The organism is Streptomyces sp. NPDC048461 (genome assembly GCF_055587105.1).
The window spans coordinates 12,546-70,216 of sequence record NZ_JBVJGW010000002.1 but is presented as its reverse complement, the minus strand read 5'-3'; the positions used below and the strand labels follow the sequence as shown (position 1 = coordinate 70,216).

The following is a 57,671-nucleotide window of genomic DNA, read 5'->3' as shown; positions in this document are numbered from 1 at the left end:
GAACCCGGAGAGCAGGTATCCGTGGGCGCAGTGCAGCTCCAGCAGGTCGAAGCCGCAGTCCGCGGCCCGGACGGCGGCCGCCGCGAACTCGGAGCGGACGGAGGCGAGTCCGGCGGCGTCCAGGGCCCGCGGGACGGCTGATACGCCGGGCCGGTAGGGCAGGGCGGAGGCGGCGACGAGGGGCCAGTTGCCCTCCGGGAGCGGGTCGTCCATGCCCTCCCACATCACCCGGGTCGAGCCCTTGCGGCCACAGTGGCCGAGCTGGACGCCCAGCGCGGTGCCGGGCGCGGAGGTGTGGACGAAGGCGGTGATCCGCTTCCAGGCGTCGGCCTGTTCCCGCGTGTACAGCCCGGCGCAGCCGGGGGTGATCCGGCCTTCGGCGCTGACGCAGACCATCTCCGTCATCACCAGGCCGGCGCCGCCGAGCGCCCGCGCGCCCAGGTGGACGAGGTGGAAGTCCCCGGGCACGCCGTCCCGGGACGCGTACACGTCCATCGGTGAGACGACGACCCGGTTGCGCAGGGTCAGGCCGCGCAGGGTGAACGGGGTGAACATCGGGGGCGTCCGCCCGTGCCCGGCCTCCTCGTCGGGGCAGCCGAAGTCGCGTTCCACGCCGCGGGTGAAGCGTTCGTCGCGCAGCCGCAGGTTGTCGTGGGTGACGCGGCGGCTGCGGGTGAGCAGGTTGAAGGCGAACTGGCGGGCGGGCTGGCCGGTGCAGCCGGTGATCTCCTCGAACCAGCGCATGCTGGCCGCCGCCGCGCGCTGGGTGCTGGCCACCGCCGGGCGGCGCGCCGCCTCGTACGCCGCGAGCGCGGCGGGCACGTCCACCGCGTCGTCGTCCCCGGTGGCGGCGACCGCTTCGGCGACGGCTCCGGCGAGGGCGACGGCGTCCTCCACGGCGAGCTTGGTGCCGGAGCCGATGGAGAAGTGCGCGGTGTGCGCCGCGTCGCCGAGCAGGGCCGTGGTGCCGTGCGACCAGCGGGTGTTGGTGACCGTACGGAACCGGGTCCACGCCGACCGGTTGCCGTACAGCGGCCTTCCCCGCAGGGCCTCGCTGAAGATCTTGGCGCAGCGGGCGGCCGACTCGGCCTCGTCGCAGAGGTCGAAGCCGGCCGCGCGCCACACCTCCTCCCGCATCTCCACGATCACGGTGGAGGCGCCGAGCGGGCCCTGCGGGCCGGCCGGCAGGACCGGGGCGCCGCCGGGCGCCGCCGGGCGGGCGTACGGGTAGGCGTGCAGCTGCATGACGCCGTGTTCGGTCTCCGCGATCTCGAAGCGGAAGGCGTCGAGGGCGAAGTCGGCGGCGAGCCAGATGTACCGGCAGCGCCCCTCGGTCACGGTCGGCCCGAAGTGCGCGGCCCCGTGCTCGCGGATCGCGCTGCGCACCCCGTCCGCCGCGACCACCAGGTCGTACGCGGCGGTGAGCGCCGCCGGCGCCGGGGCCGGCGTACGGAAGCGGAGCCGGACGCCGAGACCGGCGCAGCGCTCGTGCAGGATCTCCAGGAGCCGGCGGCGTCCGAGGGCGGCGAAACCGTGGCCGCCGGAGGTGAGGATCCGTCCCCGGTGCACGACGTCCACGTCGTCCCAGCGCACGAACTCGGCGCTCAGGGCCGCGTAGACCACCGTGTCGGCCTGCTCGATGCCGCCCAGGGTCTCGTCGGAGAGCACCACGCCGAAGCCGAAGGCGTCCTCGGGCGCGCCCCGTTCCCAGACCTCCACGGCGTGGCCCTGCCGGGCCAGCAGCGCGGCGGCGTAGAGCCCTCCCGGTCCCCCGCCGACGACGGCCACCCGCAGGGCGTGCGCGGACATCCGGCTACCTGCCCTTCCACTGCGGCGGCCGCTTCCCGGTGAAGGCCGCGTGGAACTCCGCGTAGTCCTGCCCGTGCATCAGCAGGGCCTGGGTGTTGGCGTCCAGCTCCACGGACGCGGCGAGCGGCATGTCGAGCTCGGCGGTGAGCAGCGCCTTGGTCTGCGCGTGGGCGAGGGCGGGCCCGGCGGCCAGGTGGGCGGCCAGTTCCGCGGCCCGTACGTGGGCCTTGCCCTCCTCGGTGAGCTCGCTCAGCAGGCCGATCCGCTCGGCCTCGGCGGCGCGTACGGGTTCTCCGAGCATCAGCAGCCGGGTGGCGTGGCCGAGGCCGACGACGCGGGGCAGCAGGTAGGCGGCGCCCATGTCGCCGCCGGACAGGCCGACGCGGGTGAAGAGGAACGCGAAGCGGGCGGTGGGGTCGGCGATGCGGAAGTCGGCGGCGAGGGCGAGGACGGCTCCGGCTCCGGCGGCGACCCCGTGGACGGCGGCGATCACCGGGAAGGGGCATTCCCGGATGGCGCGGACCACCTGGCCGGTCATCCTGTTGAAGTCGAGGAGCTGGGCGGTGTCCATGGCGAGGGTGGCGCCGATGATCTCGTCCACGTCGCCGCCGGAGCAGAAGCCGCGGCCCTCTCCGCCGAGCACCAGGGCGCGGACGGAGCGCTCGCGGGACAGTTCGGCCAGCAGGTCCCGGAGGTCGGCGTAGGCGCCGAAGGTGAGGGCGTTGAGCTTCTCGGGGCGGTCGAAGGTGACGGTGGCCACGCCGTCCTGCCGGGTCACCCGGAGGTGGCGCCACCGTTCGGTCGCTGTCGTGGAACCGGTGAAGGGGCTCACACGGACGACGGTATCACCGGATCGTGACTGCCGTCACGAAAGCGCGACAGGAGGAAGGATCGCCGCGCGGTGCCGGAGGTCCCGCCCGGCCGTGACGCTGGTCCCCCGGCGCTTGCGCCGGGGTGCCCTACGCTTCACCGTTTCGACTTCGTATGGTTGAAAGCGGGCCCATCTCTTCGTGGGGAGCGGGCCCCTCCCCCACGTGCCCCGACCCCACGGAACGGACGGACCTGCCGTGCCCGACCCCTCCGCCTGGCGGATCGCCCTGCCCCACACGCCGGCGGCCGTACCCCTCGCCCGCGCCCTCGTGCGCACCGCGCTGGCGGACGTCGAGGCGCCCTCGGCCGACAGCGGCACGGCGGAGCTGCTGACCGCGGAAATGGTCGCCAACGCCGTGGAGCACACTGCGGCCGGGGCCGCGATCGAGCTGGTCGTGGAGCTGCTGGCGGGCGGCTGCCGGGTCGAGGTGCACGACGGGGACCCGCGGCCGCCCGGCGACCTGACGGCCCGGCCGGACGACGACCACCCCGACCCGTGGCAGGAGCACGGCCGTGGACTGCTGCTGATCCGCACCCTGAGCTCGGCCTGCGGCCACCGGCGCACCGAGCACGGGAAGGCGGTGTGGTTCATCCTCGCGGCGCGGCCGGCCGGGCCCCGGCCCGGAACGGCGTGACGGATTCGGCGCGGACCGCGCGGACGGACCCCGCGCGGACCGGTCCCGGCGCCGGAATCCCGGCCCCGCGGGGCCGGGCATGACTATGCGGGTACCGCCGGGGGCCCGGCGAGCGTGGCGACGAGCACGGCCTTGATGGTGTGCAGCCGGTTCTCCGCCTCGTCGAAGACGACGGAGTGCGCCGACTCGAACACCTCGTCCGTGACCTCCAGGGAGTCGAGCCCGTGGCGCTCCAGGACCCCCCGGCCGACCTCGGTGTCGAGGTCGTGGAAGGCCGGCAGGCAGTGCAGGAACCTCACGTCCGGGTTCCCGGTGGCGCGCAGCACGTCCATGGTGACGGCGTACGGGGACAGGTCGGCGATCCGCTCGTCCCAGACCTCCTTGGGCTCGCCCATGGAGACCCACACGTCGGTCGCGACGAAGTCGGCCTGCACCACGCCCTCGGCGACGTCCTCGGTCAGGGTGATCCGCGCGCCGCTGGCGGCGGCGAGCTCCCGGGCCCGGGCGACGACGGACGCGGCGGGCCAGTAGGCCTCGGGGGCGACGATGCGGACGTCCATGCCCAGCAGCGCGCCGGTGACGAGGTAGGAGTTGCCCATGTTGAAGCGGGCGTCGCCGAGGTAGGCGAAGGCGATCCGCTCCAGCGGCTTGTCGCTGTGCTCGGTCATGGTCAGGACGTCGGCCAGCATCTGGGTGGGGTGCCAGTCGTCGGTGAGGCCGTTGAAGACGGGCACGCCGGAGTGCTCGGCCAGCTCCTCGACGGCCCGCTGGCTGTCGCCGCGGTACTCGATCCCGTCGAACATCCGGCCCAGGACGCGGGCCGTGTCCTTGACCGACTCCTTGTGGCCCATCTGGGATCCGGACGGGTCCAGGTAGGTGGTGTGGGCACCCTGGTCGGCCGCGGCGACCTCGAAGGCGCAGCGGGTGCGCGTGGAGGTCTTCTCGAAGATCAGGGCGATGTTCCTGCCCCGGAGCAGGCGCTCCTCGCGGCCGGCCCTCTTGGCCGCCTTGAGCGCGGCGGCCAGCTCGACCAGGCCGCGGAACTCGGCGGCGGTGAAGTCGAGCTCCTTGAGGAAACTGCGGCCGACGAGGTCGGTGGCCATGGCGTCGCTCCAGCGTCACGGTGACAGGTAATGCTGGAAGTCTATACGATGCTCCGTATTGATATACATACCGGGGCGGCCCTCGGACGGCGGCCCTCAGACGGCGTCCCTCTCCACCGGACAGCTCATGCAGCGCGGCCCGCCGCGGCCCCTGCCCAGCTCGCTCCCGGGGATCTCGATCACCTCGATGCCCTGCTTGCGCAGGTGCGTGTTGGTCGTCACGTTCCGCTCGTACGCGACCACCACCCCGGGCTCCACGGCCAGCACGTTGCACCCGTCGTCCCACTGCTCCCGCTGCGCGGAGTGCACGTCCTGCGTCGCGGTCAGCACCCGGATCGCGTCCAGGCCGAGCGCCGCCGCGATGGCCCGGTGCATGTGCTCCGGCGGATGGTCGGTCACCTTCAGCTCGTGCGCCTCCGCGCCCGGCTCGATCGTGTAGGAGCGCAGCATGCCCAGCCCCCCGTACTGAGTGAACGTATCTCCGTCGACCATCGTCATGACCGTGTCCAGGTGCATGAAGGCCCGCCGCTTCGGCATGTCGAGGGCCACGATCGTCGTCGCCGAGCCGGCGGCGAACAGGCCGCGCGCCAGCATCTCCACGGCCTGCGGGGTGGTCCGCTCGCTCATGCCGATGAGCACCGCGCCGTTGCCGATGACGAGCACGTCCCCGCCCTCGATCGTCGAGGGGTAGTCCGCCTGGCCCTGCGACCAGTAGTGGAAGGCGCCGGAGGAGGTGAAGAGCGGGTGGTGCCGGTAGATCGCCTCGAAGTGCACCGTCTCGCGCTGCCGGGCCGGCCAGCGCATCGCGTTGATCGACACCCCGTCGTAGATCCAGGCCGAGGTGTCCCGGGTGAACAGGTGATTGGGCAGCGGCCCCAGCAGGAAGTCGTCCGGCTCCATGGCGTGGAAGCGCACCGACACCGGCTCGGGGTGCCGCTCCAGGAACTCCCGCTTCGTCATCCCGCCGACCAGGGCCTCCGTCAGTTCGGCCGAGCCGAGCCCGTCGTAGGCCGCGCGCAGGTGGTCGGTGGCGAGCGGGCCGTACTCCTTCTCGTCGAAGACCCGGTCGAGGACGAGGTGCCTCGCCTCGGGGATCTCCAGCGCCTCGGTCAGCAGGTCGCCGAAGAGGTGGACCTCGACGCCCCGGTCGCGCAGGACGTCGGCGAACCCGTCGTGCTCCTGGCGGGCCCGGCGCACCCACAGCACGTCGTCGAAGAGGAGCGCGTCCTTGTTGCCCGGTGTGAGCCGCTTCAGCTCCAGGTCCGGCCGGTGGAGGATGACGCGGCGCAGCCGCCCGGTCTCGGAGTCGACATGGAATCCCATGCGGTACACGTTCCCAGACCGGGCGGCGTTCTCACGTGGCGTCCGCCACGCCGTCTCAGCGCAGGCCGAGAAGGGCGGCCGGAGCGCCGGTCAACTCCGGCGCGATGAGGCCCAGTTTGGGCGTCGTCAGGTTCGGCAGCCCGAAGTTGGATCCGTCCGGCATCGTCAGCGGGGAGCCGACGACCGCACCCGGGGTGCGGGTGCGCAGGGTGGTGGCCGGCGAGCCCAGGGAGCCCTCGCCGTCCGTCTCCGGCGTGCCCAGCAGGTTGGGCACCGGCGAGGCGACGAGCGTGTCGCCCAGCTCGGCTCCGATCGGGACGGTCGGGAGCAGTGGGGTCGGGAGCATGTCGCCCGTGTGGTGGCGGGGGACGTCGGGCGCTCCGACGACCGGGACCGGAACCCCGGTCGCCACGCGCGGGGCGTCCACTCCGAGGGACGTCTCGACGGCTTCCAACGGGACACCGACCGGGACCGAGTCGGCCACGGCCGGGGTGGCCGCGCCGGCCGCGGCCAGACAGGTCATGAGCGCCGCAATGCTTCCGCGCGCGGTCATCTTCATAAGTGACGTTCCGTCCTTCCAGGTTCGCGGACATTCCGCTGCCCTGGATGAACGATCCCGCCGGTGGTATTCCCGGAGTTCTCCGCGAAAGTTCCCCCATACGACCTAATTCGCGGCCGTACGGGGGGCCTTGCTTTACGGCACGTGCCTCACGGAGCGGCGACCCGTCGGCGGTGGTCCCGGGCGGCGCGGTCAGAGCCGGGGGTCGACCGGCTCCGACTCCAGCGCGAGCACCGCGAAGACCGCCTCGTGAACCCGCCACAGCGGCTCCTGCGCGGCCAGCCGGTCCAGTGCCTCCAGCCCCAGCGCGTACTCGCGCAGGGCGAGCGACCGCTTGTGGCCGAGGGACCGGTCGCGCAGCCGCTCCAGGTGGTCGGGGCGGGTGTACTCCGGACCGTAGATGATCCGCAGGTACTCCCGCCCGCGCACCTTGACGCCGGGCTGCACCAGCCGGCCCTTGCCGTCCCGGGCGTAGGCCTGGAGCGGCTTGACGACCATGCCCTCGCCGCCGGCGGCCGTCAGCTCCAGCCACCAGTCGGTGCCGGCCCGTACGGACTCCTCGTCGCCGGTGTCCACCAGGATCCGGCCGGTGCGGCGCAGCAGCCCGGTGCCGGACGCCTCGTCGGCGGCGACGAGCCGGTCGAGCCAGAACAGCTGCTCGTCGTGGGGCACGGCCGCCAGCGAGCGCCCGGCCGCGGCCAGCAGCTGGAACGGCGCGAACCGTACGCCGTCCAGTCCGTCCGTGGGCCAGCAGTAGCGGCGGTAGGCCTCGGTGAAGGCCGCCGCGTCCGTGGACCGGTCGCGCTGGCGGGCCAGCAGCGCTCCGGTGTCGACGCCGCGGGCGGCCGCCGCCTCCAGTGCGCCGAGGGCGCCGGGGAAGACGTGGCGGGCGGCCGCGCCCACGGCGGCGTACTGGTGGCGGAGCAGGCCGGCGGACTTCAGGGACCAGGGCAGGAGCTCCCCGTCGAGGAGCAGCCAGTCAGTGTCCAGCTCCTCCCAGAGACCCGCGTCGGTGACCGCCGAGCGGATCCGGTCCAGGACCTCCTCGGTGACCTCGGGGTCGTGGAAGAAGGCCCGCCCGGTCCGGGTGTAGACGGATCCGGTCGGCCCGTCCACGCCGAAGCGCTCGCGGGCGGCGGCCGCGTCCCGGCACACCAGGACGGTGGCCCGCGAGCCCATGTGCTTCTCCTCGCACACCACCTGGACGATGCCGTCCTTGCGGTACTGCGCGAAGGCCTCCGCCGGGTGCTCCAGGTGGCCGTCCTCGCGGGAGGCTGCCGTCGGCGCCATGGTCGGCGGCAGGTAGGGCACCAGCCGGGGGTCCACCGCGAAGCGGCTCATGACCTCCAGGGCGGCGGCCGCGTTCTCCTCGCGGACGGTGACGTTGCCCAGGTGCCGGGTCTCCACGATCCGGCGGCCGTGGACGTCGGCGAGGTCCAGCGGCCGTCCGTCGTGTCCGCCCGGCGCCTCGGCGGCGAGCGGCCTGACCGGCTCGTACCAGACCTTCTCGGCCGGTACGTCGACCAGTTCGCGCTCGGGCCAGCGCAGGGCTGTCATCCGTCCGCCGAACACGGCGCCGGTGTCGAGGCAGATGGTGTTGTTGATCCACGTGGTGTCCGGGACCGGGGTGTGGCCGTAGACGACGGCGGCCTTGCCGCGGTAGTCCTCGGCCCACGGGTAGCGCACGGGCAGGCCGAACTCGTCGGTCTCGCCGGTGGTCTCCCCGTACAGCGCGTGCGAGCGGACCCGGCCGGAGGTGCGGCCGTGGTACTTCTCGGGCAGACCGGCGTGGCAGACGACCAGCCTGCCGCCGTCGAGCACGTAGTGGCTGACGAGGCCGCGGATGAAATCGCGCACCTCGCCGACGAACTCCTCGGACTCGCCTTCCAGCTGCTCGATCGTCTCGGCCAGGCCGTGGGTCCGCTGGACCTTGGAGCCCTTCAGGTGGCGGCCGAGCTTGTTCTCGTGGTTGCCCGGTACGCACAGGGCGTTGCCGGACCGGACCATGCCCATGACCCGGCGCAGGACGCCCGGGCTGTCCGGTCCGCGGTCGACGAGGTCGCCGACGAACACGGCGGTGCGGCCCGCGGGGTGGACGCCGTCCTCGTAGCCCAGCTTCGCGAGGAGGGTCTCCAGCTCGGAGGAGCAGCCGTGGATGTCGCCGACGATGTCGAAGGGACCGCTGAGGTGCGTGAGGTCGTTGAACCGCTTCTCCAGGACGACCTCGGCGCGCTCGGCCTCCTCGACGGTGCGCAGGACGTGCACCTTGCGGAAGCCCTCGCGCTCCAGGCCGCGCAGCGAGCGGCGCAGGTCCCGGCGGTGTCGCTGGATGACGGCGCGCGGCAGGCCGGCCCGGTCGGGGCGGGCCGCGTTGCGCTCGGCGCAGACCTGCTCGGGCAGGTCGAGGACGATGGCGATGGGCAGCACGTCGTGCTCGCGGGCGAGCTGGACCAGCTGCCGGCGGGCGTCGGCCTGGACGCTGGTGGCGTCCACGACGGTGAGGCGGCCGGCGGCGAGGCGCTTGCCGGCGATGTAGTGCAGGACCTCGAAGGCGTCCTTGCTGGCGCTCTGGTCGTTCTCGTCGTCCGCGACCAGGCCCCGGCAATAGTCGGAGGAGATGACCTCGGTGGGCTTGAAGTGCTTGCGGGCGAACGTGGACTTGCCCGATCCGGTGGCCCCGATCAGGACGACGAGGGACAGGTCGGTGACCGGAAGGACGCGGTGCTGCCGGTCGGTCTCCGTGGCGGTGGTGGTCGTGGTGGTGGTCATGCGGCCTCGCCCTCCTTCGGGGTGCCGGTGGTCGCGGTGGTGCCGGTGGCGTCGGCACCCGGGGTGGTGCCGGCGGCGGTCGTGGCGTCGGTGGCGGCGTCGGTGTCGGTGGTGGCGTCGGTGTCGGCCCGGGTGAAGACGCCCATCTGGGTCGGCGGCCCCACCTCGGGGTCGTCGTCGCCGACGGGGACGAACTCGACCCCGTACCCGTGCCGGCGCGCCACCTCGTGCGCCCAGGCCCGGAACTCCTCCCGGGTCCACTCGAAGCGGTGGTCGCCGTGCCGGACGTGCCCGGCGGGCAGGGTCTCCCAGCGGACGTTGTACTCGACGTTCGGAGTGGTCACGAGGACCGTGCGCGGCCGGGCCGAGCCGAAGACCGCGTACTCCAGGGCGGGCAGCCGGGGCAGGTCCAGGTGCTCGATCACCTCGCTGAGCACGGCCGCGTCGTAGCCGGCCAGCCGCTTGTCGGTGTACGCGAGCGACCCCTGGAGCAGCCGGACGCGGGAGCTCTGCCGCTCCCCCATCCGCTCCAGCCGCAGCCGCTTCGCGGCGAGGTGCAGCGCCCGCATGGACACGTCCACCCCGACGATCTCGGTGTACGCCGGGTCCTTGAGCAGGGCCTGGACCAGCTGTCCCTGTCCGCAGCCGAGGTCCAGCACCCGCTGGGCGCCGGCGCCGCGCAGTGCGGCGAGGAGGGCCTCGCGGCGCAGCACGGCGAGCGGGACGGGCCGCTCCTCGGTGTCCCGGTCCTCGTCGACGGCGTTGTCGAGCTCCTCGACCTCGCTGCCGTCGGACTCGGCGAGCCGGACCAGTTCCAGGCGCTGCAGGGCGTCCCGGGTCAGGCCCTTGTGCCGCGCCAGGTAGCGCGAGCTGATCAGGCCGTTCTCGGGGTGGGCGGCGAGCCAGCCCTCCCCGGCGCGCAGCAGTTTGTCGACCTCGTCCTGGGAGATCCAGTAGTGCTTGGCGTCGTCCAGGACCGGCAGCAGGACGTACAGCTGCCGCAGGGCGTCCGCGAGCCTGAGCTCCCCCTCCAGTACGAGCCGTACGTACCGGGAGTCCCCCCACTCGGGGAACCGCTCGTCGAGCGGCAGGGGCTCCGCCCGTACGAGGTCCCAGCCGAGCGGCTCGAACAGCCGGTGCACGAGCCCGGCGCCGCCGCGCGCCGGCAGCACCGGGATCTCGACCCGCAGCGGGCGCGTCTGCTCCGGCAGCTCGGGGCGGGCGGTGCACTGGCCCGCCAGCGCGCTGCGGAACACGCCGCTGAGCGCGACGGCGAGCAGCGAGGACGCGGCGTACGGGCGGTCGTTGACGTACTGCGCGAGCGCGGCGTCGGGCGCCCCGCCCCGGCCCTTGCCCTGGCCGCGCCGCACGAGTGCGACGGGGTCCACCTCCAGCAGCAGGGCCGCCGTGCACCGTTCGGCCGTGGCCTCGGGGTAGAACACGTGGGCGGTGCCGTGGGAGGTGGAGAACTCCTGCGCCTTGCCGGGATGCTTGTGCAGCAGGTAGCCCAGGTCGGTGGCGGGACGTTCGGGGGAGCCGGTGGTGGAGATCGTCAGGAACACACGACCGAGTATTGACCGCGCGCCCGCCCGCCGACCAGGGATTTATCCGGCGTGCGGGCTGCGGGTCAGGGCGGTGACGCGGGCGGGGCCGATGCGGCAGCAGCCGCCGATGAGGCGGGCGCCGGCGCACTGCCAGGCGGCGGTGGGCCAGGGGACGGGGGCGGGCGGCGGGTCCCAGGTGCCGGCGGCCGCGTCCCAGACGGAGCCGTCGTTGGGGTAGGCCAGCAGCGGCTTGGCGGTGGCGGTCGCCGCCGCTTCGAGGGCGGGCAGGACGTCCGACGGGTCGCAGCAGTTGACGCCGACGGCGATGACCTGCGGCGCCCGCGCGGCGAGCGCGAAGGCCTCCGGCAGGGGTGCGCCGGAGCGGGTGCGGCCGCCGGAGACCGTGTAGCTCAGCCAGGCCGGCGCACCGGTCTCGGCGAGGACCGTGAGCAGGGCCTCGGCCTCGTCGGGGTCGGGCACGGTCTCCAGGGCCAGCACGTCGGGATCCGCGGCGAGCAGGGCCTCAATGCGGGGACGGTGGAAGGCGGCGAGCTCCCGCACGGTCAGGCCGTACCGGCCGCGGTACTCGGAGCCGTCCGCGAGCACCGCCCCGTACGGCCCGACCGAGGCAGCCACCCACACCTCGTGGTCGGCGGCCTCGGCCGCGCGGGCGGCGAGGACGACGCTGCGCCGCAGCAGGGCGGTGGTCGCCCGCCGGTCGTGGCCGCGGGCGGCGAAGGCCTCGTAGCCGACCTGGTAGCTCGCGGTGGTGAGCACCTGCGCTCCGGCCCGCGCGTAGGCGGTGTGGGCGGCGGCGACCTGCTCCCGTTCCCCGGCGAGGACCCGGGCCGTCCACAGGCCGCCGGACAGGTCGCAGCCCTGGGCGGCGAGCTGGTTGCTCAGCCCGCCGTCCAGGACCACCGTCCCCCGGGCGAGGGCTGCGGCGAGCGGGCCGGACGCGCGCGTCATCGGTGCGGACCCCCGTCAGCCGAGCTGGGACAGGACCCGGGCCGAGATCAGCTCCAGGTGGTCCAGGTCGTCGAGGTCGAGGACCTGGAGGTAGACGCGGGAGGAGCCGGTCTGCGCGTACGCCCCGATCTTCTCCACGACCTCGGCGGGAGAACCCGCCAGCCCGTTGGCCCGGAGGTCCTCGACGTCGCGGCCGATGGCGGCGGCCCGGCGGGCCACCTCGGCGTCGTCCTTGCCGACGCACACGACGAGGGCGTTGGAGTAGACGAGGTCGTCGGGCTTGCGGCCGGCCTCCTCGGCGGCCTCGCGGACCCGGCCGAACTGCCGCTCGCTGTCCGCGATGGAGGCGAACGGCATGTTGAACTCGTCCGCGTACCGCGCGGCGAGCCGCGGGGTGCGCTTGGCGCCGTGGCCGCCGATGAGGACGGGCACCTTGGCCTGGGCCGGCTTGGGGAGCGCCGGCGAGTTCTCCACCTGGTAGTGGGTGCCCGTGTAGTCGAAGGCGGAGCCGGGCGGGGTGGCCCACAGGCCGGTGACGATGGCCAGCTGCTCCTCCAGCCGGGCCATCCGCTCCGCCGGGAAGGGGATGCCGTACGCCTTGTGCTCGTCCTCGAACCAGCCCGCGCCCAGGCCCAGTTCGATGCGCCCGCCGGACATCTGGTCGACCTGGGCCACCTGGATGGCGAGCACGCCGGGCAGCCGGAAGGTGCCGGCCGTCATGAGCGTGCCCAGTCGGATCCGCCGGGTCTCGCGGGCCAGGCCCGCGAGGGTGATCCAGGCGTCGGTGGGGCCCGGGAGGCCGTCCGCCGAACCCATGCGCAGGTAGTGGTCGGAGCGGAAGAACGCGTCGAAGCCCAGTTCCTCGGTGGCCTTGGCGACGCTCAGGAGGGTGTTGTAGCTCGCACCCTGCTGGGGCTCGGTGAAAATGCGAAGATCCATGCCCCCATCCTGCCCCGCGCGCCCCCGCAGGGTGAATCTGCGTCCGCCGGACGGCCCACCGCCGACCCGCCGGTGACCGGCCCGGACGGGGATCGTTGCCCGGACGGAGCCGGACCGCCCGGCCCGCGCGCCGGCGGCGTCACGCCGGTGCGTCCGCCGCCCCCTTCCCTCCCGGAAGGGCCAGGGCCGAGGAGGCCCCATGTCCCACGAGGCCGTGCCGGAGAACCCCCGGCACACAGGACAGACCGGACGGGCCGCAGCCGACCCCACGGGCCGGGAGTCCGCGGCAGCCGCCCCTGGCGGAGCACCCAAGGGCCTGCTGCAGCAGATGGAAGAGCTGATGGAGGCGCTGAACGCCGACCTCACGCAGCTCGACGCCGATCTCCAGTCCTCCGCGGACCGCGTCACGGAAGGCCCGGGCACCGCCCACCGGTCGTCCTGACCGTGCGGGTCCCGTCGCCCGCGACGGGACCCGGCCCGCGAGGCGGGCCGGCGGCCTCAGAGCACCCCGGAGGCGGAACCCCGCTCCCGGACCGTCATCCGGCGCAGGATCGCCCGGACCCGGTCGCTCGACTCGTCGGCCGCGTCGATCGACTCGATGCACTGCCAGTACAGGGTCTCGTCGTCCGTCCCGCAGGCCACCCCGACCAGGGCTATGCCCACTTCTCCCAGCAGCGCCTGGAGCCCGAGCAGCGCCTGCCGGACATCCGCCACCCCGGCCAGCTGCGCCGCCCGCGGCGGCTGTTCCGGGGCGCTGCCCTCACCGCGCAGGGCGGCCCGGTCGAGCACCCCGCAGCCTCTGCCTCCCGCTTCACCCAGTCCCCGTGCCTCCGCTCTCATCTCCGGCGGTCCGGTGACCGCCAGATAGCCGCCTATGCCCTGCGCGAGCGCCTGTGCCTGCCAGGCCTCGCCCACGATGTCCCACGCAGCCCCGCTCTGTGCCAGCGCGTGCCGGCCGGCCGCGATGAGCCGTACCGCATCCATATGCCGTCCCCCGTCCGCACGACATCCCGCCGTTCCCATCACTACCCAGAGTGAGGGCAATGGGCCAGTAAAGCCAGGGGTATTCGGAAAATGTGGACACAAACGTGATTGTGGACGAGGCCGTCACTCCGAAGAGTGACGATTTGGGGTCTGCGCACCCGTCACCGGGAAGCGGAGCTCGTTCCTTTCGATCTTCGCGGCGAGCGCATCCAGCACATCCACCCCGAGGACCTCACAGAACTGCAGGAGATACGCGAGCACGTCGGCCACCTCGTCGGCCACCCGGTGCGCGCTCTCCGGCTTCTCCATGACCTTCTCGGACTGTTCCGGCGTCAGCCACTGGAAGATCTCGACGAGTTCGGCCGCCTCCACGCTCAGCGCCACGGCCAGGTTCTTCGGCGTGTGGTACGGGGCCCAGTCCCGCGCCCGCGCGAACGCGGCGAGCCGCCGCTGGAGCCGGTACAGCCGTTCGTCGTCGCGGGGCCGGTGCGTGTCCGTGTCGTTCATGGGGTCAGGTCTACCACCGCGACGCCCGCGAGCCCACGGGCCGCCTCCGCGGTCCCCTCCCCCACGGCCGCGGTCAGCCGCAGGTGGCCGCGCCCGCAGGACAGCAGCGCCAGGCGCAGCAGTTCGTCGCCCTGGCGCCGGTCCAGGCCGCGGTCGAGACCGTCGGCCAGCACCGTCAGGACCTGCCGTGCGGAGGGCAGTTCGGCCGCCGGATCCACCGCCAGCACGCCCGGTCCGGTCAGCAGGACGAGCGCCAGGGCGAGGAACCGGAGCTCGCCCGAGCCGAGCCGGGCGAGCTCGGTGGCGGGCCGGTCCGGACCCCGGTCCAGCACGGCGGCGAGCAGGCCGTCGGCCCGGTCGCGCACCTCCAGGCCGGCCACGGGTCCCGCGCAGCCGGTACGGGCCGCCGCGGTCAGCAGCGCGTGGCGGGTGCCGCACTCGTGGCGGGTGCGGCGCAGTACGTCGGCGAGGTTGGCGCAGTCCTCGGACAGCCGGCCCTCCCCCGGCGGCACGGGGGCGCGCATCCGGTCCGGCCGGGGGTCGCACGGGAACACCGAGCGCAGGGCCACCACCACCTGCTCGGCGGCGGCCAGCACCTGCCGCTGGCCGGCCGTGGCGCCGGCGACGCGGAGCGGGAGCAGGGCGGTGCCGAGCCGGTCGTCGGGGAGCGGGGCCCGGGTGACGCCGACGGTGCCGCCGGTGAGCCAGGCCGCCTGCACGGAGCGCCGGCCGGGGTCGCGCAGGGCCGTGCCGAGCAGGATCTGCCCGTCCTGCGAGAGCCGTTCGCCGACGATCCGCAGCTCCGGCTCGGCCTGGACGGCGAGGTCGAGCCGGACCGGCCCGGCGGGACCGTCCACCGTGCAGCCGATGCGGAACCCCCGGCGGCGCTGGGCGTCGGGGGCGGCCCGGTCGGGGATGCGGGCGGCCGGGTCCGGGAAGGCCTCCTCCAGCGTGGCACCGGAGCCCAGCGCGGCCAGGGCCGTGTAGGCGTCCAGCACCTGGGACTTGCCGCTGCCGCTCGGCCCGGCGAAGAGGGTGACGGGCCCCAGGGGGAAGGCGGCCGCACGGTGCGAGCCGAAGGCGGAGAGCCGTAACTCGGTGAGCACGGGCCGGTGCCGGGCGCCCGCCGCTCTCCCGACGCCCCCCGCCCCGGCCTGGGCGGGCACCACCGGGTCGGCCTCGGCCGGGGCGGCGGCAGCGGCAGGGGCAGCGGCAGGGGCAGGGGCAGCGGGCACGATGCGCGCCGCGGGCACGGCGGTTGCCGCGGGCACGGGCGAAGCGGCGGCAGCGGGCGCCGCCGGCGCGTCGGCCAACGCGACGGCGAGCGCGGCGGCTACGGCGGCGGGTGCGAGGCCCGGTTCCCCGTACGGGATGGCGGCGTCGGGAGCGGTGGCGGTGGCGTCCATGCGCCGGACGGTACGGGCCGCCGGACCCCCCGAGGGCCCGGCGAACCGTTCCGTCGCGGCGGTCTTCCTACGATCGGGGGACGGCGGCGGCCGCGATCCCCTCGACCTCGGTCCCGACCGGGGCGAGCAGGAAGACGTTCCGGTCGACCCGGTGCATGCCGCTGCCCAGCCCGAAGACCACGCCGCTGCTGAAGTCCAGGATCCGCTTGGCCACTTCGCTGTCGGCGCCGGTGAGGTCGAGCAGCACCGGGATCTGCGCGATCAGGTACTCGGCCACCTCCCGCGCGTCCGCGAAGATCTGGACCCGGATCACCACGAAGCGGCGCTGCTCGGCCGCGGAGGCCCCGGGCGCCGTGGGGATCGTGCGGTGGTCCACCCGCGAGGGCCACTCGTTGCGACTGCGCAGGGGAACCACCTGCGCGAGCCCCTCCCACTGTTCGTCGGTGACGTCGTACCTGCTCACCGGACCGCCTCGGCCCTGCGCTTCATGTGCATCCCCCCATCCTCTCGCGTTTCACTCGTTCAGCCCAACAGCGACACGAACCGTGCGGGTACCCCACCCCGGCCGGATAGGTTAGGTTAGGCATACCTAACCCACTCGGGACGATGGAGAGATCCGCATGCGCATGTCCGGTGACCCCGCCCACCCGGCCGCCCAGTCCGCGCCCGCCGCCCGGCCCACCGACGCCGAGCGGGTCCGGTCGATCCTGGCCGCCGCCCACTCCATGACCGTGGTGGCCGACGGGCTCCGGACCGAGGTGCGCCACCTCGACGGCACCGACGTCCTGGGCCGGCTGCACCTGCACCCCGCGGCGCCCGCGGCGGGCAACCCGCTCGGCGCCCTGCACGACGAGCGGCCCGCGATCCGGCTGGAGTTCACCGACATCGCGCCCACCCCCGTGCGCGACCGGGTGCGCGCCCGGGTCACCGTCCTCGGCCGGCTGCTCACCCCGTACGCGGAGGCGAGCACGGGGGACAGCACCTGCATGGAGTACGGCCAGGCCATCCTGGAGACCGCGGACGGCTTCTCCTACATCAACCTCGAAGAGCTCGACGAGGCCTGCCCCGACCCCCTGGCACCGTACGAGGCCGGCATGCTCACGCACCTCCTCGACGACCACCCCGACCTGGTCACGCTGCTCCTGCGCCTGGTCGAGCCGCTGCCCACCGCCGCCGTCCTGCGCGCGCTGCCCGTGGCCATGGACCGGTACGGCATCACCCTGCGGCTGGAGGAGCGGCGCCGCCACCACGACGTGCGGCTGGCCTTCCCCTCCCCGCTGGACCACGTCGAGCAGTCGGGCGCGCAGATCCAGGCCCTCTTCAGCGCGGCCCGGCGGCGCTCGCACCGCAACACCCTGCCCGCCTGAGCTGGCCGCCGGGAGCCGGGCCGCCACGGGGAATATCCACCCGACGGCGCCCCGTTGTCGCTGATCATGAAGGCCATCACGTACAGCTCATACGGAACTCCCGCCAAACTGGAGCTCGTTGACGTAGCCGAGCCCAAGGTCGGACCGGGCGAGGTCTTGGTCCGCGTCAAGGCCGCCGGGGTCAACCCGGTGGACTGGAAGCTCGCCGCCGGATACCTCGACCCGATCCTGGAAGTCCGCCACCCCGTCATACCCGGCTGGGACGTCGCCGGGACCGTCGAGGCCCTCGGCCAGGACACCTTCGACTACGCCGTGGGCGACGAGGTCTACGGCTACGTCCGCAAGGAGTGGGTCGAGCTCGGCACCTACGCCGAACTGGTCTCCGCCCCCGTCCGCACGCTCGCCCGCAAGCCCCGCGAACTGAGCTTCGAGCAGGCCGCCGGGATTCCGCTGGCCGGGCTCACCGCCTACCAGTCGCTGACCCGCGCGGGCCTCAGGGCCGGCGAGACCGTGCTCATCCACTCCGCGGCCGGCGGCACCGGCTCCTTCGGCGTGCAGATCGCCGTCGCCCTCGGCCTGCGCGTCATCGGCACGGCCGGCGCGCACAACCACGACTACCTGCGCTCGCTCGGCGCCGAGCCCGTCCTGTACGGGGACGGCCTGGCGGACCGCGTGCGCGCGCTGGCCCCCGAGGGCGTCGACGCGGGCCTCGACTTCTACGGGGACGGCGTCGTCGAGGTGCTCCAGTCCCTGGTCAAGGAGCGCCACCGGGTGGTGTCCATCGCCGACTACGAGGCCGCCGCCAAGGGCGCGCACCAGCTGTGGGTGCGCCCGGACCACGCCGACCTCACCTTCCTGGCCGGGCTCGCCGACTCGGGCCGGCTCACGGTCAACGTCGAGCACGCCCTGCCGCTCGCGCAGGCGGAGCGGGCCTGGGAGCTGAGCTCCGCGGGCCGTACCCGCGGCAAGATCGTCCTGACGGTCTGACCGGCCACCGCGGCGGGGCGGGACCGCTCCCGCTCCGCCACGGCCCGGGAGACGACCCGGTCCGTCACGCGCCCGCCGGTGCGTGGCGGTTGGCGGGGCGCGGCAGTCCGTAGTTCTCGCGCAGGGTGCGGCCGGTGTACTCGGTGCGGAAGAGCCCGCGGCGCTGGAGGATCGGCACGACCTGGTCGACGAAGTCGGTCAGGCCCGTGGGCAGCACGGGGGCCATGATGTTGAAGCCGTCGGCGGCGCCCTGGGTGAACCACTGTTCCAGCTGGTCGGCGATCTGCTCGGGGGTGCCGGCGAAGACCCGGTGGCCGCGTCCGGCGCCGAGGCGGGCGATCAGCTCGCGCAGGGTGAGGCCGTCGCGGCGGGCCAGTTCGGCGACGAGGGTGAAGCGGCTCTTGTTGCCGTTGATGTCGCGCTCCTCGGGGAGCTCGGGCAGCGGACCGTCGAGCGGGAGGTCCGACAGGTCGGTGCCGAGCATGCCGGAGAGCTGGGCGAGGCCGTACTCGGGCACCTGGAGGTCGGTGAGCTGCTGTTCGAGGGCCTTCGCCTCGGCCTCGGTGGAGCCGATGACGGGTGCGATCCCGGGCAGGACGAGCAGGTCGCCCTCGGCGCGGCCGTAGCGGGCGAGGCGGGACTTGAGGTCCTTGTAGAAGGTCTGGCCGTCGGCCAGGGTCTGCTGCGCGGTGAAGACGGCCTCGGCGTACTGGGCGGCGAACTCCTTCCCGTCCTCGGAGGAGCCCGCCTGGACGAGGAGCGGGTGGCCCTGCGGGGAGCGCGGCACGTTGAGCGGGCCGGCGACGCCGAAGTGCTCGCCGCGGTGGGCGGCCGGGTGGAGCTTGTCGGTGTCGGCGTAGATCCCGCGCTCCTTGTCGAGGACGATCGCGTCGTCCTCCCAGCTGTCCCAGAGCTTGGTGGCGACGTCGAGGAACTCGCGGGCGCGCTCGTAGCGCAGGCCGTGCGCCAGGTGCTCGTCCCGGTTGAAGTTGCGGGCCTCGTCGACGGTGCCGGAGGTGACGATGTTCCAGCCCGCCCGGCCGCCGCTGATGTGGTCGAGGGAGGCGAACTTCCGGGCGGTGTGGAAGGGCTCGTTGAAGGTGGTGGAGACGGTCGCGATGAGCCCGATGTGCTCGGTGACGGCGGCGATCGCGGAGAGCAGGGTCAGCGGCTCGAAGCCGCCGAGGGCGTTGTAGCGGGCCTTGCCCCACAGGGCGAGCCCGTCGGCGAAGAAGATCGAGTCGAGCCGGCCGCGCTCGGCGGTCCGGGCCAGTTCCTGGAAGTACCGCAGGTCCGTGACGCGCTCGGGGGTGCTGTCGGGGTGGCGCCAGGCGGCGTCGTGGTGGCCGGCGTTCATGAGGAAGGCGTTGAGGTGCAGGGTCCGGGGTGCGGTCATGGCGGGTCCTTGTGGTGTGGGGCGGGGCCTGCGGCTCCGCGGGTGGTGACGGCGGGGCGGCGTCGCGGAGGCCGCACCGGAGGTCAGGAGGGGACGCGCCAGACGCTGAGACGGCGCTCGACGGTGACGAGCAGCTGGTTGAAGGCCACGCCGATGGCGGAGATGGTGACGATGCCCGCGTACATCTCGGGGATCGCGAAGTTGAACTGCGAGGCGTTGATCAGGTAGCCGAGGCCGGCCTTGGCGCCGATCATCTCGGCGGCCACGAGGACGAGGATGGACACCGCTCCGGCGAGCCGGATGCCGGTGAACACGGCCGGTACGGACGCCGGGAGGATCACCTTCTGGAAGAGCCTCGGGGTGGACAGGTCCATGGAGCGGGCCAGTTTGACGAGCGTGGGATCGGCGTTGGACACCGCGCTGATGGTGTTGAGCAGGATCGGCCACACGCAGGCGTAGACGACGATCGACACCTTGGACGTCTCGCCGATGCCGAGCAGGAGCACGAAGACCGGCAGCAGGGCGAGGGCCGCCGTGTTGCGGAACACCTCCAGCAGCGGGCCCAGGAACGCGGCGACCGGCCGGTACCAGCCGATGAGCAGTCCGAGCGGGACGGCGACGGCGACGGCGATCCCGAAGCCGCCGAAGGAGCGGACGAGGCTGGCCGACACGTGCGTGCCGAGCTGGCCGTTGCCCAGCAGCTCCCACCAGGCGACGGCGACCTCGCTGACCGGCGGGAGGAAGGTGGCGTCCACCAGGCCCAGCCGGGGCGCCGTCTCCCACACGGCGAGGAGGGCGAGGAGGGCCGCCGACCGCAGGGCGGCGGCGCGCAGCCACCGGCCGAGGACCCGCAGGGGGCGCCGGGCGGGACGCGCCGCGGGGGCGGTCCGGCCGCGCGGGGCGGCGGGGGACGCGCCGCCCGGGGCCGCACCCGCGGGCGCCGCCGGGGGCGCGGGCGCCGCCGGGGGCGCTGCGGCGCGTACCTCCCGGCCGGGTGCGGCGGGGGCGACGGCGGTGTCGGCCGGGGTGCTCATACGGTCGCCTCTTCCTTCTCCAGTTGCTGGGCGCGGGCCACCTCGTCGTGGAGCAGGCTCCAGATGTCGTGGCGGTAGCGGGCGAACTCCGGGCTGGAGCGCAGGTCCTCGCCCTGGAGGCCGGCGCCGCGGTCGCCGAAGGTGACCGGGACGACCTCCTTGACGCGGCCGGGACGGGAGGTCATGACGGCCACCCGCTGCCCGAGGTAGACGGCCTCCTCGATGCCGTGGGTGATGAACACGACGGTCTTGCCGGTGCGCTGCCAGATGCGGCGCAGCTCGTCCTGCAGGGATTCGCGGGTCTGCGCGTCGAGGGCGGCGAACGGCTCGTCCATCAGCAGCACGTCCGGGTCGTACGCGAGCGACCGGGCGATCGCGACGCGCTGGCGCATGCCGCCGGACAGTTCGTGCGGGTGCCGGTCCTCGAAGCCCGTCAGTCCGACCAGGTCCAGGAACTCGCGCGCCCTGGCGGTGCGCCGGCGGCGCGGCACGCCGGTCGCCTCCAGGCCGAAGGCGACGTTCCCGAGCGCCGTCCGCCACGGGAGCAGTGCGTACTGCTGGAAGACGATCCCCCGGTCCAGCCCCGGGCCGGTGACCGGCTCGCCGTCCAGCAGGATGCGCCCGGACGTGGGCCGGGTCAGTCCGCCGAGGAGGTCCAGGAGGGTGGACTTGCCGCAGCCGCTGGGGCCCACGACGACCACGAACTCCCCCGCCCCGATCTCCAGGTCGATGCCGTCGAGGGCGGTGAACTCCCCCTCGCCGCGGTGCTTGTGCTTGGTCGGGAAGGTCTTGCCCACTCCCTCGAACACGATCTTCGCCATGCCGGTCAGCCCTTCCCGTGCCCGTTGAACTCGTTGGTGTAGAGGTCGGCGGCCTTCAGCCGGCCCGGCTTGATCTCGCCGCGCTCGCCGAGCCAGTCCAGCCAGAGCTGGAAGGACGTGTCGGATATCCGGCCGCCCGTCTCGGCGACCCCGTACGAGTGCCAGTACCGGAGGGTGGCGGTGTCCTCGTTGCGTCCGCGCTTCTTGACGATCTCCGTCATCCGGGCGATGACCTCCTCGCGCGGGGTGGCGCGGGACCACTCGATGGCCTTGGCCACGCCGGTCGTGAAGGCCCGTACGGTGTCCGGGTTCTGCTTGATGAAGCGCTCCGTCATGATGTACGTCCCGGCGCTGAACGGGCCGAGGAGCTCCACGTCGGTGAAGAGCGGGCGGATGCCGCCGGTCGCGAGGGCCTTGTCGCGCAGGACGCCGGTGAGCACCCCGACCTCGATCTGCTTCTGCCGCAGCGACTGCTCGGTGTTGACCGGCGGCACCACGAGCGGCTCGACCTTGCCGGCGTCGGCCTTGGAGAGGCCGCCGCGGCTCAGGTAGATGTCGAGCAGCGCCTGGTAGTGGGCGCCCAGGGTGTTCATCCCGACCTTCTTGCCGATCAGGTCGCGGGCCGAGCGGATCGGGCTGTCCTCCAGGACGTAGTAGCCGCCGTAGGAGTGCTGGTCGGAGCCGTAGGAGGAGATGACGGCCTTGATCGGGGCCTTGCTGCTCGCGAGCTTGATGACCGCGCCGTTGAAGGCGCTGCCGAAGTGGGTCTGGCCGGTGGCGGCGGACTGGATGTCCTGCGGGCCGCTGATGGTGTTCCCGACCCACTCCAGCTTGACGTCGCCGAGGTAGCCGAGGTCCGCGGCGAGTTCGGGGAGCGTCACGGAGCCGACCGCCCCCTGGTACTTGAGGGTCGAGACCTGCGCGCCGGAACCGCCGCCGTTCGCGGTGGCCGTGCCGCAGCTCACCGCGGCCGCCGAGATGCCGAGCAGGGCGAGGAACTGGCGTCGGGAGGTGGGGGTCGGGGTGCGGGCTGCCATGGCGGGTCCTTGTCGGTACGGGGTGCGGGGCGGGGCTTCGGCGTCGGCTTCGGCTTCGGCTTCGGCTTCGGCTTCGGCGTCGTTACGGGGCGGTCGTCAGCGCGACCCCGGCGCCGTGGGCGGCGCGCAGGGAGTCGGCGAACTCGTCGACCGCCTGGAAGAGGTCCAGCTCCGCCTCGGGGCGCAGCCGGTCCGGGCCGTTCCCGCGCTCGACGGAGGAGTCCAGGACGAACCGGCCGGCGGTGACGTGCCGGGCGCCGAGGGCGGCGAGCACGGGGCGCAGGGCGTAGTCGATGGTCAGGACGTGGGCCAGGCTGCCGCCGGTGACCAGCGGCAGGACGGTCTTTCCGGCGAGGCCGTCCTGCGGGAGGAGGTCGAGGAAGGCCTTGAGGAGGCCGGTGTACGAGGCCTTGTAGACCGGGGTCGCGATGACCAGGCCGTCCGCCTGGGCGACGGCCTCGACGGCCCGGCGGATCTCGGGCTCCCCGCGGCGGGCGGAGAGGAGGTCGGCGGCGGGGAGCTCGCGCACGGAGAGGTGGGCGGTGCCGAAGCCGGCGTGGGAGAGGCGGCGGAGCACGTGGTCGGCGACGACGGCGGTGCGGGAGTTGACGGAGGGACTGCCGGTGATGGCGAGCAGCTGGGGCACGGGGGCTCCTTGGGCGTCATACGGGAGCGGACGGGGTGGGGCCGGGCGGGGCCGGGTGGCCGTTCGGGCGGGCGCCGCGGGGGCGGCGGTCAGTTCCCGGACGGGGTGGTGGAGGCGCCGGAGGGGATGCCGAAGGCGGGGGCCGGGACGGCCTCGGGGCTGATCAGGCGCGAGGGCGCACCGTCGGGACCGACCGGGACGTCGCCGTCGACGGTGACGCGGCGCAGGGTGCGCTCGTGGTCGTCGGAGTCGTCCACGCCGTAGTGCTGGGTCGAGCGGTTGTCCCAGATCGCGACGTCACCGGCGCGCCACTGCCAGCGGACGGTGTTCTCGGGGCTCTCGATGTGGGCCTGGAAGAGGTCCTGGAGGACGCGCGAGTCGCGGCCGGTGAGACCGCTGATGCGCTGGACGAAGTTGCCGAGGAGCAGGGAGCGCTCACCGGTCTCCGGGTGCACGCGGACCACCGGGTGCTCGGTGAGGAACTTCGTGGAGGTGAAGACCTCGCGGTACTGGGCCAGCGCCTCGGGGAGGGCGTCGGGCTTGAGGGCGGCGTAGTCGTACTCGTTGGTGTGGACGGCCCGCAGGCCGTCGGCGAGGGCGCGCAGCGGCTCGGGGAGGTGGTCGTAGGCGGTGGCGGTGTTGGCCCAGAGGGTGTTGCCGCCGTACGGCGGGACGGTGACGGCCCGCAGGATGGAGAAGGCCGGGTAGGCGGGGACGAACGTGACGTCGGTGTGCCACTGGTTGGCGCGGGCGCCGTGGTCGGAGTCGATGCCGAGCGCGTACCGGCCGTCGGCCGAGGGGACGGTGGGGTGGGCGACGGGGGCGCCGAGCAGCTGGGCGAAGGCCTCGTGGCCGGCCTCGTCGAGGTGGTCCTGGCCGCGGAAGAACACCACCTTGTGGGCGAGGAGGGCGGCGCGGATCTCGGCGACGGTCGTCCCGGGCAGGTCGCCGCCGAGGCGGACGCCGCCGATCTCGGCGCCGATGCGGCCGCCGATCCTGCTGACGGTGGTGGTCGCGGTCTGGGTGGCGGTGGCGGTCCGGGTGGTCGCGGCGGTCTGGGTGGCGGTGGCCATGAGGACTCCTCGGGCAGGCTGCGGCTATTTATTTCCGCAGCGGAAGAAATAGGCGTACGGGTCGGACGTACGGGTACTGCGCGACGTTCGGGGTGGGATGGCGCGGCGGGAAGGGCGTACCGGGGACGCGGAGGTCTCCCCGGTACGGGGCATCCTGCGCGGAACGGCGACCGCACCCCGCACCCCGCACCGACCGCGGCGGCCGAACCCCACCGGCGGCGCGGGGCGCGCGGGGCGGGGGTGCGGCGTGCCGGCGGCTGCGGCGGGGAGGCGGTGCGGTGCGGTGCGGGCGCCGTGCGTCCGCGGTGGGGCGGAGCTCAGGCTCGGCGCGGGGCCGGACAGCGGCCCGGACACTCGCCCGGCGCGGTACAGGGGCCGGGGGTGTGGAGCCGCGGGACGAGGTGCTCGTTCGCGGACATGGCTCGGAGCCTGTCAGCGGCCGCGCCACCGGTCAACCCCCGCCGACGCCCTCGCCCGGTCCGCCGACCGAAATCCCAGCCACCCCCCGCGCACCCCTCCCGACCTGCCCTTTCCTCGTGACCCGAGGCCTCGCCACCCCTCCTCCGGCGGCTGAATTCCGTGGCCGGATTTCACGGTCCCGCAACGCGACCGCCACGCCCCCGCATCGCACCGCACCCCGGGCGCGGGACGGCGCGGGACGGCGCGCGACGGCGCGGGACGGCGCGGGACACACGGCGCAGGCGCCCGGGAGGGGTGCGGGGTGCCCCGGGGCGGCGCCCACGGCCCGCCCCCCGATGTGCCGGGGTGGCGCTTTAGCGGGCTCCGGCATGATCAGGGGGACGCCCGCGCCCCCGAGGAGACCCCGTGACCCGTATGGCAGGTGACAGCCGGGCCGCCGCCAACGCCGCCACCGTGCTGCGGACGGTCCTGGACCACGGGCCGGTCGCGCGGAGCGGGATCGCCGGGCTGTCCGGGCTCAGCCCCGCCGCCGTGTCCCGGCAGACCACCGGGCTGCTCCGCGCCGGGCTGCTGCGGGAGTTGCCCGGCCCCGCCGACGGCGTGGGGCGGCCGCGGATCCCGCTCGACCTGCACACCGGCGCCGTCGGCGGGCCCGTCGCCGCCGGGCTGCACATCGGGGTGCCCCAGTCCACCTTCAGCCTCGTCGACCTGCGCGGCCGCCTGCTGGCCCGGCGGTCCTTCCCCCACCGGGACCCCCGCTCCCCGGGCCTCGGCCGGGAGATCGCCGACCGGCTGGGCCGGTTCCTGCGCGAGTCCGACACCGGCCGCCCGCTCCTCGGAGTCGGCGCGGCCCTCGGCGGCTGGGTCCGGCCGGGCGGACCGGGCGGGGCGGGCGGGCCCGGCGGCGGGGTCGTCGTACGCCACGAGGCGCTGGGCTGGCGGGACCGGCCGCTCGCGGCCGAACTGTCCCGGGCGCTGGGCCTGCCCGTGTCCGTCGACAACCACGCCCGCGCCGTCGCCCACGCCGAGATCCTCTTCGGCCGCCCGGAGGCCCGCCGCAGCCTCGTCCACCTCTTCATCGGCAACGTCGTCGACGCCGCCTTCGGCATCGAGGGCACCGTGCACCAGGGCCCCGGCGCGGCCGCGGGCGACGTCGCGCACCTCCCGGTGCCCGGCTCGGACGCCCCCTGCGCGTGCGGCCGTACGGGTTGTCTCCAGGCGACCGCCTCCGACACGGCACTCGGCGCCGAGGCCGTGCGCCGCGGCATCGTCCCCGATCCGTCCGTCCCGATGCTCGTGGACGCCGCCGCGACCGGCGACCTGCGCGCCGACCGGCTGCTGCGCGAGCGCGCCCGCGACGTCGGCCGGGCCGCCGCCCTGCTCCTCGACGTGTTCAACCCGGCCGTCATGGTGGTGACCGAGCTGTCGAGCGTGCTGCACGACGGCTATCTCGACGAGATCCGCGACGCGGCCGCGGCCCTCGCCCGCGCCCCCGGAGACCCCGGGCGGATCGTCCCGCCGCACGCCGGGCCCGCCGTGCTCCCGGGGGCGGCGGCGACCGTCCTGCTCGGTCCGCTCTTTCGTGACCCCTCCCACCTCACATGAGAGGGGGAGATCACATCGGGTGGTCCTGGTTGTTCCCTGGGCGCCCCCCTAGCATTCGAGCCATGACGGTCCTGCCTGATGACGGGCTCTCCTTGGCCGCCGAATTCCCTGACGCGACGCATGAGCAGTGGCAGCGCCTGGTAGAAGGCGTGCTGCGCAAGTCGGGCAAGGAAGTTTCCGGCGAGGCAGCGGAAGACGCGTTGTCCACCACGCTCCAGGACGGGCTCACCACCCGCCCGCTGTACACCGCGCCCGAGACGGCTCCCGACACCGGCTTCCCCGGCTTCGCCCCCTTCGTACGGGGAGGCAGGGCCGAGGGGAACGCCGCGAACGGCTGGGACGTGCGCCAGCGGCACCTGGGCGCCGACCCCGTACGGGTGAACGAGGCGGTCCTCGCCGACCTGGAGAACGGGGTCACCTCCCTCTGGCTCGCCCTCGGCGACGGCGGACTGCCCGCCGAGGCGCTCCCCCGGGCCCTGGAGGGGGTCTACCTCGACCTCGCGCCCGTCACCCTCGACGCCGGCGCCGACTACGCCCGGGCCGCCCGCGCCCTGCTGGACCTGTACGCGGCGCGCGAGGTGGCCCCCGCGGCCGCCCGCGCGAGCCTGGGCGCCGACCCGCTGGGCCACGAGGCCCGTACGGGTGAGGAGCTGGACCTCGCCGGCGCCGTCGAGTTGGCCCGGGAGGCCGCCGGCTATCCCGACGTGCGGGCCCTGACCGTGGACGCGCTGCCGTACCACGAGGCCGGCTGCTCGGCCGCCGAGGAGCTGGGCCTGTCCCTGGCCACCGGGGTCGCCTACCTGCGCGCCCTCACCGACGGCGGGCTGGACACCGAAGCGGCCCTCGGCCAGCTGGAGTTCCGCTACGCCGCCACCGCGGACCAGTTCCTCACCATCGCCAAGCTGCGCGCCGCGCGCCGCCTGTGGGCCCGGGTCGCCGAGGCCTGCGGGGCCGCGGAGGCGGGCGCCCAGCGCCAGCACGCCGTGACCTCGCCGGTGATGATGACCCGCCGCGACCCCTGGGTGAACATGCTGCGCACCACCGTCGCCTGCATGGCGGCGGGCGTCGGTGGCGCGGACGCGGTCACCGTGCTCCCCTTCGACCACGAGCTGGGCCTGCCGGACGCGTTCGCGCGCCGCATCGCCCGCAACACCTCCACCATCCTGCTGGAGGAGTCGCACCTGGCCCGCGTGATCGACCCGGCCGGCGGCTCCTACTACGTGGAGCGCCTGACCGACGAACTGGCGCACGCCGCCTGGGAGTTCTTCCAGATCCTGGAGAAGGCCGGCGGCCAGGCCGCCGCCCTGCGCTCCGGCCTGGTCGCCGACCGCATCGCCGCCACCTGGGCCGAGCGGTCCGAGAAGCTGGCCAAGCGGCGCGAGCCGATCACCGGCGTCAGCGAGTTCCCGCTGCTGTCGGAGAAGCCGGTCGTGCGCGAGCCCGCACCCCCGGGGCCCGCCGGCGGCCTGCCCCGCGTCCGCCGCGACGAGGCGTACGAGGCGCTGCGCGCCCGCAGCGACGCCCACCTCGCCGCGACCGGCGCCCGGCCGCGGATCTTCCTCGCGGCGCTCGGCCCGGCCGCCGCGCACACCGCGCGGGCCACCTTCGCCTCGAACCTGTTCCAGGCGGGCGGCATCGAGCCGGTCCACGACCCCGTGTCGGTGACGCCCGCGACGGCCGCCGCGGCCTACGCGGCGAGCAGCGCCGACGGCACCGCCGTGATCTGCTCCAGCGACGTACTGTACGAAGAGCAGGCCGAGGCGGTGGCCGCCGCCCTGCGCGAGGCGGGCGCCACGACGGTGTTCCTCGCCGGGAAGCCCGGTACCGCCGCGGAAGCGGTGGACGCGTACGTCTACGCCGGCTGCGACGCGGTCGCCGTGCTGTCCTCCGTACTCGACCGGATGGGAGTCACGTCGTGAGCGGCATCCCCGATTTCTCCGAGCTGGCGCTGGACGGCGCCGGCCCCTCCGCCGGCTCCGAGGACCAGTGGCGCGCCTCCGTGAAGGAGTCCACCGGCACCGCCCCCGGCGACCTGCTGTGGGAGACGCCCGAGGGCATCGGCGTACAGCCGCTGTACACCGGGCGCGACCTGGAGGGCCTGGACTTCCTCCAGACCTACCCGGGCGTGGCCCCGTACCTGCGCGGCCCCTACCCGACGATGTACGTGAACCAGCCCTGGACGATCCGGCAGTACGCCGGCTTCTCCACGGCCGAGGAGTCGAACGCCTTCTACCGGCGCAACCTGGCCTCCGGCCAGAAGGGCCTCTCGGTCGCCTTCGACCTGCCCACGCACCGCGGCTACGACAGCGACCACCCGCGCGTGACCGGCGACGTCGGCATGGCGGGCGTGGCGATCGACTCGATCTACGACATGCGGCAGCTGTTCGACGGGATCCCGCTGGACAAGATGTCGGTGTCGATGACGATGAACGGCGCGGTGCTGCCGGTCCTCGCGCTGTACATCGTGGCGGCGGAGGAGCAGGGCGTCTCCCCCGACAAGCTCGCCGGGACCATCCAGAACGACATCCTCAAGGAGTTCATGGTCCGCAACACCTACATCTACCCGCCCAAGCCCTCGATGCGGATCATCTCCGACATCTTCGCGTTCACCTCGCAGAAGATGCCCCGGTACAACTCGATCTCCATCTCCGGCTACCACATCCAGGAGGCCGGGGCCACGGCCGATCTGGAGCTGGCGTACACCCTCGCCGACGGCGTGGAGTACCTGCGGGCCGGGCAGGCGGTCGGGCTGGACGTGGACGCGTTCGCGCCGCGCCTGTCGTTCTTCTGGGCGATCGGCATGAACTTCTTCATGGAGGTCGCGAAGCTGCGCGCCGCCCGCCTGCTGTGGGCGCGCCTGGTCAAGCAGTTCGACCCGAAGAACGCCAAGTCCCTGTCCCTGCGGACCCATTCGCAGACCTCGGGCTGGTCCCTCACGGCGCAGGACGTCTTCAACAACGTCACGCGCACCTGTATCGAGGCGATGGCCGCGACCCAGGGGCACACCCAGTCGCTGCACACCAACGCCCTCGACGAGGCCCTCGCCCTGCCGACGGACTTCTCGGCGCGCATCGCCCGCAACACCCAGCTGCTGCTCCAGCAGGAGTCGGGGACCTGCCGGTCGATCGACCCGTGGGGCGGCAGCGCGTACGTCGAGAAGCTGACGTACGACCTGGCGCGGCGGGCCTGGCAGCACATCGAGGAGGTCGAGGCGGCCGGCGGCATGGCGCAGGCCATCGACGCGGGCATCCCCAAGCTCCGGGTGGAGGAGGCCGCCGCGCGCACGCAAGCACGCATCGACTCCGGCCGTCAGCCCGTCATCGGCGTCAACAAGTACCGGGTGGAGACCGACGAGCAGATCGACGTCCTCAAGGTCGACAACTCCTCCGTGCGCTCCCAGCAGATCGCCAAGCTGCGGCGGCTGCGCGAGGAGCGCGACGAGGCCGTCACCCAGGACACCCTGCGGGCGCTGACGAACGCGGCGGGCAGCGGCGAGGGCAACCTGCTGGCCCTCGCGGTGGACGCGGCGCGCGCCAAGGCGACCGTGGGCGAGATCTCCGACGCCCTGGAGAAGGTCTACGGGCGCCACGCCAGCCAGATCCGTACGATCTCGGGTGTGTACCGCATGGAAGCAGGCGAGTCCCCGTCCGTGGAGCGCACCCGTGCGCTCGTCGACCGGTTCGAGGAGGCGGAGGGACGGCGTCCGCGCATCCTGGTCGCCAAGATGGGCCAGGACGGGCACGACCGCGGCCAGAAGGTGATCGCCACGGCCTTCGCCGACCTGGGCTTCGACGTGGACGTCGGCCCGCTGTTCCAGACCCCGGCGGAGGTGGCCCGTCAGGCCGTCGAGGCGGACGTCCACGTGGTGGGCGTCTCGTCGCTGGCGGCCGGCCACCTGACCCTCGTACCGGCGCTGCGCGAGCAGCTGGCGGAGGAGGGCCGCGAGGACATCATGATCGTCGTCGGCGGGGTCATCCCGCCCGCGGACGTGCCCACCCTCCTGGAGATGGGCGCGACGGCGGTCTTCCCGCCCGGCACGGTCATCCCGGACGCGGCCCACGACCTGGTGACGCGGCTCGCCGCGGACCTCGGGCACGAGCTGTAGGCGGGCGTCGATGCCGAAGATCGACATCGAGGCCTACGCGAAGGGGGTCCTCGACGGCAAGCGCGCGTTCGTCGCGCGCGCGATCACGCTCGTCGAGTCCACCCTGCCCGCCCACCGGGCCCTGGCCCAGACGCTCCTGACGGAGCTGCTGCCGCACGCGGGGCGCGCCCGCCGGATCGGCATCAGCGGGGTGCCGGGGGTGGGCAAGTCCACCTTCATCGACGCGTTCGGCACGATGCTCACGACGCTGGGCCACCGGGTGGCGGTCCTGGCGGTGGACCCCTCCTCCACCCGGACGGGCGGCTCCATCCTCGGCGACAAGACCCGGATGGAACGCCTGGCGGTGGACCCGGCCGCCTTCGTACGCCCCTCCCCGTCCGCGGGGACGCTGGGCGGGGTCGCCAAGGCCACGCGCGAGTCGATGATCGTGATGGAGGCGGCGGGCTACGACGTGGTCCTCGTCGAGACGGTCGGCGTGGGCCAGTCGGAGACCACGGTCGCGGGCATGGTGGACTCCTTCCTCCTGCTCTCCCTGGCCCGTACGGGGGACCAGCTCCAGGGCATCAAGAAGGGCGTCCTGGAACTCGCCGACGTCCTCGCGGTCAACAAGGCGGACGGCCCGCACGAACGCGAGGCGAAGTCGGCGGCCCGCGAACTGGCGGGCGCCCTGCGCCTGATGCACCCGTCCGACGCCGCGTGGACACCGCCGGTCCTGACGTGCAGCGCCCGGGAGTCGACGGGCCTGGACGAGGTGTGGAACCGCCTCGAACAGCACCGCACGCTGCTGGAGGCGGGGGGCCGGCTGGCGGCGAAGCGGGCGGCGCAGCAGGTGGAGTGGACCTGGTCGATGGTCCGCGACGAACTGCTGGCACGGCTGCGCGCGAACCCGTCGGTCCGCGAACTGGCACCGACCCTGGAGGCGGCGGTCCGCGAGGGCTCGCTCACGGCCACCTCGGCGGCGGACCGCCTCCTGGCAGCCTTCACGGACCGCTGACCCGGGGGCACCCTCCGCCTCGCGCGGCATGCGAGACATGCGCGGGGGCACATCCAGCCTCGCCGGCGTTTGAGGCGCGGGGTCCGGGGCGGAGCCCCGTGCAACGGCGCCGCGCCATCACGCAGTGGGCCCCACACCCAACCCCGCCGGCCTGAGAGACATGCGCGGGGCCACATCCAGCCCCGCCGGCGTTTGAGGCGCGGGGTCCGGGGCGGAGCCCCGAAGGCCCGGCACCGGCCGGCGAGGCCAACGGCAGGGGACAGGGACAGGGGGCTACGCCCCGACCAGCACCGACCCGGCGGAGCCCAGCGCCTGCCGCAGCAGCCCGATCCGCTCGACGGAATCCCCGCTCCCCAGCAGCGCGGCCAGCACCGCGATCCGCGCCTGCCCAGCCCGCAGCGTCCCGGTCGGCACGGCGCCCGCGGCGACCAGGTCCACGGCCCCGCCGTGCGTGTAGATCTCGGTGACCGGCCCGGCCGCGACCCGCGTGGTCAGCGCGACCAGCACCCCGCGCCCGATGGCGGCCTTCACCGCATCGACGATCTCCGGCGTCGCGTTGCCCGCGCCGGTCCCGATCAGGACGATGCCCTGCGCCCCGGCGTCGACGGCCGCGTTCAGCAGCACCGGGTCACCATCCGCGTGGTGCATGACCATGTCGACCCGCGGCGGCACCTCCGGCATCGCGGGCAGCGGCAGCGGTACGGACCGCTGCGGCGGCCGCAGCGTGGTGACCTTCCCGAAGCCGACCTTCCCGAACAGCTCGGCCGAGGGGTCGGCGAACGCGTCCAGGGCCACGGCCTGCGTCTTCACCGTGCCCCGGGCGGCGTGCAGCCGGCCCGCGAAGGCGATCAGCACGCCGAGCCCGCGCGTGGTCGCGGCGGTGAGCAGCGCATCGTACAGGTTCCCGGGGCCGTCCCCGTCGGCCGTGCCCATGGGGCGCTGCGAGCCGGTGAACACCACGGAGCGCTCGTCGTGGTGGTGGAGGTCGACGAGGAAGGCCGACTCCTCCAGGGTGTCGGTGCCGTGCGTGACGACGATCCCGTCGACCCCCGGGTCCGCGAGCACCTCGTGCACGGTGCGCAGCAGGGTGAGCTGGTGGGCGGTGGTGAGCCGGGGGCTGTTCACGCTGAACAGGTCCACGAGCTCGACGGTGACGCCCTCGGGAAGCGGCGCGGTGGCGACGACCTCGCTCCCGTCGGCGTCCGCGGCGAAACCGGAACCCTGCCAGCGGCTGGCTATCGTCCCGCCGGTGCTGATGACGACGATCCGTCCCATGGCCGTGGCCGTCCTTCCCTCACGCATACGCGGCTCGTACAGGTGTACTGCAACCAGCAATGATAGAGAGATCTACGCGCAAGGCGATTGCTTCTTTAACCCCTCCCGCAACATTCACTAAGCAATAATTGCGCGATGGACGCCATTGACAGAGATATCTTGCGCGAGCTCCAAGCGGACGGCCGCCTCAGCAACCAGGAGCTCGCCCAGCGGGTGGGCCTGACCCCCTCCCCGTGCATGCGCCGCGTGCGCCAGCTCGAACAGGACGGCGTGATCCAGGGCTACCGCGCGGTGATCTCCCCCGAGGCGGTGGGCCGCGGCTTCGAGGTGCTCGTCTCGGTGGAGGTACGCCGCGACCGCGAGGCGGTCGAGTCCTTCGAGGCCGCCCTCCAGGACATCCCGGACGTAATCGAGGCCTACCGCCTCTTCGGCAGCCCCGGCTGCCTGCTCCGCATCGCGGTGGCGGACCTCCGCGCGTACGAACGCCTCTGGATCGAACAACTGACGGCCCTCTCGGGCGTCACGGAGGTCAACTCCCAAATCATCATGAAACGCATCAAACAACCCACAGGCCTCCCCGTCTGACGCCCCGCCGACCACCGCGAGTGCGCGACAGAATCGCCCGGACACTGCGGATACCCATGCAGGCATGGGCAGGAGCGCCGGCGTCCCGGACGGTGGCCGTCGACGCGGCACGGCGGGCGGCACTCACGGAGGCCGGGGCCATCAGCTTCCGTAGAGAAAGGGCCACACCGGCCGACCGGAACCGTAATGATCGCTGTCGGCTCGCACGGTACGCACCCCTCACGCCATGTCCGGAACGCGGGCGTTACAGCCTTGTGTGATCCGCGGGGTCGGGGCACGGGTAATCGATCCGCCGGACGCACCTCAGGACATCGCCCGCGGCCCCGAACGCGCGTCGGCGCCGAGAAGCCTGAGATCAGGCGGCCTTCGCCTGGGCCTCAGGATGGCCACGCACTCCACGTGGTGCGTCATCGGGAAGGGATGAGAATGAAGCGAGCTGATAAAGCAGCAGGTCAGAGTCCATAACGGGACGCTGAACGCAGTTCGAGATGGGTCCGAGCGTCAAACGAGCGTCACGGGTTCCTACGACAGCGTTACAGCGAACTACACCTGCAAGACGTTTGCCTGCGCACCTGGATGCCATTTACACCCCCGGTTCTCCATCCTGCTCCTCCAGCTCAGCGAGGAGCCGCCACGCGAGCTCCGCCAGCGTGTCCCCATCGGCGGTAGACCATCGGGTCGTGCCCTGGTTAGACACCGGCCTCCCCTCCCAGCCAGCGAGTTCCCACATGCGGGAGATCAAGCCAGAAGGTGAATACTGCTCGCCGTCTGCAGCCCACAGGACCGGCCTCGTCCGATGGTTAACCCAGGTTGCCCGAGAGCGCTGCTCGTCCTGCGCAAGCCAATCCTTGAGCGCGTCCTGTTCGGGGACGATGTAGGTGTTCAGGGTAAGTACCGCGCCGTCCTTGAGCGCTCCCTGGTCGATGATGACGTGGACCGCGTTGGGGCGCCGCGGCTTACGCTGCTTCTTCTGCCGTCGATACTTCTCAGGAATGGCCTGCTCTACACCTTCGGCAATCCTGTGCCGCACCTCCGCGGTCAGTTCCTTGCACCGCTGCGTATCGGCACACAGATACCTGATCTGCGAGCGCTCTCCGTAGAGGCTGTCCATGGCCGCGACCAGCGTGGGCACGACCCGCTCCAGGATCTCGGGCACTCGGGCAACAGCGCCCTCCGCCCAGGAGAGAGCGGGATCGGGTTCGTCCATGGAGTCAGTCCCGAGCTCCTGGAAGACCAGGTGTGCGATCAGGAACGTTCCATGCTCCACCACAGCTGCCCCGCGCCCCTCGAACCGTGCCCGGAACTCGTGCAGAGTCCGCCGGACAGCCCGCAGAACGAGCACGGCATTCCACAGCTGGTACGCACCGGGCTGCGGGCGGAACAGGACGTCGTAGACGCCTTGACTGCCGCGCTCCCAGAGAACATCCAAGGAGCCCGCGATACGAGCCGCGTACTGGCTGTGGGGGTGGGCGCAGGCCAGGGCGCACGCAGCCTCCACGACGGAGCACCCCGACTCAGCGGGCGGTTCGAGTTCACCGCGCCGGACGCTGTAGTCCAGCCCGAGTTCTGCCTTGATCTCCTCCATCAACGCTGCCTGGACTGGATCCAGCGCAATGAAGTCCCGCGGCTCAATGTGATTCTGCCGGTTCGTGGCCTGCGTGGTGCGCTTCGCGAACTCCTCGGCCCCACCGGTGACGATGATCCGCACACCGACCTTCGCAAATCCGGCGTCGCTCTGCTCCTTCGCCATGGCATCAGCGATGGAACGCACCGTCTGCGCACCGTTGACGACACTGGCCCCCCGGATCTGCAGGGACAGCGGATGCTGCTCCGGTGCCAGCATGGACTGCTGGGTCTTCTGCACGGAGTCACACAGAATGGTAATTCCGTTGTTGAAGTACCAGAAGTGGGCTGGTTCCTGAGTGAGTGTCCCCACCAGATCATTGTTGATGTGGGTCAGACCCAACGGGTTGCGGATGTTGAGATTGAAGAGGTCGGCACCATGGTCTCTGAGCCATGCCGCGATCTGCTCCGCGGTCACCACTCCCTGATACGACTCGTACGGTGAGCTGACACCGAACCAGGGGAAAAGATCCGCCGCCATGTCGACAGGCTTGGCAGCGATATCGTCCCGGACCTTGGCCCAGACCTCCGATGCGTGAATCACGCGGCGGCCAAGCAAGTCACCGTGACGGTTGAACTCGTTCTCTCCGTTACTGAGCGCCTGCTCCACCTCAGCGGACACAGGCTCGGCCCCCATGAGCACGATGACCTGCGTGACCGACACCGCACCCTGCCCCATGAGGGCTTTGGCTTCCTGGGCGAGCTTCTGACCACGGGGGTTGAACTGGGCGAATTCCTCACTGTCGATAAGCCGTAGCCCGGCCAGTAGCTTGTGCACCGCCTCCGTCTTCGCCCTTGCCGTTCCCTTGCTGCTCCACTTCGCCTGAACAAGGTAGATGTGGGCAGGCTCAGACACTATGGCGATCGCGTCGATGCCCTGGTCGGCGCCTCCGTCGATGACCGTGAGCGCGGCGTCTCGGGCACTCCAGCCCGTGACGATCCGCACCGCGTGCGCGGCCAGCGCCCGGGAGAGACGGGCATCCGCACGACGCTCTTCGGAGTGACCGGCGAAGTCGCTCATGTCCAGGAGGTCCGTGTAGGTGTCGTTGAACGCCCGGCGAACCTGTCGGACCTGGGCAGGGATGTCCCGTTCTACGTTGTGCGCCATGGGCAGGCGTTCTCCTGTACTTAAGGTCGAGCGACGAGAGGCCACGACGGCCTGGCGTCCTGAGCGATGAGATGATCGGATCGGTGGTTCGGGTGCCCCGGTGCTCGGGCGATCTCAGGCTGAGAACCGACGGAGTCGGGCCAGATATCCGTCGATGTCGGCGAGCTCAGGCGCCTGAGGCCCACGCAGTCGCTGTGTGGCCTGGCGCAGGTCCGCCGCCGCCGCGAGCGCGTCGGTCATCCGTTCCGTAGAGGCGTACAGCCGGGCCAACGAAGCAAGGGCGTCCAGGTGGCGGTCAACGGCCGCCGCATCGTCCGGTTCGCGAGAACCGGCGACATAATCGCGGAAGGCGTCGACGGCGGCCGTCGTCTCACCGAGCTCCATACGGCACTGGGCGGCGAAATAGAGGCACAGCAGGGCTTGTTCGTCGTCCGACCCGAAGCGCGCCGCGTAGGCGCGTCCCGCGGCTTCGAAGTGTCCGGCCGCCTCACGGTGGGCTCCACCGAGGAACCTCACCTGCGCGAGGGAGAACAGGAGGTCCTCACGCAGACCCGGGGCGCCCGCGCGCGCGATCGCCTCCGTCAGGAGGTCGGAGGCCTGAGTGAACTGCCCGTCCTGGGCAAGTCGCGCCGCCTCATCCGCCACCTCGTCCGCCTCCTGGTCCGTCAGCGCCGACGTATTGGAAGCCGACTCGTCTGGTACGAGCACCGCCGGAGCCACCTCCGTCGGCGTGTACCTGGGCCGCTGCCGTCCAGTGGGTTCCCCGAACGGCTGGTGGAACGGGTGGCGGGGATCGAGTTCCCTCCCGTCCCGGTATCCGGTGTCGTCGGCGTGTACCCATGGCAGCAAGGCCTCGTACACCGCGGCGGCGTCGAGGCGCCTCTCGGGCTCCTTCTCCAGCATCGCCAGCAGCAGCCGCTCCATGTCGGCCGGGACATCGGGCCTGCTCCCGCGGACTGGCCGGGGAGGGGTGCGCACGTGGTGCCAGGCGTACGAGCGGTTCCCGTCCCCGCGAAACGGGGGCTGCCCGGTGAGGAGTTCGTACAGCACACACCCCAGGGCGTACACGTCGGCCGCAGGGCCGACCGCGTTCGCCAGGCTCTGCTCCGGCGACATGTAGGCCGGTGTCCCGACGGTCATGCCTTCCTGCGTGAGTCTCGGATTGCTGCCGGTGCCGAGAAGCGCCGCCACCCCGAAGTCGAGGACCTTCACCACTCCGCCGCGCGTGAGCATGAGGTTGGCCGGTTTGATGTCGCGGTGGACCACGTCGTGCCGGTGCACCTCGTCGAGCACGGAGGCGATCTGCGCCCCTGCGGCGGCGACCCATGAAACCGGCAGGGGCGCGGACTCGTGGTCCGTCTCGTCCACGACCGCCTGTAGTTCGCGGCCGGTCAGCAGCTGCATCACAACGTAGAGCCGGCCGGAGAGGTCGTCGATTCCCGTGTCGTAGACGGCGGGAATCCCCAAGTGCTCCACGGCCGCCGTGGTCCGCACCTCGCGCAGGAACCGGTCACGACGGGTACGGAGGACCTCCTGCGACCACGTGCCGGGCGACGCAGCGTCCTGTCTGCGCACGTCTGCGAGCATCATCTTCACCGCGACCCGCCGGTCGAGCCGCTTGTCGTAGGCGTGCCACACCTCGCCCATACCGCCGGCTCCGATTGGGCGGTTCAGCCGGTACCGCCCCGCGAGCACTCGGGACGATACGACGGCGTCCTGGGTCACGGCGTCGTGCAGCACGGGCGGTCCCTCCTGCGCGGAGTGCCGGGCACACGCCGTGCGTCACACGTGATCGTTCTTGGTGTGACCAGGTTACGAGGCTGCGGGCGGAGTGTTCCCGGATTGGCCGGATTTGATTGCAGCGGCTCGCTCCGCCGTGGCCCGTCGCTCGGCCTCCCGGCGCACCGGCCGCCGGATGAGTCCGTATGCCTGCTGGGTGGCGACCTGCTTGAACAGCTTGTTGACCAGCGGGTCGTCGTAGTACCGCACCAGCAGGGCGTCGTTGGACTGGGCCTGCTCGATGACCACCCGGTCCATATCGCGTTCCACTTCCCGCCGGAAGGTCTCCTCGTCGTTGTGCATCCCGATCGCCTTGAGTTCCGGGTCCTCCGCCACGGCCACCACCAGTTGGCCGAGCAGGATCTGGTCCGTGGTGGACAGTCCGATGCCGTACTCGTCGTTGACCGATTCGATGACCTCGGCCAGAGACTGCTCCGGCACCTCGGTGGGCGTGCCGGCTGCCTGCGGCACCAGGCCGGGCAGTACCTGGGCGCCTTCGACCCTCAGCGCGAGTTCCGGCGTGCCGGTCTTGCGTACACGCATGTGGCTGGGCGTGACCTCGCCTATGTCGGCGCTCGCGGTGCCCTCCGGGCGCGGCAGTCGACGCAGCAGGAAGCGTCCGTACTGGTAGAGCCGTTCCAGCTCCTCGCTCTCGAAGCCAATGACGTGCGAAAGCCAGCCGTACGCCTTGACGTACGACTCCAGGGCGCGCCGGAACTCCTGGGCGGCGTCCGGCTCGTCCGCGGCCAGTGCCGTGAAGCGGTCCACGGCCGGTGTGGTGTAGCGGTGAAGCTTGGAGTGGGCCTTCTCCACGGCCGCGTCGGCGGCGGCGCCTTCCTTGAAGGCCGCGAAGTAGGCGGTGACGAACGCGTCCATCTCCGCCACGATCAGCAACCGGTACGCCATCACCTCGTCGTGCCGGTCGAAGAGGAGGTTGGGCTCCGGCGGCTCGGCGACGGACGCCTCGTAGTACGCCTGGAACGCCTCCTCGATCACCTCCGGCTTGTTCGCGAAGTCCAGGACGAACAGGTCCTCGGCAGACTTCAGCCGGTGGGTGCGGTTGAGACGGGAGAGGGTCTGTACGGCCGCCAGGCCCGCCAGGGGCTTGTCCACGTACATCGTGGTGAGGAGCGGCTGGTCGAACCCTGTCTGATACTTGTCCGCTACGACCAGCATGCGGTACTCGGGACGCGGGACGGCCGGCGGCCTGGGATCGTCGAGCCGCGTGTACCCGAACTTGTCCGGCAGCTCGCTCTCGGTGAAGCCGTTGAGCTTCGCCTCCGTGTACTCGATTCCCTCGTCGAGGCTGAGGGTTCCAGAAAAGGCGACGAGGGCCGAGCAGTCCTGGAAGCCGCTCTGCTCGACGTAGGACCGGATCTCCTGGTAGAGCCGTACGGCGTGCTCCCGGCTGGGGGTGACGACCATGGCCCTGGCCCGGCCGCCCAACCGGCCGGCGGAGTGGGACCGGAAGTGGTCGACCATGATCCTGGCCCGTGACTTGAGGGAGGCCTCGGACATCAGGGCGGCCCGCACCATCCGGGAGCGGGCCTTGCGCGGGTCCACCTGCCGCTCCGCCTCGTCGGCGGCGGCCTTCTGGAGCTTGAAGTAAGTGCCGTAGGTGATGTAGGTGCCGAGCACGTCGAGGATGAATTCCTCTTCGATGGCCTGCCGCATCGAGTAGATGTGGAAGGGCTCCATCTGTCCGCTCTCGGGCGACCGGGTACCGAAGAGGTTGAGGGTCTTCTCCTTGGGCGTCGCGGTGAACGCGAAGAAGGACAGGTTCGGCTGCTTGCCACGGGCCAGCGCGGCGGCGGTCAGCGGATCACCGTCCTCGTCCACCGCGTCCGAACCGAGCTTGCCCAGCGCCTTCTTGAGCGCGTCGGCACCCTTGCCGCCCTGGGAGGAGTGCGCCTCGTCGATGACGACGGCGTAGCGGCGGCTGCATCCGAGGCCGGCGGCCTTGTCCAGGATGAACGGGAACTTCTGGAGCGTGGTGATGACGATCCGGCCGGTGGACCCGGTCAGGGCCTCCGCGAGCTGCTGGGAGTCGTTGTCGACCCGCAGGACCACGCCGGGCGTGTGGTCGAACTGGTAGATCGTGTCTTGGAGCTGCTTGTCCAGCACCCGCCGGTCGGTGATGACGACGACCTTGTCGAAGACGGGCTTGTTGGCGCCGAGCCCCTTGGCGACTACCGCGCCCGGGTCGATGAGCGCCGGGTCCTCGGGCGTGTGCAGCGAGCCCAGCCGGTGCGCGAGCCAGGCGATGGTGTTGGACTTGCCCGAGCCGGCGGAGTGCTGGACCAGGTAGTTCTCTCCCGCCCCGTGCCGGGCCGCGTGCGCGGTCATCCTCCGGACGGCGTCCCACTGGTGGAAGCGCGGAAAGATCAGCGGGTGGGAGTGGGCCGCCCCAGGCCGGTAGCGGGGGGCTTTGCCAGCCTTGGCGGCCGGGTCCTCGACGTGCAGGTAGCGGTGCAAGAGGTCGAGCCAGGCGTCCCGCTGCCAGACCTGCTCCCACAGGTAGGAGGTGGCGTACTCGGCGTCGGCGGCCACCGGCGGGTTGCCCGCGCCTCCTATGGCGCCGGGGCCGCCGGTACCCCTGTTGAACGGCAGGAAGCGGGTCTTCGGGCCTGCCAGGCGGGTCGTCAGGAACACGAGGTCCGGATCGACGGCGAAGTGGACGAGGCTACGGCGCGCGAAGTACAGCTCACCCGGGTCGCGGCGCCGGTATTGGCGCATGGCGTCCTCGGCCGCCGACTGCCCGGTGAGCGGGTTCTTCAACTCGACAGAGGCGACAGGCAAACCGTTGAGGAAGAGCGCCAGGTCCACGGACTTGGTCGGGTCGGCGGTGGAGAAGTAGAACTGCCGCACGACAGTGAGGCGATTGGCGTCGTACTCGTCCAGCGCCCCCGCGGCGAGGGTGTGGGCGGGCTTGAAGAAGGCGAGGCGGAGCTTGATGTTCCGGTCGACGACGCCGTGCCGCAGCACGTCGAGCAGCCCGCGCCCGTCGATCTGCTTGGCGACGAGCGCGCCAAACCGCTGGATGGCCTGCTCCTCCTCTTCCCCATAGGCGTCCTGGAGTCGTTGCCACTGGTCGCCCTGGGAAGCCCCCAGGAAGGTGCTGAGCTCCGAGGTGTCGATCCCGAGCGCGTGCCGGTACGTATTGGCGAGCCCCTGCTCCCACCCGCCCCGTAGCAGCCCGGCCTCGACGGCGTCCTCGAAGGCCAGCTCGGTGTGGGCCTGGTGCGCGAGCGCTCGCGCGGCGGCGTCGGTCATCGGGGCTCCTCGGGGCGGGCGGGTATGGGGTGGTGGGCGGCGGCTGCCGGGGTCATACGGCTGCTGCTCGGCCGGCGGTGGTCACGTCGAGCTGTCCGGTGACGGCGGCAGTGATGAGGGCTCGGCGCCGCTCGGCAAGAAGGGAGCTCGCGCGCCCGATCGACGCTCGCATTCCCTTGACCGTCCCCTCCTCCTGTTCACGTTCGGCCACCACGTCTTTCTGCGCTGCAAGGGGAGCGTCCGGGATGGGACACCCCATGACGACGGCCGTTGGCAAATTGTTTGCCATGCCCTCGGCGCCTGAAATCCCGAGCTTGATGTGTTCACGAACAGAGTGACAGCGAAGAGCGCGGGCGATAAAGGGGGCGAGTGCACGGGTCCGATCAACATGCAATCTGTACACCTTGTCACAGAGGAGGAGTTGATGATCAAGCTCCTCAACTATTCCGATGCTGCCGATAAGTTCAGGTGAGCCACTCGCCCGCGACATGAGAAGGTCCCCGTTCCGGAGCTTGTACTCTTTACGAGGTTCCACATTAGGAGGGAGCGCCTTATGCTGCATGGCGTCAAATCTTCCCGAATTGACGCATCCAGCTTTGACTACACCCCATTCACCATCGCCAACATAGCGGTCCTCACACTGCGGGGACCAGCCCTGCTCCATGGACATGAGTACACGACGGAGACGCACAGTCCCATATTTGCGCGAAAGGCGCTCCGTAACGTCATTTAGACTACTGGCCGCGTGGAGAGTGAGAAGATCCCTCTGACGATCACGCGCCTCAAGCAGCGCGTCGATTCGCGCAGTCTCGGCGTCAAGGAAGTCCGCGATGCGACGCTGTTCCTCCATTGACGGCACTTCGATCGGCAGTGCCCGCACCCGCTCCGCGCTGATGTGGTAAATGTTCGCGCCCGTGGCCACTGACGCGAACAGTCCACTCCCGAAAGCCGATCGGGCCCACCACTCCAGGAACCGTCCGTCGGTCGCACCTTCCCGAGGCCGCATCCGCAACAGCGTGTTCTGGAAGCAGACCGGGCCGTCGAACTCGCCGCGCCAGACAGCCGAGGCCCCAACAGATCCCAGGCTCCCGCTGCCCTCAGTGACAAGTACATCACCAGGGCGCAGGGAGAAGACCCGCCGCTCAGCCGGGGCGAAATTCATCTGTTTTACGTCGCTGAGGTCCAGGAAGCCGTCCTTGACGTTCGCTGCCCGAAGGTACGGAACCATGTGCGGTCCCGAGTCGTGCTGCGGCGAACGCTGTCGGCCTAGGGACACTTCCGCGACAGCACGGACCGTGACCGTCCGGCTCATCCCGCCACCTCGCCAAGCAGCTTCTGGATATCCGCCTCAAGGTTCTTCAGTTCCGCGTCGATCTCGGCGAGCGGCCGCGGCGGCTTGTACACGTAGAAGTGCCGCGTGAACGGGATCTCGTAGCCGACCCGGTAGCGCACGGTCTCCTTCGTCTTCGGGTCCTTGAATTCCGTGATCCACGCGTCATCCACGTACGGCTTCACCTCGCGTGCGAAGTACGCGTCGATATCACCCCGCCTCGGCACGTTCTCGTAGTCGCGCAAGTCCGGATCATGCTCCGGCTGCCCCTTCTTCACGTACTGGACCTCGCCCTCGGGGTCCGGGACCCCGACCGCGTCGCGCATCGCCTTGTCGAACGGCTTGCCGCCCGGCCACGGGACTCCGCCCTCTGCCAGGGTCTTGCGCAGGGCGTCCCACGCCTCCGCCTTCTTGTCCCACCTAGACCCGATGAGCGGCTTCAGTGCATCCGTCAGCTTCTCCACACCACCGGACCCGAGCTCCCTTTCGGCCACCTTCGACACGCGCAGCGCGTCCAGCGTGTCCTCGGTGACCTCGAAGCGCAGCTTCAGCGGGCGGTCAATGGTGATCCGCTTGTAGCCGAAGTCATCCGCGTCCATGATCTTGACCTTGTCCGGCACTGAGTGCTCGGAGCCGTCCCCCGAACGGGACAGCCGCCGCGCCTCCCCGTACCAGCGGTAGATCTCCTTCCGCTGCTCCTCGACGATCTCCTTGCGCTTGTTGCTCAGCGACTTCAGCATCTTCGACCACTGGTCCCGCGCGTCGATCAGGATGATCCGGTTCTTGAGGTTCTTCGGCTTGCGGTTGGTGACGATCCAGAAGTACGTGGAGATGCCGGTGTTGTAGAACAGCTGGTCCGGGAGGCCGACGATCGCCTCCAGGTAGTCGTTCTCGATGATCCAGCGGCGGATCTCGGACTCTCCCGACCCCGCCCCGCCCGTGAAGAGCGGTGAGCCGTTGAAGACGATGGCGAGCCGGCTGCCGCCGATCTCCTCCCCGTTCTCACCGATCTTCGGCTGCTTCATCTTGGCGATCATGTGCTGGAGGAAGAGGAACGAGCCATCGTTGATCCGGGGCAGGCCGGCGCCGAAACGTCCGCCGTGGCCCTGGTCCTCGTACTCCTCCTTGATCTGCTTCTCCACCTTCTTCCACTCGACGCCGAAGGGCGGGTTGGCCAGCATGTAGCTGAACTCCTCACCTTCGTGTCCGTCCTGGGTGAAGGAGTTGCCGAAATGGATGAGTGAGGCGTCCTGCCCCTTGAGAAGCATGTCGGAGCGGCAGATCGCGTATGACTCGGCGTTGAGTTCCTGCCCGTACAGGTTGACCCGGGCCCCGGGGCTGTGCTCCTTGATGTGGTGCTCGGCCGCCGACAGCATGCCGCCGGTACCGCAGGCGGGGTCGAGGATGTCGATCACCGGAGCCCCTTCTTTGAGGCGGTGGTCGTCGGGTGCGATCAGCATCTCCACCATCAGCTCGATGACCTCGCGCGGGGTGAAGTGTTCACCCGCGGTCTCGTTCGAGGCGTCCGCGAACTTGCGGATCAGCTCCTCGAAGATGAAGCCCATGTTGTGGTTGTCCACAACCTTCAGGCTGAGGTCGATGTCGCGGAACTTCTGGACCACGAGATAGAGCAGGTCGGCCTTGGCCAGTCGCTCGATCTGGAGATGGAAGGCGTAGCTGTCGAGGATCTCGGTGGCCTCGGCGGAGAAGCCGTCGATGTAGTCCTTGAGGTTCTTCTCGACCTTCTGCGTGTCCGAGTCCGCGCCGATAGTGGCGAACGTCTGCTTCGAGGTGTTGTAGAAGTTCCGGCCGGCGGCGACCCGCAGTACGGCGTCCTTGTTGACTCCCGCATAGGACGCTTCCCGCGCCCACACGTCCTCGCGCGTGTCCGACATCACACAGTCCATACGGCGCAGCACCGTCATGGGCAGGATGACCTTGCCGTACTCGGAGCGCTTGTAGTCGCCTCGGAGCAGGTCCGCCACCGACCAGATGAAGTCGGCCAGCTCCTGGTTCTTGTCGCTCACTCGCTACCTTTTCGTGGTTCCGTGTCCTGCGCGGTCGCCGCGCCGCACCCGCTGGTACGCCGGGACGGGCTGGTCAAGCCTACGGAATCCCGAGAGGCCGTACGGCGCCTACCAGAGAACTGATCACGTCTTCGCGATCTCGCCCTCCCGGCCTTGGGGCGACAGTGCGCACTCTGCCCACACGGTCTTCCCCGGCCCCACCCTGCCCCGTACCCCCCACCGCTCTGCAAGCGCGGCGACCAGGTTCAGGCCACGTCCGCCCTCACCCTCGGGCGTGAGCGCGACACGCTCGGGCAGCGCCGGATGAGTTTCGGAGACCTCGACCCTGACGAGGGCGCCGTGGTGCGCGATGCGCAGTTCGAAGTCACGGCCCGGAACCCGGCCGTGGATCACGGCGTTGGCCGTGAGTTCCGCGACGACGAGCGTGAGGGAGTCATGCGTCGCGGAGCCGAATGGAACGCCCCAGTCGGCGAGCTGCTGGGCGGCCAGGAGGCGGGCGAGTCGCGCACCTCGCCGGGTGGACGAGAACCGCTGGGTAAACGTACGTACGGTGACGGTGGCCGAGCTGTGGGGTGGCGTCATGGAGCCCAGATTTCCGGCCGTCGCACCAGATCGGACAGGTCCGCCACTGGTACAGATCCTGCTGTACTGGTTCACGCTCTGGACTGGGTGGATCACCGTACGTAACTCTGTGAAGTCGGGTGGGAGCGTACGGGCGCGAAGGGGCGGACTGCGATGAGCGTGGACCACAACGGCGGGGCCAACCACGAGCCGGAGCTTTCGGACAGTCTCAGGACTTTCGGGGCGGTGCTCAAGGCCCTGCGGGACGAGGCCGGGCTAACTCAGGAGGAGTTCGGTCCCCGAGTCCAGTATTCGGCGCACTACATCGCGAAGATCGAGCAGGGGAAGCGCTTCCCGCCGAAGGACCTTGTCGGGCGGGCGGAGACAGCCCTCGGTCCGATCGCCGGGCGGGTGCTGGGGGCGGCGGCACGGAGTCTGACGAAGAAGGCGGGGCTGGCGTCCCGCTTCTGGCAGTGGGCAGGGGTGGAGGAGGACGCCATGGCTCTGTATGCATACGAGTGCCGGGCGATCCCCGGCCTGGTGCAACCGGAGCCGTACATCCGCGCCATCTTCGAGCGCCGTCTCCCGCCGCTGTCCGAGGAGCAGATCGAGCTTCAGGTCAACGCCCGGCTGGCTCGGCAGCGACTCCTGGCGGAGAGGCCGAATACCGAGTTCTGTTTCATGATCGAGCAGGCCTTGCTCGAACGCCGACTGGGCGGGAGCGAGGTCACGCGCGCGTTGTTGGACTGCCTGCTGGAGCAAGGGTGCCACCGCAACGTGGAAATCCTCGTCATGCCTCTGCGGCAGGAGGACCACTCGGGATTCGAGGGGTCCATGTATCTGGCTGAGACACCTGGCAATGCGTGGCTCGGTTACGTCGAAGGGCACAGCAGCAGCACTCTCATCACTGACCCGAAAGCGGTCAGCTCCATGCTTCAGCGCTATGGCAAGATGCGCTCACAGGCTCTGAGCCGTCAGGCCACAACGAGCCTGCTGGAGCAGATGCGAGGAGCGCTATGAGCACCACTGAACTTACTTGGTTCAAGAGCAGCTACAGCGGCGGCGACGGCGACAACTGCGTCGAGGTCGCCCTCCACCCCGAGGCCGTCCTCGTCCGGGACTCCAAGGACACCCGGATCGCCGCGCTGCACGTGTCCCCCCGCGCCTGGGCGGCCTTCGCCACCCACGCTGGAGACATCCGCCTCTAATACGCCACCACCAGCCCCGGCACCGGGTCGCCCCGCATACGATGCCTCCATGGACGACGGAGCCCGATAGCGGAGAGGCGGTTCGGAGAACCCATGAGTGACAGTACGACCGCACCCGAGGCCCGCCTCGTCCAGGACATGATTCCCGTCGAGCTGGACGAGACGGGCTTCAGCACGGACGTGGAGCGGGAGGACATCGGCGAGCGGATCGACAGTCCCTTCGATCCCGAATTGATCGAGGTCCAGACCCGCAATCCCACTGTCGGTCTCCTTCTCAACCGCATCAGACGGGGAACGATCGACCTCGCCCCCGACTTTCAGCGCCGGGCCGGTATCTGGACCCTGAAGGCACAGAGCCGACTGATCGAGTCGCTACTCCTGCGCATCACGCTGCCGACCCTCTACGCCGCCGAGGGCGAGGACGACACCTGGGCCATCGTGGACGGAATCCAGCGGCTCTCCACGATCGCCCGCTTCGTCACGCCCGAGGACATCGACGCCGAGCCGCTGCGACTGACAGGGCTGGAGTACCTGACCGAGTTCAACGGCTATGTCTTCACCGACCTGCCCGGCCGCCTCCAGACCCGGATAGAGGAGACCGAACTCGTCGTCCTCCTCATCCGGCGGGGGACCCCGGAGGAGGTCAAGTTCAATATTTTCGCCCGGATCAACACCGGGGGGCGCGCGCTCACCCGCCAGGAGCTTCGGCACGCTCTGATCCCCGGCCCCGCCCGCGCGTTCCTCGCCGATCTCGCCCGCTCCGATGCGTTCCGGAGGGCGACCGGCGAGAGCGTGTCGCCGGAGCGCATGTCCGACCGGGAGATGTGCCTTCGCTTCCTCGCGTTCACCCTCACGCCGCCCGACGCGTATGCGAGCGGAGACTTCGACGACTTCCTCCGCAAGGCCATGCACCAGGTCAACGATGCGGACTCTCACGAACGAGACGCCTTGCGGGAGCGTTTCCTGAAGGCGATGGACGCCGGTTCGGCCGTATTCAGCGAGCATGCCTTCCGTAAGCGCTTCCGCAGCACAGTCCGCCGTTCCCCGGTCAACAAGGCTCTCTTCGAGGCGCAATCGGTCACCCTCTCCGGATACACCACGCCCGAGATCGATCTGCTCTCTGCGCGCCGCGCCCAGGTCGAGGAAGGATTCCTCGGCTTGATGGAGGACCCCGATTTCTTCAATGCTGTGTCCGCCGGCACGGGCGACGTCAACAAGGTCAAGCTCCGCTTCCGCCTGCTCGACGAGATGTTCCGGAAGGTTCTGAGTGCTTGAGCGCATCGGCATCACCAACTTCAAGGCGTTCGGCCGCCAGGACCTCACACTGGCGCCCTTCACCCTGCTCACCGGCCTGAACTCCTCCGGCAAGAGCACCGTCCTCCAGGCCCTCGCACTGCTGCGCCAGTCGTACGAGGCGGGTGTCCTGGAGGACGGCGGCGAGTCGGGGCTGCTGCTCAACGGCGAGTTCGTCCAGCTGGGCACCGGACAGGACGTACGGCACGAGGCGTATCCGAAGGACGACCCCGACATCGGACTGACCGTCCTCCCGGTCGGCCTCCCCGACGCGCCCCTCACCTGGCGGGCCGCGTACGGCCCGGAGGACGACCTGCTCAAGCTGGTCGCGGCGCCGCCCGCAGGAACACACCTGGTCCACGCGCTGCCTGAGCTCTTCGGCCCGGGCTTCCAGTACCTCAAGGCCGACCGCATCGTCCCCGACATCAGCTACCCGCGCTCGCACCACGCGGTCGTACGGCGCGCGTTCCTCGGCGCCCGGGGCGAACACACGGCCAACTATCTGCGCGTCCACCAGGACGATCCCGTAGAGACCGCGCTGCGGCACCCCTCAACGGCCTCCGGAACGCTGCTGGCGCAGACCGACGCGTGGATGCAGCAACTCTGCCCGGGAGTCAATCTCCAGGCGATCGGTATCGACGGCACGGACACCGTGCGGCTCAGCTACGGCTTCGGGTCGGGCGTGAACGCCTCGAACCGGTACCGGCCCACCAACGTCGGCTTCGGCCTCACCTACGCGCTGCCGATCGTCGTCGCCTGCCTCACCGCCCGGCCGGGCTCGCTCATCCTCCTGGAGAATCCGGAGGCTCATCTCCATCCCCAGGGGCAGACCTCGCTGGCCTACCTCGCGACCGCCGCCTGCGCCGCCGGCGCGCAGCTGGTCGTGGAGACGCACTCCGACCACGTCCTCAACGGCCTGCGGATCTCCGTCAAGAACGACCGCATCCCGGCATCCGCGACAGCTGTCCACTTCTTCCGCCGCAGCGGGCAGAGCGGGGAAGTGGTCAGTCCTCGGATGGGGGAGGACGGCATGCTGTCCGAATGGCCGCGTGGGTTCTTCGACGAGTGGGAGAACTCCCTGGACCAGCTGCTCGACTGAGCGGCGCGGGGGCTGGACTGTCACGATTCACGATCATCACACCTGGGGGCGGGCGTGCCACTTCTGCTGTTCCTCAACGAGCGGTCCTGCATGTCCGAAGCCTCGCCGGCAGAGGTGGCTGAGGCTATGGACGGTCTGATCAGCGTCCTGCGGGAGGCCCGGTCATGGCGCGAGATCGCTTTCGTCACCCGGACCCCGCTGGCTCAGTCCGAGCTGGCTCGGGGCTACTACTACCAGCAGTGGGCCGCAGACAACCGGCATCGCAACCATCGGCAGTACATCAAAGCCCTGCGCAACCGGGCCCCGTTCGCCGAGGCCCTCCCCCAGGACATGGCACCCGGCGAGGTGGAGTACGAGTACGCGGGTGAACGCGTCGAGGGGATCGGCGCCGCCCATCTCATGGACGGGCTCTGCGTCAGCCTGCCGGTGTCCACCGCCTGGCACCGGCCGTGGCTGGAGGTCACCGTCCGTACGCTCGTCGAGGATGACCGCGGTGAGTTGGTAATGGCCGAGGCGACCGAGTCCGTGCGTCACGGATCCCGTCCCGTCGACCTGAAGCCGCACGAGCCGTGGGGGCGGTCTGCCGGGCTCGACTCGGTTGACTCGGCGGCGCGGTTGTGGGAGGAGCGGGGTGACTTCTTTCCCTCGCTCCGATTCCTTCCCCGGGCCCGCCAGGATCTGGATGCTCTCCAACTGCCGGCGTTCGTGCAGGTGCGCGGTCTGCTGGCGCGGCTGGAGGAGTCAGCCGCTCGGTGGGATCCGACCGAAGCCGCAGTGCCCGCCTGGCAGGGAGCGAAGATCACGCCGGAACACGAGCAGCGCAAACTCCTGTGCCACTTCACCGACGAGGGCGGGGAGGAACACTGCTACGACTGGCACGGCCGCTTCACTCCGGGTCCTGGGCGCCTGCACTTCCGGCTCCTGCCCGAAGAGGGGGTGTTGGAGATCGCCTACATCGGACGCAAGCTTGGAGGCTAGCGAATGGTCTTCGGCTGCCCTGGCGCACCCATAAGCATGTAGGTGGGCCGCACCCGTGTCACTCGACGACCTCTCGCGGTATGAAACCTGCGACGAACCATGCCTATCGGTTTAAGTACCGGAGGTTGGTGGGATCACCGCGGGTTCAGCCCGGCGAGCCACCTCTGCGCTCTCTGGTCCGTTCCGCTTGTGTCATGTCGTCGCCGATGAGGGCAGCGAAGACAAGGGAACGCGAACCGTTGAGGCTCGCTTCGATTTGGTCCCGGATGATCTCGCTCGCCTTGCCGCGCGTGCCGATCCAGCCGTCTTGGACGAGCTGGGTGAAGGTCGTGTTGTCGAAGTAGCGCGGTACCGTGTGATAACCGAACAGTTCGCCCCCTCTCGGGCCGGTGGCGAGGTTGGGTTGTTGGCGAAGCCACTCGACGTGCTCGCGAGCAAGGTACATGCCACCGATCAGGGCGTCCCCTCTGGGTGCAATCTGCTCGGCTTTACAGAATTTGATCCAACAGGGCTGAGGCCCAAGGCGATAGTCGAGCAGCGGATCCAGATCGAGCCGCCTGCATGCCTCTTCTACCTGCCTCATGCGCTCCAGCTGATCATCCAGGTCAGTATCCGGCCGATAGCCCCACTCGCTGCGGCCCGCGCCGACCTGCTGCATCTTCTTGTATTGAACAAGGATGAAGCTGTCCCGGTTCACATGGTGGTAGATCAGGTCAATCCCCAGCGTGTCCTCAGCTGGCAGACGGTTGACGTTGGCGATGAAGAGCTTCTGCTCACCCTTCTGGAACAGACGCTTCGCGAGGTGCTCCGCATCGCTACCGACCCAGTCCGAGAACCGTTGCGCGTCGTGAAAGACAAGGTGGTCCTCGTGCGCCGGGTGACCTGGAAGAGTGGCTAGAACCGGGACTCTGGACCCGTTCTCATCCGGAAACCGAGCCTCACCGATGATGCTCCGGTCGAATCCGCCCAGCTGAAGCGCCAGCCCTGTGGCATCCCGTTCCTCGACAAAGAGCTCCCGCACCCGGCTGAGAATCCGGAAGCCACCTGTCCGCTCCTGCAACTGGGCGATGACACCGACCAAATCGGCCCGACAAGTGGTGAGTGCATCCAGCAGCTCTTCCCCAGCACGCTTCGACAGCGTTCCCGACACACCAGTGGCGTGTCTGTGACGAAGGTGGACTCGATCGGACAACGTCTCAATGGGGACGGGAGGTTCGATGCGATGAAGCTGCGTCACCTCGATCGTCTTACCAAATGTGCCCGCACGTCGGCCGCTCCTGGCGTGCCCGATGTACTCAACAAGCGGCCTACGACTCTCCTGTCCGGTCACAACCAGGACGACGTGGCTACTCTTCCACGCTTCACGTTCCCCTAATGACTCCCAGCCGGCCTTGAACTGTGTCGGCCGCCGGAAGCCGGCAAGGAACTTCTCTTCATCAGGAGTGCACCGCAGGATCGCCACCATGGGTTCACGGTACGTCTAGCTTGATCCAGCCCGCCTTACTGGGGGGGCTCCCTCACAAGGATGCCAGCCCAACTACGCGTCGGCCTGGCGGTCTTATGAAGAGCCGAATGTATCCGGCTCCGGGCTGAACCTAAGGGCTGTCCCGCAATGACCGCTCATAGCTCCGGGAACGGCGGGGTGTCGTCCATCACCTGCAACAACTTCCGAGCAGGCGTCGCCTCCTCTGGCCGTACGGAGGAGGCGACACCTTCGATGACTGACCGGCCTGCGTGCACGGCTGTCCTTGCGGCTCCCTCCCAGCCGGTTTGCTGCCGGTAGCTCGCGTCGTGCTTGCGGTCCTGGGTCGCCGCAGCGGCGGAGTGCCACTGGTCGGTCTGGCAGATACTTCCCAGCAGGTCTAGCAACTCGGCCTTGCAGGCCACGTGCGGGGACCCTGCCAGTTCGAGAAGGAACGGGACCGTGGGAGCTGTCGCCTCGCCGACGACGAACCCCAGCGCGCAGATGGCATCGCCCAGGTCGTCGATGGCGAGGCGGGCCGTGGCTTCATCCCCATATGCGATCCGCGACAGCAGAGGGGGAATACCGCCAGCGGCAGCCCCTGTCGCATCGCGCAGTTCTCCCCAGCGGACCCCGGAGACCTTCCTCAACAGACTTCCCACGCCCTGCTCCTCATCAGATCCTCCTGCCGGCCGCGGCGGTGCCTTAAGCATGCTGCAGCTATGGGGGGGGAAGCCCCGGCCAGGCGGCCTGTGACCGGGTGGTGCAACAAGGCCTCGGCTTGGCGCCATGATCTTGCTGTGACTGGAGTGATCACGGCGTCGGCCCCGTCCTGGATACCCCCGTTCACTGGGCTGAGCCCTCGCTGCTTCGGCAAGCTGGTGACCACACTGCGCCGCGAGGGGGCCGATGAGGTGCGGCGCGGTCGGCCGTGGGGGCTGCCGCTGGAGGACCGGGTGCTGCTGGTCACGGCGTACTGGCGCACGAACTTGACGCTGCGCCAGATTGCCCCGCCCTTCGGGGTATCGAAGTCCGCGGCCGACCGCGTCATTAGACACCTCGGCCCCCTGCTCGCGCTCCGGCCGCGCAAGCGGTTCCGCAAGGACACTGTGCTCATCGTGGACGGCACCCTGGTGCCCACCCGGGACCACACAGTGGCGGAGCAGTCCAAGAACTATCGGTACTCGACCAATCACCAGATCGTGATCGACGCCGACACCTGCCTGGTGGTCGTGGTGGGCCGGCCGCTCGCTGGGAACCGCAACGACTGCAAGGCCTGGGAGAAATCCGGTGCCAAAGCCGCCGTCGGCAGGACGATGACGATCGCCGACGGCGGCTATCCCGGCACCGGGCTCGTCATGCCCCATCGCCGGCGCAAGGGCGAAGAGCTGCCCGACTGGAAACAGGAACACAACAAGTCCCACAAGCAGGTCCGTGCCCGCGTTGAGCACGTCTTCGCCCAGATGAAGACCTGGAAGATCCTCCGCGACTGCCGTCTCAAGGGCGACGGCGTTCACCGCGCCATGCTCGGCATCGCCCGCCTGCACAACCTCACACTCGCCGGATAGACGAGCGGCGCACGACGGCTGGCCACGCCCGAGGCGACCCGGAGAGCATTTGCGGGACAGCCCTTAGCCGAGAAGCTGTGCGCATTGCTGCAGCTCGCGCAGGAAGCGTGGGGCCGCGTTCTGGGCGGTCCGGCTTCGATCGCGACCGCCCGCATAGGCCGCCCCTCGAACCGCCACACAGCACGCCCAAGAGTCGCCCATTCCTCGCTGACGACCCCTCAGGAGATTCACAGGCGAGCGTCATTCGAGCGTCAAGATTCCGAGTGATCCTGTGGTGCTACCGCCGAACCTCTGGCCCTGGTCACCCAAAGCCGCAGGTCAAGCAGCTCGTGGCAGCCGCGACTGCGACCGTATTCGCTTGACCTGTTGTCCGTCCGGAAACAGGTCAAGCGAACCACCAAACCGAGAACCTGCAGGTCAGACGTCCTCGCGGACCGGCTCCAGGATCGCCACGCACTCCACGTGGTGCGTCATCGGGAAGAGGTCGAAGACGCGGAGGGTGCGGAGGCGGTAGCCGTTGTCCTTGAAGTAGCCGAGGTCGCGCGCCAGGGCCGCCGGGTCGCAGGCCACGTACGCGATGCGGCGGGCCGAGAGGCCCGCGATGTGGCGGACCGTCTGCTTGCCGGCGCCCGCGCGGGGCGGGTCCAGGACGACCAGGTCGCACTCCGTGATCCCGGTCTTCGGGAGGATCTGCTCGACCTTGCCCTGCTCGATGCGGACCCGGGGGAAGTCCTCCAGGTTGTGCCGGGCGTCCTCCACCGCGCGCTTCGTCGACTCGATGCCGAGGACGGCGCCCGTCTCGCCGAGGCGCTCCGCCAGGGCTCCCGCGAAGATGCCGACGCCGCAGTACAGGTCGAGGGCCATCTCGCCCTTGCGCGGCATCAGGCCCTGCATGACGGCCTTGATCAGGGTGTCGGCGGCCTGGGGGTGGACCTGCCAGAAGCCGCCCATGCCCACGCGGTACGTACGGCCGTCCGCGCGCTCGCGCACGAAGGGGCGGCCGTGGACCCGGTGGACCCCGCCGTCCTTCTCCTCCACGCGCAGGACCGAGACCGGCTTGTCCAGCTCCACGAGCGGGAGGCGGCCGCCGGGGCGGGGGGTCAGGACGACCTGGCGGTCCTGGGAGCCGGTCGCCGCGATCGCCTCGACCGTGGCCATCTGCGGCCAGTCCTGCTTCTCGACGCCCAGCTCGCTGACGCCGGGAGCGGCGATCATGCAGTGGTCGACGAGCTCGATGTCGTGCGAGCGGTGCTTGCGCAGGCCCGCGTTGCCGTCCTCGTCGATCGCGAACTGCACCCGGGTGCGCCACTGCGGGACCTCGCCCGCCGGCAGCTTGTCGCCCTCGGCCGGCATGACCGTGCCGTCCCAGCCGGCCTGCTCCGGGGTGAGTCCGGCGAGGCGCAGCAGCTGCTCGGCGACGACCTCGCCCTTGAGCCGCCGCTGGGCGCCGGGCTTGGCGTGCTGCCAGTCGCAGCCGCCGCACTTGCCGGGGCCGGCGTACGGGCAGGGGGCGGGGGTGCGGTCCTTGGAGGGGTCCAGGATGGTGATCGCGTCGGCGCGCAGGAAGCGGGAGTCGGCGTCGCCCTCGGTGACCTTGGCGACGACCTTCTCGCCGGGCAGGGTGTGGCGGACGAACAGGACCCGGCCCTCGGCGGTGCGGGCGATGCAGTGGCCGCCGTGCGCGACGGGACCGACCTCGACCTCGTACTCCTCCCCGACCAGTGACTGCTTCTCGTTCTGCTCGGTCATGGTGGGGAGACTCCAAAAAATGAAAGGGAACGGCCGGGACGACCGACCCACCAGTTTACGTGGATCCCGCCCGGCCGTTCGCCAACCCGTACCGACCTCCGGCCCCGGCCCAGACCCCAGGCCCCGGGCCCGGACCGCCCCCGCCTACTTCGGCGGTGTCTTCGCCTTCGGCGGGCGCGGGGTGTCGACGGGTCCCCGTCGCACCGCGCCCGGGGCGTTCCAGTCCTGGCGCTTCTTGGCCCGCCGCTTGGCCAGCTCGGAGGACTCCAGCTGGTAGGGCACCGAGGTGACCATGACGCCGGGGGTGAAGAGCAGCCGTCCCTTGAGGCGCAGCGCGCTCTGGTTGTGCAGCAGGTGCTCGTACCAGCGGCCGACGACGTACTCGGGGATGTAGACGCTGACGGCGTCGCGCGGGTTCTCGCTGCGCAGGCCCTTGACGTACTCGACGACCGGCCGGGTGATCTCCCGGTACGGAGAGTCGAGGATCTTGAGCGGGACGTTGATCCCGCGCCGGTCCCACTCGGTGCGCAGCGCCTTGGTCTCGACCGGGTCGACGCTGATGCTGAGCGCCTCCAGGGTGTCCGAGCGGGTCAGCTTGGCGAAGGCCAGGGCGCGCAGCGTGGGCTTGTGGACCTTGGAGACCAGGACGATGGAGTGGACCCGCGAGGGCCGCACGCTGTCGTCGCTCGGCCCCTCGGCGGCGGCGATCTCCGCGGAGACGCGGTCGTAGTGCTTCCGGATCGCGCTCATGGTGCCGTAGAAGATGACCATGCCGAGCAGGGCGACCCAGGCTCCGTGGGTGAACTTCGTCGCGAGGACGACGACCAGGACCATGCCGGTGAAGAAGGCGCCGAAGGTGTTGATGGCGCGGGAGCGGTGCATCCGGCGGCGGGCGGCCGGGTCGCGCTCCGACTTCAGGTGACGGTTCCAGTGCCGGACCATGCCGATCTGGCTCAGCGTGAAGGAGACGAAGACGCCCACGATGTAGAGCTGGATCAGCTTGGTGGAGTCCGCGTCATAGACCCACACGAGCAGGATCGCGGCGCCGGCGAGGAGCACGATGCCGTTGGAGAAGGCCAGCCGGTCGCCGCGGGTGTGCAGCTGGCGCGGCAGGTAGCGGTCCTGGGCGAGGATCGAGCCGAGCAGCGGGAACCCGTTGTACGCGGTGTTGGCGGCCAGGAAGAGGACCAGCGCGGTGGCGGCGGCGAGCAGGAGGAAGAGGAAGCTGCCGTTGCCGAACACGGCCTCGGCCACCTGGGAGATCACCGGGTGCTGGACGTACTCGGGGCCGACCGGGACGCCGTTGTCGATCAGGTCGACGGCCGGGTTCTCCGCCATCTTCACGTCGGTGGCCATGGCCAGGCCGATGATCCCGCAGAACATGGTGACGGCCAGGCCGCCCATGAGGGCCAGCGTCGTGGCCGCGTTCTTGCTCTTGGGCTTGCGGAAGGCGGGGACGCCGTTGCTGATGGCCTCGACGCCGGTCAGTGCGGCGCAGCCGGAGGAAAAGGCCCGCAACAGCAGGAAGACCAGCGCGAAGCCGGCCAGTCCCTCGTGTTCGGGTTTGATCTCCAGATCCGCGGTGGGTGCCCGCATCGTCTCGTCGAGGACGATGCCCTGGAAAGCGCCCCAGGCGATCATGATGAAAACGGCGCCGACGAAGATGTACGTCGGGATGGCGAAGAGCTTCCCGGACTCCTTCACGCCGCGCAGATTCATCAGCGTGAGGAGCACGATCATGATCGTCGCCGAGAGCACCTTGTGCTCGATGACGAAATCGACCGCCGAGCCGAGGTTCTCCACGCCGGCGGAGATCGAGACCGCGACCGTCAGGACGTAGTCCACGAGCAGGGCGCTCGCCACGGTGAGGCCGGCCTTGGGTCCGAGGTTGGTGTTGGCCACCTCGTAGTCGCCGCCGCCGCTCGGGTAGGCATGGACGTTCTGCCGGTAGGAGGCCACGACGGTGAACATCAGGACGACCACCGCGAGGGCGATCCAGGGGCTGAAGTGGTACGCCGACACGCCCGCGATCGACAGGACCAGCAGCACCTCGCCCGGGGCGTAGGCCACGGAGGAGAGCGGGTCGGAGGCGAAGACGGGAAGGGCGACCCGCTTGGGAAGGAGGGTTTCCCCGAGCCGGTCGCTGCGGAGCGCCCGGCCGATCAGGATCCGTTTGGGCACGTCGGTCAGTTTGGACACGGAGAGGATCGTAAGCGTTCGAAATCGGCCTGACGAACCCCCCACCCCCCATATCGCGATCCCACCGCAATTCCTCCCCGACTGCGCCGCAAGAAGCCCCGCTCGTGACCGCCCGTGTGTAGCTTGGGCCATGGTCTGAGACCCTGTTATGCCAGAGCATGCAATGAGGCTGGGAACCAGCGAGCGCTGACAGCCGGAAGGACGGCCGTGCACATCGTCATCATGGGCTGCGGAAGAGTGGGCTCCGCCCTCGCGCAGACCCTGGAACAGCAGGGGCATACGGTCGCGGTCGTCGACCAGGACCCCACCGCATTCCGCCGGCTGGGAGCCGGATTCGGCGGCCGCCGCGTCACCGGTGTCGGCTTCGACCAGGACACCCTGCGGGAGGCCGGGATCGAGGACGCGGGCGCTTTCGCGGCCGTCTCCAGCGGTGACAATTCCAACATCATCGCGGCCCGCGTGGCCCGGGAGATGTTCGGAGTCGAGAACGTCGCCGCCCGCATCTACGACCCCAAGCGCGCCGAGGTCTACCAGCGCCTCGGCATCCCCACCGTCGCGACCGTGCGGTGGACCGCCGACCAGATGCTGCGCCGGCTGCTGCCGTCGGGCGCCGAGCCGCTGTGGCGCGACCCGAGCGGCGGCGTACAGCTCGCGGAGGTGCACACCTCCACGGCCTGGATCGGCCACAAGGTGAGCAAGCTGCAGGAGGAGACCGGCGTGCGCGTCGCGTTCCTCACCCGCTTGGGCGAGGCCGTGCTGCCGACGTCCGCGACGGTGCTCCAGGAAGGCGACCTCGTCCACGTGATGATGCGCACGGACGAGATCGACAAGGTCGAGGCGGCCTTCGCCGAGGGGCCTGAGGAGGCACACGCATGAGGGTCGCGATCGCCGGAGCCGGTGCGGTGGGCCGGTCCATCGCGGCCGAACTGCTGGAGAACGGCCACGAGGTGCTCCTCGTCGACAAGGCCCCGACCGCCATCTCGGTGGAGCGGGTCCCGCAGGCCGAGTGGCTGCTGGCCGACGCCTGCGAGATCACCTCGCTGGACGAGGCGGCGCTCCAGCGCTGCAACGTGGTCATCGCGGCGACCGGAGACGACAAGGTCAACCTCGTCGTCTCGCTGCTCGCCAAGACCGAGTACGGGGTCCCCCGCGTGGTGGCCCGCGTCAACAACCCGAAGAACGAGTGGCTCTTCAACGAGTCCTGGGGCGTCGACGTCGCCGTCTCCACGCCGCGCCTGATGTCGGCGCTCGTCGAGGAGGCCGTCAGCGTCGGCGACCTCGTACGGCTGCTGCGCTTCAGCCACGGTGACGCCAACCTCGTCGAGCTGACCCTGCCGCCGGACTCGTCGGTCGCCGGCACCCAGATCAGCGAGATCAGCTGGCCCGAGGACACCTCGCTGGTCACGATCATCCGGGGCAACCGGGTCCTCACCCCGCACGGGGAGGAGACCCTGGAGCCCGGTGACGAGCTGCTCTTCGTGGCCGCCCAGGCCCGGGAGGAGCAGCTGGAGGTCCTCCTCCAGGCCCGCCGCCCGTAGGACCCCCGCCCCGGGGGGGGGGCCCGCGGGGGGGGGGGGGGGCGCGGGGGGGGGGCCCCCCCCCGCGGGGGGGGGGCGGGGGGGCGGGCGGGGGGGGGGGGGGGCGGGGGCGCG

At 71.0% G+C, this 57,671-nt stretch carries 47 protein-coding genes (1 of these 47 only partly in view); 17 read left to right on the top strand and 30 right to left on the bottom strand.

Annotated features, from left to right (window positions below):
- Positions 1-1,809: the 5' portion of a bifunctional salicylyl-CoA 5-hydroxylase/oxidoreductase gene (locus tag ACZ6S8_RS03325; RefSeq protein ID WP_469452003.1), read on the bottom strand. It extends 537 nt beyond the left edge of the window; only the first 1,809 of its 2,346 coding nucleotides appear in the window; it begins with the start codon at positions 1,807-1,809; the stop codon falls past the left edge of the window.
- A 4-nt stretch (positions 1,810-1,813) separates the two neighbouring features.
- Positions 1,814-2,641, bottom strand: a complete 828-nt coding sequence (locus tag ACZ6S8_RS03320) for an enoyl-CoA hydratase family protein (protein WP_469452001.1) — start codon at positions 2,639-2,641, stop codon at positions 1,814-1,816.
- Between the two features lie 235 nt (positions 2,642-2,876).
- Here ACZ6S8_RS03320 and ACZ6S8_RS03315 point away from each other — a divergent pair, with 235 nt between their 5' ends.
- Positions 2,877-3,314, top strand: coding sequence for an ATP-binding protein (locus ACZ6S8_RS03315; RefSeq protein WP_469452000.1), 438 nt, complete (start codon positions 2,877-2,879; stop codon positions 3,312-3,314).
- 83 nt (positions 3,315-3,397) lie between these two features.
- Here ACZ6S8_RS03315 and argF read toward each other — a convergent pair whose 3' ends face one another.
- The 7 genes from argF to ACZ6S8_RS03280 form a co-directional block, all read right to left on the bottom strand.
- A complete protein-coding gene (argF, locus tag ACZ6S8_RS03310) occupies positions 3,398-4,417 on the bottom strand; it encodes an ornithine carbamoyltransferase (protein WP_469451998.1) in 1,020 nt (339 codons plus the stop codon).
- 96 nt (positions 4,418-4,513) lie between these two features.
- Positions 4,514-5,740, bottom strand: coding sequence for an arginine deiminase (locus ACZ6S8_RS03305; protein ID WP_469451996.1), 1,227 nt, complete (start codon positions 5,738-5,740; stop codon positions 4,514-4,516).
- A 55-nt stretch (positions 5,741-5,795) separates the two neighbouring features.
- On the bottom strand, positions 5,796-6,299 hold the full coding sequence (locus tag ACZ6S8_RS03300) for a hypothetical protein (RefSeq protein WP_469451994.1): 504 nt from the start codon (positions 6,297-6,299) through the stop codon (positions 5,796-5,798).
- Positions 6,300-6,491: 192 nt separating this feature from the next.
- A complete protein-coding gene (locus ACZ6S8_RS03295) occupies positions 6,492-9,068 on the bottom strand; it encodes a polynucleotide kinase-phosphatase (protein ID WP_469451992.1) in 2,577 nt (858 codons plus the stop codon).
- A complete protein-coding gene (locus tag ACZ6S8_RS03290; RefSeq protein WP_469451990.1) occupies positions 9,065-10,630 on the bottom strand; it encodes a 3' terminal RNA ribose 2'-O-methyltransferase Hen1 in 1,566 nt (521 codons plus the stop codon). Before ACZ6S8_RS03290 ends, ACZ6S8_RS03295 begins: the two co-directional genes overlap by 4 nt.
- A 42-nt stretch (positions 10,631-10,672) precedes the next feature.
- The gene (gene mmuM, locus ACZ6S8_RS03285) at positions 10,673-11,581 is read right to left on the bottom strand and encodes a homocysteine S-methyltransferase (RefSeq protein WP_469451988.1); all 909 of its coding nucleotides are present in this window, start codon (positions 11,579-11,581) and stop codon (positions 10,673-10,675) included.
- A 15-nt stretch (positions 11,582-11,596) separates the two neighbouring features.
- Positions 11,597-12,520: an LLM class F420-dependent oxidoreductase gene (locus tag ACZ6S8_RS03280; RefSeq protein WP_469451987.1), complete on the bottom strand. Its 924-nt coding sequence runs from the start codon at positions 12,518-12,520 to the stop codon at positions 11,597-11,599.
- 199 nt (positions 12,521-12,719) lie between these two features.
- Between ACZ6S8_RS03280 and ACZ6S8_RS03275 the strand changes: the two genes are divergently transcribed.
- Positions 12,720-12,962 (top strand): hypothetical protein, encoded by a 243-nt coding sequence (locus tag ACZ6S8_RS03275; protein WP_469451985.1) that lies wholly within the window; start codon positions 12,720-12,722, stop codon positions 12,960-12,962.
- A 56-nt stretch (positions 12,963-13,018) separates the two neighbouring features.
- Here ACZ6S8_RS03275 and ACZ6S8_RS03270 read toward each other — a convergent pair whose 3' ends face one another.
- The 4 genes from ACZ6S8_RS03270 to ACZ6S8_RS03255 form a co-directional block, all read right to left on the bottom strand.
- The gene (locus ACZ6S8_RS03270) at positions 13,019-13,504 is read right to left on the bottom strand and encodes a DUF6099 family protein (protein WP_469451983.1); all 486 of its coding nucleotides are present in this window, start codon (positions 13,502-13,504) and stop codon (positions 13,019-13,021) included.
- 123 nt (positions 13,505-13,627) lie between these two features.
- Positions 13,628-14,011, bottom strand: coding sequence for a nucleotide pyrophosphohydrolase (locus tag ACZ6S8_RS03265; protein ID WP_469451981.1), 384 nt, complete (start codon positions 14,009-14,011; stop codon positions 13,628-13,630).
- Positions 14,008-15,417 (bottom strand): AAA family ATPase, encoded by a 1,410-nt coding sequence (locus ACZ6S8_RS03260; RefSeq protein ID WP_469451979.1) that lies wholly within the window; start codon positions 15,415-15,417, stop codon positions 14,008-14,010. The genes ACZ6S8_RS03265 and ACZ6S8_RS03260 overlap by 4 nt, the downstream gene beginning before the upstream one ends.
- A 67-nt stretch (positions 15,418-15,484) precedes the next feature.
- Complete coding sequence (locus ACZ6S8_RS03255; RefSeq protein WP_030012729.1) at positions 15,485-15,880, bottom strand: cell division protein SepF; 396 nt, start codon at positions 15,878-15,880, stop codon at positions 15,485-15,487.
- Positions 15,881-16,037: 157 nt separating this feature from the next.
- Between ACZ6S8_RS03255 and ACZ6S8_RS03250 the strand changes: the two genes are divergently transcribed.
- Together ACZ6S8_RS03250 and ACZ6S8_RS03245 are read left to right on the top strand one after the other, a co-directional pair.
- Positions 16,038-16,784, top strand: a complete 747-nt coding sequence (locus ACZ6S8_RS03250; RefSeq protein WP_469451977.1) for a DUF2470 domain-containing protein — start codon at positions 16,038-16,040, stop codon at positions 16,782-16,784.
- A gap of 66 nt (positions 16,785-16,850) precedes the next feature.
- Positions 16,851-17,771 (top strand): NADP-dependent oxidoreductase, encoded by a 921-nt coding sequence (locus tag ACZ6S8_RS03245; protein WP_469452760.1) that lies wholly within the window; start codon positions 16,851-16,853, stop codon positions 17,769-17,771.
- 64 nt (positions 17,772-17,835) lie between these two features.
- Here ACZ6S8_RS03245 and ACZ6S8_RS03240 read toward each other — a convergent pair whose 3' ends face one another.
- From ACZ6S8_RS03240 to ACZ6S8_RS03215, 6 genes are all read right to left on the bottom strand, one after another.
- The gene (locus tag ACZ6S8_RS03240; RefSeq protein WP_469451975.1) at positions 17,836-19,167 is read right to left on the bottom strand and encodes an LLM class flavin-dependent oxidoreductase; all 1,332 of its coding nucleotides are present in this window, start codon (positions 19,165-19,167) and stop codon (positions 17,836-17,838) included.
- A gap of 83 nt (positions 19,168-19,250) precedes the next feature.
- Positions 19,251-20,201: an ABC transporter permease gene (locus tag ACZ6S8_RS03235; protein ID WP_469451973.1), complete on the bottom strand. Its 951-nt coding sequence runs from the start codon at positions 20,199-20,201 to the stop codon at positions 19,251-19,253.
- Positions 20,198-21,022, bottom strand: a complete 825-nt coding sequence (locus ACZ6S8_RS03230; RefSeq protein ID WP_469451971.1) for an ABC transporter ATP-binding protein — start codon at positions 21,020-21,022, stop codon at positions 20,198-20,200. The genes ACZ6S8_RS03235 and ACZ6S8_RS03230 overlap by 4 nt, the downstream gene beginning before the upstream one ends.
- 5 nt (positions 21,023-21,027) lie before the next feature.
- Positions 21,028-22,059, bottom strand: coding sequence for an ABC transporter substrate-binding protein (locus ACZ6S8_RS03225; protein WP_469451969.1), 1,032 nt, complete (start codon positions 22,057-22,059; stop codon positions 21,028-21,030).
- 82 nt (positions 22,060-22,141) lie between these two features.
- Positions 22,142-22,705, bottom strand: a complete 564-nt coding sequence (gene ssuE / locus ACZ6S8_RS03220) for an NADPH-dependent FMN reductase (RefSeq protein ID WP_469451967.1) — start codon at positions 22,703-22,705, stop codon at positions 22,142-22,144.
- Between the two features lie 89 nt (positions 22,706-22,794).
- Positions 22,795-23,778 (bottom strand): TauD/TfdA dioxygenase family protein, encoded by a 984-nt coding sequence (locus ACZ6S8_RS03215; RefSeq protein WP_469451964.1) that lies wholly within the window; start codon positions 23,776-23,778, stop codon positions 22,795-22,797.
- Between the two features lie 834 nt (positions 23,779-24,612).
- On the opposite strand from ACZ6S8_RS03215, the gene ACZ6S8_RS03210 reads away from it, so the two are divergent.
- The 4 genes from ACZ6S8_RS03210 (at position 24,613) to meaB (ending at position 30,902) form a co-directional block, all read left to right on the top strand.
- Entirely contained in the window at positions 24,613-25,803 is a 1,191-nt protein-coding gene (locus tag ACZ6S8_RS03210; RefSeq protein WP_469452758.1) for an ROK family transcriptional regulator, read from the top strand.
- A 62-nt stretch (positions 25,804-25,865) separates the two neighbouring features.
- Positions 25,866-27,722 (top strand): methylmalonyl-CoA mutase family protein, encoded by a 1,857-nt coding sequence (locus ACZ6S8_RS03205; RefSeq protein WP_469451962.1) that lies wholly within the window; start codon positions 25,866-25,868, stop codon positions 27,720-27,722.
- Positions 27,719-29,908 carry a methylmalonyl-CoA mutase gene (gene scpA, locus ACZ6S8_RS03200; RefSeq protein WP_469451960.1) on the top strand — a complete coding sequence of 730 codons (2,190 nt, stop codon included), beginning with the start codon at positions 27,719-27,721 and terminating at the stop codon, positions 29,906-29,908. The genes ACZ6S8_RS03205 and scpA overlap by 4 nt, the downstream gene beginning before the upstream one ends.
- A gap of 10 nt (positions 29,909-29,918) precedes the next feature.
- On the top strand, positions 29,919-30,902 hold the full coding sequence (gene meaB, locus ACZ6S8_RS03195; RefSeq protein ID WP_469451958.1) for a methylmalonyl Co-A mutase-associated GTPase MeaB: 984 nt from the start codon (positions 29,919-29,921) through the stop codon (positions 30,900-30,902).
- Positions 30,903-31,175: 273 nt separating this feature from the next.
- Here meaB and ACZ6S8_RS03190 read toward each other — a convergent pair whose 3' ends face one another.
- Positions 31,176-32,177, bottom strand: coding sequence for an asparaginase (locus ACZ6S8_RS03190; protein WP_469452756.1), 1,002 nt, complete (start codon positions 32,175-32,177; stop codon positions 31,176-31,178).
- A 135-nt stretch (positions 32,178-32,312) separates the two neighbouring features.
- On the opposite strand from ACZ6S8_RS03190, the gene ACZ6S8_RS03185 reads away from it, so the two are divergent.
- Positions 32,313-32,762 carry an Lrp/AsnC family transcriptional regulator gene (locus ACZ6S8_RS03185; protein ID WP_469451956.1) on the top strand — a complete coding sequence of 150 codons (450 nt, stop codon included), beginning with the start codon at positions 32,313-32,315 and terminating at the stop codon, positions 32,760-32,762.
- Positions 32,763-33,345: 583 nt separating this feature from the next.
- Here ACZ6S8_RS03185 and ACZ6S8_RS03180 read toward each other — a convergent pair.
- The 6 genes from ACZ6S8_RS03180 to ACZ6S8_RS03155 form a co-directional block, all read right to left on the bottom strand.
- Positions 33,346-35,493 (bottom strand): AIPR family protein, encoded by a 2,148-nt coding sequence (locus ACZ6S8_RS03180; RefSeq protein ID WP_469451955.1) that lies wholly within the window; start codon positions 35,491-35,493, stop codon positions 33,346-33,348.
- Positions 35,494-35,607: 114 nt separating this feature from the next.
- Entirely contained in the window at positions 35,608-37,233 is a 1,626-nt protein-coding gene (locus ACZ6S8_RS03175) for a protein kinase domain-containing protein (RefSeq protein WP_469451953.1), read from the bottom strand.
- Positions 37,234-37,305: 72 nt separating this feature from the next.
- Positions 37,306-40,545 (bottom strand): type I restriction endonuclease subunit R, encoded by a 3,240-nt coding sequence (locus ACZ6S8_RS03170; protein WP_469451951.1) that lies wholly within the window; start codon positions 40,543-40,545, stop codon positions 37,306-37,308.
- Between the two features lie 52 nt (positions 40,546-40,597).
- On the bottom strand, positions 40,598-41,773 hold the full coding sequence (locus ACZ6S8_RS03165; protein ID WP_469451950.1) for a restriction endonuclease subunit S: 1,176 nt from the start codon (positions 41,771-41,773) through the stop codon (positions 40,598-40,600).
- A gap of 80 nt (positions 41,774-41,853) precedes the next feature.
- Complete coding sequence (locus ACZ6S8_RS03160; protein WP_469451948.1) at positions 41,854-43,902, bottom strand: type I restriction-modification system subunit M; 2,049 nt, start codon at positions 43,900-43,902, stop codon at positions 41,854-41,856.
- Between the two features lie 123 nt (positions 43,903-44,025).
- On the bottom strand, positions 44,026-44,484 hold the full coding sequence (locus ACZ6S8_RS03155; RefSeq protein WP_469451947.1) for an ATP-binding protein: 459 nt from the start codon (positions 44,482-44,484) through the stop codon (positions 44,026-44,028).
- Positions 44,485-44,637: 153 nt separating this feature from the next.
- Here ACZ6S8_RS03155 and ACZ6S8_RS03150 point away from each other — a divergent pair, with 153 nt between their 5' ends.
- From ACZ6S8_RS03150 to ACZ6S8_RS03130, 5 genes are all read left to right on the top strand, one after another.
- Positions 44,638-45,483: a helix-turn-helix domain-containing protein gene (locus tag ACZ6S8_RS03150; protein WP_469451945.1), complete on the top strand. Its 846-nt coding sequence runs from the start codon at positions 44,638-44,640 to the stop codon at positions 45,481-45,483.
- On the top strand, positions 45,480-45,671 hold the full coding sequence (locus ACZ6S8_RS03145) for a DUF397 domain-containing protein (protein WP_469451944.1): 192 nt from the start codon (positions 45,480-45,482) through the stop codon (positions 45,669-45,671). Before ACZ6S8_RS03150 ends, ACZ6S8_RS03145 begins: the two co-directional genes overlap by 4 nt.
- A 93-nt stretch (positions 45,672-45,764) precedes the next feature.
- Positions 45,765-46,946: a DUF262 domain-containing protein gene (locus tag ACZ6S8_RS03140; protein WP_469451942.1), complete on the top strand. Its 1,182-nt coding sequence runs from the start codon at positions 45,765-45,767 to the stop codon at positions 46,944-46,946.
- Positions 46,939-48,063: an AAA family ATPase gene (locus ACZ6S8_RS03135; RefSeq protein ID WP_469451941.1), complete on the top strand. Its 1,125-nt coding sequence runs from the start codon at positions 46,939-46,941 to the stop codon at positions 48,061-48,063. The genes ACZ6S8_RS03140 and ACZ6S8_RS03135 overlap by 8 nt, the downstream gene beginning before the upstream one ends.
- A 126-nt stretch (positions 48,064-48,189) precedes the next feature.
- Positions 48,190-49,041, top strand: a complete 852-nt coding sequence (locus tag ACZ6S8_RS03130; protein ID WP_469451939.1) for a hypothetical protein — start codon at positions 48,190-48,192, stop codon at positions 49,039-49,041.
- Between the two features lie 145 nt (positions 49,042-49,186).
- Here the strand turns inward: ACZ6S8_RS03130 and ACZ6S8_RS03125 are convergent, their stop codons facing one another.
- Together ACZ6S8_RS03125 and ACZ6S8_RS03120 are read right to left on the bottom strand one after the other, a co-directional pair.
- Positions 49,187-50,506: a hypothetical protein gene (locus tag ACZ6S8_RS03125; RefSeq protein WP_469451938.1), complete on the bottom strand. Its 1,320-nt coding sequence runs from the start codon at positions 50,504-50,506 to the stop codon at positions 49,187-49,189.
- A gap of 155 nt (positions 50,507-50,661) precedes the next feature.
- Positions 50,662-51,165: a hypothetical protein gene (locus ACZ6S8_RS03120; RefSeq protein WP_469451936.1), complete on the bottom strand. Its 504-nt coding sequence runs from the start codon at positions 51,163-51,165 to the stop codon at positions 50,662-50,664.
- 138 nt (positions 51,166-51,303) lie between these two features.
- On the opposite strand from ACZ6S8_RS03120, the gene ACZ6S8_RS03115 reads away from it, so the two are divergent.
- Positions 51,304-52,071, top strand: a complete 768-nt coding sequence (locus ACZ6S8_RS03115; protein WP_469451934.1) for a transposase — start codon at positions 51,304-51,306, stop codon at positions 52,069-52,071.
- 417 nt (positions 52,072-52,488) lie between these two features.
- On the opposite strand, the gene ACZ6S8_RS03110 is transcribed toward ACZ6S8_RS03115, so the two are convergent.
- Both ACZ6S8_RS03110 and ACZ6S8_RS03105 read right to left on the bottom strand, forming a co-directional pair.
- Positions 52,489-53,820: a class I SAM-dependent RNA methyltransferase gene (locus tag ACZ6S8_RS03110; RefSeq protein ID WP_469451933.1), complete on the bottom strand. Its 1,332-nt coding sequence runs from the start codon at positions 53,818-53,820 to the stop codon at positions 52,489-52,491.
- A 144-nt stretch (positions 53,821-53,964) separates the two neighbouring features.
- On the bottom strand, positions 53,965-56,019 hold the full coding sequence (locus ACZ6S8_RS03105; protein WP_469451932.1) for an APC family permease: 2,055 nt from the start codon (positions 56,017-56,019) through the stop codon (positions 53,965-53,967).
- 207 nt (positions 56,020-56,226) lie between these two features.
- Here ACZ6S8_RS03105 and ACZ6S8_RS03100 point away from each other — a divergent pair, with 207 nt between their 5' ends.
- Both ACZ6S8_RS03100 and ACZ6S8_RS03095 read left to right on the top strand, forming a co-directional pair.
- The gene (locus ACZ6S8_RS03100; protein ID WP_267723707.1) at positions 56,227-56,895 is read left to right on the top strand and encodes a potassium channel family protein; all 669 of its coding nucleotides are present in this window, start codon (positions 56,227-56,229) and stop codon (positions 56,893-56,895) included.
- Positions 56,892-57,557 (top strand): potassium channel family protein, encoded by a 666-nt coding sequence (locus ACZ6S8_RS03095; protein ID WP_267723709.1) that lies wholly within the window; start codon positions 56,892-56,894, stop codon positions 57,555-57,557. Before ACZ6S8_RS03100 ends, ACZ6S8_RS03095 begins: the two co-directional genes overlap by 4 nt.
- Positions 57,558-57,671 lie beyond the last annotated feature (114 nt).

Coding starts and splice junctions, on each gene's coding strand:
- ACZ6S8_RS03305 (WP_469451996.1), bottom strand. CDS start 5,740: ATGGGATTCCATGTCGACTCCGAGACCGGGCGGCTGCGCCGCGTCATC.
- ACZ6S8_RS03245 (WP_469452760.1), top strand. CDS start 16,851: ATGAAGGCCATCACGTACAGCTCATACGGAACTCCCGCCAAACTGGAG.
- ACZ6S8_RS03165 (WP_469451950.1), bottom strand. CDS start 41,773: ATGGTTCCGTACCTTCGGGCAGCGAACGTCAAGGACGGCTTCCTGGAC.
- ACZ6S8_RS03235 (WP_469451973.1), bottom strand. CDS start 20,201: ATGAGCACCCCGGCCGACACCGCCGTCGCCCCCGCCGCACCCGGCCGG.
- ACZ6S8_RS03260 (WP_469451979.1), bottom strand. CDS start 15,417: ATGGACGCCACCGCCACCGCTCCCGACGCCGCCATCCCGTACGGGGAA.
- ACZ6S8_RS03230 (WP_469451971.1), bottom strand. CDS start 21,022: ATGGCGAAGATCGTGTTCGAGGGAGTGGGCAAGACCTTCCCGACCAAG.
- ACZ6S8_RS03145 (WP_469451944.1), top strand. CDS start 45,480: ATGAGCACCACTGAACTTACTTGGTTCAAGAGCAGCTACAGCGGCGGC.
- ACZ6S8_RS03280 (WP_469451987.1), bottom strand. CDS start 12,520: ATGGATCTTCGCATTTTCACCGAGCCCCAGCAGGGTGCGAGCTACAAC.
- ACZ6S8_RS03130 (WP_469451939.1), top strand. CDS start 48,190: ATGGACGGTCTGATCAGCGTCCTGCGGGAGGCCCGGTCATGGCGCGAG.
- ACZ6S8_RS03215 (WP_469451964.1), bottom strand. CDS start 23,778: ATGGCCACCGCCACCCAGACCGCCGCGACCACCCGGACCGCCACCGCC.
- ACZ6S8_RS03180 (WP_469451955.1), bottom strand. CDS start 35,493: ATGGCGCACAACGTAGAACGGGACATCCCTGCCCAGGTCCGACAGGTT.
- ACZ6S8_RS03150 (WP_469451945.1), top strand. CDS start 44,638: ATGAGCGTGGACCACAACGGCGGGGCCAACCACGAGCCGGAGCTTTCG.
- ACZ6S8_RS03190 (WP_469452756.1), bottom strand. CDS start 32,177: ATGGGACGGATCGTCGTCATCAGCACCGGCGGGACGATAGCCAGCCGC.
- mmuM (WP_469451988.1), bottom strand. CDS start 11,581: ATGACGCGCGCGTCCGGCCCGCTCGCCGCAGCCCTCGCCCGGGGGACG.
- ACZ6S8_RS03205 (WP_469451962.1), top strand. CDS start 25,866: ATGACGGTCCTGCCTGATGACGGGCTCTCCTTGGCCGCCGAATTCCCT.
- ACZ6S8_RS03270 (WP_469451983.1), bottom strand. CDS start 13,504: ATGGATGCGGTACGGCTCATCGCGGCCGGCCGGCACGCGCTGGCACAG.
- ACZ6S8_RS03110 (WP_469451933.1), bottom strand. CDS start 53,820: ATGACCGAGCAGAACGAGAAGCAGTCACTGGTCGGGGAGGAGTACGAG.
- ACZ6S8_RS03140 (WP_469451942.1), top strand. CDS start 45,765: ATGAGTGACAGTACGACCGCACCCGAGGCCCGCCTCGTCCAGGACATG.
- ACZ6S8_RS03170 (WP_469451951.1), bottom strand. CDS start 40,545: ATGACCGACGCCGCCGCGCGAGCGCTCGCGCACCAGGCCCACACCGAG.
- ACZ6S8_RS03250 (WP_469451977.1), top strand. CDS start 16,038: ATGCGCATGTCCGGTGACCCCGCCCACCCGGCCGCCCAGTCCGCGCCC.
- ACZ6S8_RS03275 (WP_469451985.1), top strand. CDS start 12,720: ATGTCCCACGAGGCCGTGCCGGAGAACCCCCGGCACACAGGACAGACC.
- ACZ6S8_RS03095 (WP_267723709.1), top strand. CDS start 56,892: ATGAGGGTCGCGATCGCCGGAGCCGGTGCGGTGGGCCGGTCCATCGCG.
- ACZ6S8_RS03155 (WP_469451947.1), bottom strand. CDS start 44,484: ATGACGCCACCCCACAGCTCGGCCACCGTCACCGTACGTACGTTTACC.
- ACZ6S8_RS03125 (WP_469451938.1), bottom strand. CDS start 50,506: ATGGTGGCGATCCTGCGGTGCACTCCTGATGAAGAGAAGTTCCTTGCC.
- ACZ6S8_RS03240 (WP_469451975.1), bottom strand. CDS start 19,167: ATGACCGCACCCCGGACCCTGCACCTCAACGCCTTCCTCATGAACGCC.
- ACZ6S8_RS03300 (WP_469451994.1), bottom strand. CDS start 6,299: ATGAAGATGACCGCGCGCGGAAGCATTGCGGCGCTCATGACCTGTCTG.
- ACZ6S8_RS03265 (WP_469451981.1), bottom strand. CDS start 14,011: ATGAACGACACGGACACGCACCGGCCCCGCGACGACGAACGGCTGTAC.
- argF (WP_469451998.1), bottom strand. CDS start 4,417: ATGGCCACCGACCTCGTCGGCCGCAGTTTCCTCAAGGAGCTCGACTTC.
- ACZ6S8_RS03295 (WP_469451992.1), bottom strand. CDS start 9,068: ATGACCACCACCACGACCACCACCGCCACGGAGACCGACCGGCAGCAC.
- meaB (WP_469451958.1), top strand. CDS start 29,919: ATGCCGAAGATCGACATCGAGGCCTACGCGAAGGGGGTCCTCGACGGC.
- ACZ6S8_RS03210 (WP_469452758.1), top strand. CDS start 24,613: ATGGCAGGTGACAGCCGGGCCGCCGCCAACGCCGCCACCGTGCTGCGG.
- ACZ6S8_RS03185 (WP_469451956.1), top strand. CDS start 32,313: ATGGACGCCATTGACAGAGATATCTTGCGCGAGCTCCAAGCGGACGGC.
- ACZ6S8_RS03225 (WP_469451969.1), bottom strand. CDS start 22,059: ATGGCAGCCCGCACCCCGACCCCCACCTCCCGACGCCAGTTCCTCGCC.